Annotated in this window: 50 protein-coding genes and 1 tRNA gene (1 of these 51 running past the window's edge); 16 read left to right on the top strand and 35 right to left on the bottom strand. The window is 39.5% G+C overall.

The features are described 5' to 3' along the window. Positions 1 to 4,249: the 5' portion of a beta strand repeat-containing protein gene (locus ACF8D3_RS03565; RefSeq protein WP_392470195.1), read on the bottom strand. It extends 1,193 nt beyond the left edge of the window; the window shows 4,249 of its 5,442 coding nt (coding positions 1–4,249); its start codon is at positions 4,247 to 4,249; its stop codon lies off the left edge, out of view. A gap of 502 nt (positions 4,250 to 4,751) precedes the next feature. Here ACF8D3_RS03565 and ACF8D3_RS03560 point away from each other — a divergent pair. Continuing rightward, a tRNA-Arg gene (locus ACF8D3_RS03560) sits at positions 4,752 to 4,828 on the top strand. 47 nt (positions 4,829 to 4,875) lie between these two features. Here the strand turns inward: ACF8D3_RS03560 and ACF8D3_RS03555 are convergent. Beyond that, on the bottom strand, positions 4,876 to 6,174 hold the full coding sequence (locus tag ACF8D3_RS03555) for an SRPBCC family protein (RefSeq protein WP_392470192.1): 1,299 nt from the start codon (positions 6,172 to 6,174) through the stop codon (positions 4,876 to 4,878). Between the two features lie 186 nt (positions 6,175 to 6,360). Here ACF8D3_RS03555 and ACF8D3_RS03550 point away from each other — a divergent pair, with 186 nt between their 5' ends. The 3 genes from ACF8D3_RS03550 to ACF8D3_RS03540 all read left to right on the top strand — a co-directional run bounded on the left by ACF8D3_RS03550 (position 6,361) and on the right by ACF8D3_RS03540 (position 8,503). Continuing rightward, complete coding sequence (locus tag ACF8D3_RS03550) at positions 6,361 to 6,858, top strand: YcxB family protein (RefSeq protein WP_007479602.1); 498 nt, start codon at positions 6,361 to 6,363, stop codon at positions 6,856 to 6,858. Positions 6,859 to 6,891: 33 nt separating this feature from the next. Further along, positions 6,892 to 7,533 (top strand): fumarylacetoacetate hydrolase family protein, encoded by a 642-nt coding sequence (locus ACF8D3_RS03545; RefSeq protein WP_061392362.1) that lies wholly within the window; start codon positions 6,892 to 6,894, stop codon positions 7,531 to 7,533. Between the two features lie 73 nt (positions 7,534 to 7,606). Next, positions 7,607 to 8,503, top strand: a complete 897-nt coding sequence (locus ACF8D3_RS03540) for a polysaccharide deacetylase family protein (RefSeq protein WP_392470189.1) — start codon at positions 7,607 to 7,609, stop codon at positions 8,501 to 8,503. Here ACF8D3_RS03540 and ACF8D3_RS03535 read toward each other — a convergent pair. Then, a complete protein-coding gene (locus ACF8D3_RS03535; protein ID WP_061397387.1) occupies positions 8,500 to 9,300 on the bottom strand; it encodes a helix-turn-helix domain-containing protein in 801 nt (266 codons plus the stop codon). The genes ACF8D3_RS03540 and ACF8D3_RS03535 overlap by 4 nt on opposite strands. 107 nt (positions 9,301 to 9,407) lie before the next feature. On the opposite strand from ACF8D3_RS03535, the gene ACF8D3_RS03530 reads away from it, so the two are divergent. After that, a complete protein-coding gene (locus tag ACF8D3_RS03530; protein ID WP_061397360.1) occupies positions 9,408 to 10,316 on the top strand; it encodes a DMT family transporter in 909 nt (302 codons plus the stop codon). Between the two features lie 34 nt (positions 10,317 to 10,350). On the opposite strand, the gene ACF8D3_RS03525 is transcribed toward ACF8D3_RS03530, so the two are convergent. Further along, complete coding sequence (locus ACF8D3_RS03525; RefSeq protein ID WP_007479610.1) at positions 10,351 to 11,601, bottom strand: YihY family inner membrane protein; 1,251 nt, start codon at positions 11,599 to 11,601, stop codon at positions 10,351 to 10,353. Positions 11,602 to 11,715: 114 nt separating this feature from the next. On the opposite strand from ACF8D3_RS03525, the gene wrbA reads away from it, so the two are divergent. Then, positions 11,716 to 12,315 carry an NAD(P)H:quinone oxidoreductase gene (gene wrbA / locus ACF8D3_RS03520; RefSeq protein ID WP_392470185.1) on the top strand — a complete coding sequence of 200 codons (600 nt, stop codon included), beginning with the start codon at positions 11,716 to 11,718 and terminating at the stop codon, positions 12,313 to 12,315. A gap of 32 nt (positions 12,316 to 12,347) precedes the next feature. On the opposite strand, the gene lgt is transcribed toward wrbA, so the two are convergent. Beyond that, positions 12,348 to 13,160, bottom strand: a complete 813-nt coding sequence (gene lgt / locus ACF8D3_RS03515; RefSeq protein WP_023012912.1) for a prolipoprotein diacylglyceryl transferase — start codon at positions 13,158 to 13,160, stop codon at positions 12,348 to 12,350. Between the two features lie 93 nt (positions 13,161 to 13,253). On the opposite strand from lgt, the gene ACF8D3_RS03510 reads away from it, so the two are divergent. Further along, a complete protein-coding gene (locus tag ACF8D3_RS03510; protein WP_061392365.1) occupies positions 13,254 to 14,036 on the top strand; it encodes an NRDE family protein in 783 nt (260 codons plus the stop codon). Between the two features lie 45 nt (positions 14,037 to 14,081). On the opposite strand, the gene ACF8D3_RS03505 is transcribed toward ACF8D3_RS03510, so the two are convergent. The 12 genes from ACF8D3_RS03505 to ACF8D3_RS03450 all read right to left on the bottom strand — a co-directional run bounded on the left by ACF8D3_RS03505 (position 14,082) and on the right by ACF8D3_RS03450 (position 27,081). Further along, entirely contained in the window at positions 14,082 to 16,277 is a 2,196-nt protein-coding gene (locus ACF8D3_RS03505; RefSeq protein WP_061397363.1) for a PhoX family phosphatase, read from the bottom strand. A gap of 172 nt (positions 16,278 to 16,449) precedes the next feature. After that, positions 16,450 to 17,235 (bottom strand): twin-arginine translocase subunit TatC, encoded by a 786-nt coding sequence (tatC, locus tag ACF8D3_RS03500; protein ID WP_004877544.1) that lies wholly within the window; start codon positions 17,233 to 17,235, stop codon positions 16,450 to 16,452. Next, the gene (gene tatB / locus ACF8D3_RS03495) at positions 17,232 to 17,684 is read right to left on the bottom strand and encodes a Sec-independent protein translocase protein TatB (RefSeq protein ID WP_004877541.1); all 453 of its coding nucleotides are present in this window, start codon (positions 17,682 to 17,684) and stop codon (positions 17,232 to 17,234) included. The genes tatC and tatB overlap by 4 nt, the downstream gene beginning before the upstream one ends. A 12-nt stretch (positions 17,685 to 17,696) precedes the next feature. Further along, complete coding sequence (gene tatA / locus ACF8D3_RS03490; RefSeq protein ID WP_004877539.1) at positions 17,697 to 17,915, bottom strand: Sec-independent protein translocase subunit TatA; 219 nt, start codon at positions 17,913 to 17,915, stop codon at positions 17,697 to 17,699. 243 nt (positions 17,916 to 18,158) lie between these two features. Next, positions 18,159 to 18,782, bottom strand: a complete 624-nt coding sequence (gene rdgB / locus ACF8D3_RS03485; protein ID WP_061516176.1) for an RdgB/HAM1 family non-canonical purine NTP pyrophosphatase — start codon at positions 18,780 to 18,782, stop codon at positions 18,159 to 18,161. A gap of 66 nt (positions 18,783 to 18,848) precedes the next feature. Next, positions 18,849 to 19,289, bottom strand: coding sequence for a hypothetical protein (locus ACF8D3_RS03480; RefSeq protein WP_004877534.1), 441 nt, complete (start codon positions 19,287 to 19,289; stop codon positions 18,849 to 18,851). Positions 19,290 to 19,378: 89 nt separating this feature from the next. Next, on the bottom strand, positions 19,379 to 19,966 hold the full coding sequence (locus tag ACF8D3_RS03475; RefSeq protein WP_004877533.1) for a tetratricopeptide repeat protein: 588 nt from the start codon (positions 19,964 to 19,966) through the stop codon (positions 19,379 to 19,381). Beyond that, positions 19,963 to 20,556 carry a methionine biosynthesis protein MetW gene (gene metW / locus ACF8D3_RS03470; protein ID WP_004877532.1) on the bottom strand — a complete coding sequence of 198 codons (594 nt, stop codon included), beginning with the start codon at positions 20,554 to 20,556 and terminating at the stop codon, positions 19,963 to 19,965. The genes ACF8D3_RS03475 and metW overlap by 4 nt, the downstream gene beginning before the upstream one ends. Continuing rightward, a complete protein-coding gene (locus tag ACF8D3_RS03465) occupies positions 20,556 to 21,716 on the bottom strand; it encodes a homoserine O-acetyltransferase (RefSeq protein WP_061516177.1) in 1,161 nt (386 codons plus the stop codon). The genes metW and ACF8D3_RS03465 overlap by 1 nt, the downstream gene beginning before the upstream one ends. 126 nt (positions 21,717 to 21,842) lie before the next feature. Continuing rightward, entirely contained in the window at positions 21,843 to 23,540 is a 1,698-nt protein-coding gene (gene leuA, locus ACF8D3_RS03460) for a 2-isopropylmalate synthase (protein WP_392470174.1), read from the bottom strand. 444 nt (positions 23,541 to 23,984) lie between these two features. Then, positions 23,985 to 24,668, bottom strand: a complete 684-nt coding sequence (locus ACF8D3_RS03455) for a Fe2+-dependent dioxygenase (RefSeq protein WP_004877527.1) — start codon at positions 24,666 to 24,668, stop codon at positions 23,985 to 23,987. A gap of 106 nt (positions 24,669 to 24,774) precedes the next feature. After that, positions 24,775 to 27,081: a TonB-dependent receptor gene (locus ACF8D3_RS03450; RefSeq protein WP_392470172.1), complete on the bottom strand. Its 2,307-nt coding sequence runs from the start codon at positions 27,079 to 27,081 to the stop codon at positions 24,775 to 24,777. 383 nt (positions 27,082 to 27,464) lie between these two features. Between ACF8D3_RS03450 and tig the strand changes: the two genes are divergently transcribed. The 4 genes from tig to ACF8D3_RS03430 all read left to right on the top strand — a co-directional run bounded on the left by tig (position 27,465) and on the right by ACF8D3_RS03430 (position 31,818). Further along, positions 27,465 to 28,796 (top strand): trigger factor, encoded by a 1,332-nt coding sequence (tig, locus tag ACF8D3_RS03445; RefSeq protein WP_004877523.1) that lies wholly within the window; start codon positions 27,465 to 27,467, stop codon positions 28,794 to 28,796. Between the two features lie 197 nt (positions 28,797 to 28,993). Further along, positions 28,994 to 29,599 carry an ATP-dependent Clp endopeptidase proteolytic subunit ClpP gene (gene clpP / locus ACF8D3_RS03440; RefSeq protein WP_004877521.1) on the top strand — a complete coding sequence of 202 codons (606 nt, stop codon included), beginning with the start codon at positions 28,994 to 28,996 and terminating at the stop codon, positions 29,597 to 29,599. A 41-nt stretch (positions 29,600 to 29,640) separates the two neighbouring features. After that, positions 29,641 to 30,951 (top strand): ATP-dependent Clp protease ATP-binding subunit ClpX, encoded by a 1,311-nt coding sequence (clpX, locus tag ACF8D3_RS03435; RefSeq protein ID WP_004877517.1) that lies wholly within the window; start codon positions 29,641 to 29,643, stop codon positions 30,949 to 30,951. Between the two features lie 150 nt (positions 30,952 to 31,101). Further along, positions 31,102 to 31,818: a DUF2846 domain-containing protein gene (locus ACF8D3_RS03430; protein ID WP_004877515.1), complete on the top strand. Its 717-nt coding sequence runs from the start codon at positions 31,102 to 31,104 to the stop codon at positions 31,816 to 31,818. Between the two features lie 21 nt (positions 31,819 to 31,839). Here ACF8D3_RS03430 and ACF8D3_RS03425 read toward each other — a convergent pair whose 3' ends face one another. The 3 genes from ACF8D3_RS03425 to ACF8D3_RS03415 form a co-directional block, all read right to left on the bottom strand. Beyond that, a complete protein-coding gene (locus tag ACF8D3_RS03425; protein ID WP_278395914.1) occupies positions 31,840 to 32,382 on the bottom strand; it encodes a DUF2059 domain-containing protein in 543 nt (180 codons plus the stop codon). A 102-nt stretch (positions 32,383 to 32,484) separates the two neighbouring features. Next, positions 32,485 to 34,008, bottom strand: coding sequence for a fumarate hydratase (locus ACF8D3_RS03420; RefSeq protein ID WP_019385385.1), 1,524 nt, complete (start codon positions 34,006 to 34,008; stop codon positions 32,485 to 32,487). Between the two features lie 155 nt (positions 34,009 to 34,163). Continuing rightward, complete coding sequence (locus ACF8D3_RS03415) at positions 34,164 to 35,024, bottom strand: helix-turn-helix domain-containing protein (RefSeq protein WP_130134429.1); 861 nt, start codon at positions 35,022 to 35,024, stop codon at positions 34,164 to 34,166. A 178-nt stretch (positions 35,025 to 35,202) separates the two neighbouring features. Between ACF8D3_RS03415 and ACF8D3_RS03410 the strand changes: the two genes are divergently transcribed. After that, complete coding sequence (locus tag ACF8D3_RS03410; protein ID WP_392470167.1) at positions 35,203 to 36,108, top strand: DMT family transporter; 906 nt, start codon at positions 35,203 to 35,205, stop codon at positions 36,106 to 36,108. A gap of 74 nt (positions 36,109 to 36,182) precedes the next feature. Here the strand turns inward: ACF8D3_RS03410 and pta are convergent, their stop codons facing one another. The 3 genes from pta to ACF8D3_RS03395 form a co-directional block, all read right to left on the bottom strand. Next, complete coding sequence (gene pta / locus ACF8D3_RS03405) at positions 36,183 to 38,318, bottom strand: phosphate acetyltransferase (RefSeq protein WP_004877506.1); 2,136 nt, start codon at positions 38,316 to 38,318, stop codon at positions 36,183 to 36,185. Positions 38,319 to 38,352: 34 nt separating this feature from the next. Continuing rightward, the gene (locus tag ACF8D3_RS03400; RefSeq protein WP_392470164.1) at positions 38,353 to 39,534 is read right to left on the bottom strand and encodes an acetate/propionate family kinase; all 1,182 of its coding nucleotides are present in this window, start codon (positions 39,532 to 39,534) and stop codon (positions 38,353 to 38,355) included. A gap of 299 nt (positions 39,535 to 39,833) precedes the next feature. Then, entirely contained in the window at positions 39,834 to 41,099 is a 1,266-nt protein-coding gene (locus tag ACF8D3_RS03395; RefSeq protein WP_061516184.1) for a glutamate-5-semialdehyde dehydrogenase, read from the bottom strand. 354 nt (positions 41,100 to 41,453) lie between these two features. On the opposite strand from ACF8D3_RS03395, the gene ACF8D3_RS03390 reads away from it, so the two are divergent. Next, positions 41,454 to 42,767 (top strand): alpha/beta fold hydrolase, encoded by a 1,314-nt coding sequence (locus tag ACF8D3_RS03390; RefSeq protein ID WP_004877501.1) that lies wholly within the window; start codon positions 41,454 to 41,456, stop codon positions 42,765 to 42,767. A 44-nt stretch (positions 42,768 to 42,811) separates the two neighbouring features. On the opposite strand, the gene ACF8D3_RS03385 is transcribed toward ACF8D3_RS03390, so the two are convergent. Then, positions 42,812 to 43,657 (bottom strand): class I SAM-dependent methyltransferase, encoded by an 846-nt coding sequence (locus tag ACF8D3_RS03385; RefSeq protein ID WP_004877499.1) that lies wholly within the window; start codon positions 43,655 to 43,657, stop codon positions 42,812 to 42,814. 288 nt (positions 43,658 to 43,945) lie between these two features. After that, positions 43,946 to 44,965, bottom strand: coding sequence for a beta-N-acetylhexosaminidase (gene nagZ, locus ACF8D3_RS03380; RefSeq protein ID WP_392470160.1), 1,020 nt, complete (start codon positions 44,963 to 44,965; stop codon positions 43,946 to 43,948). A gap of 236 nt (positions 44,966 to 45,201) precedes the next feature. Between nagZ and ACF8D3_RS03375 the strand changes: the two genes are divergently transcribed. Next, positions 45,202 to 47,385, top strand: coding sequence for a carboxy terminal-processing peptidase (locus ACF8D3_RS03375; protein ID WP_392470158.1), 2,184 nt, complete (start codon positions 45,202 to 45,204; stop codon positions 47,383 to 47,385). Between the two features lie 47 nt (positions 47,386 to 47,432). Here ACF8D3_RS03375 and ACF8D3_RS03370 read toward each other — a convergent pair whose 3' ends face one another. From ACF8D3_RS03370 to ACF8D3_RS03345, 6 genes are all read right to left on the bottom strand, one after another. Then, complete coding sequence (locus tag ACF8D3_RS03370) at positions 47,433 to 47,888, bottom strand: DUF2147 domain-containing protein (RefSeq protein WP_392470156.1); 456 nt, start codon at positions 47,886 to 47,888, stop codon at positions 47,433 to 47,435. 235 nt (positions 47,889 to 48,123) lie between these two features. After that, positions 48,124 to 48,567, bottom strand: coding sequence for a DUF2147 domain-containing protein (locus ACF8D3_RS03365; RefSeq protein ID WP_023012931.1), 444 nt, complete (start codon positions 48,565 to 48,567; stop codon positions 48,124 to 48,126). Between the two features lie 87 nt (positions 48,568 to 48,654). Then, on the bottom strand, positions 48,655 to 49,323 hold the full coding sequence (locus ACF8D3_RS03360; protein WP_004877491.1) for an LrgB family protein: 669 nt from the start codon (positions 49,321 to 49,323) through the stop codon (positions 48,655 to 48,657). 12 nt (positions 49,324 to 49,335) lie between these two features. After that, entirely contained in the window at positions 49,336 to 49,698 is a 363-nt protein-coding gene (locus ACF8D3_RS03355; RefSeq protein WP_061392382.1) for a hypothetical protein, read from the bottom strand. Between the two features lie 91 nt (positions 49,699 to 49,789). Beyond that, positions 49,790 to 51,130 (bottom strand): ribosome rescue GTPase HflX, encoded by a 1,341-nt coding sequence (hflX, locus tag ACF8D3_RS03350; protein ID WP_392470154.1) that lies wholly within the window; start codon positions 51,128 to 51,130, stop codon positions 49,790 to 49,792. A gap of 74 nt (positions 51,131 to 51,204) precedes the next feature. After that, positions 51,205 to 51,345, bottom strand: a complete 141-nt coding sequence (locus ACF8D3_RS03345; protein ID WP_392470152.1) for a hypothetical protein — start codon at positions 51,343 to 51,345, stop codon at positions 51,205 to 51,207. A 331-nt stretch (positions 51,346 to 51,676) separates the two neighbouring features. On the opposite strand from ACF8D3_RS03345, the gene ACF8D3_RS03340 reads away from it, so the two are divergent. Continuing rightward, positions 51,677 to 52,498 (top strand): 1-acyl-sn-glycerol-3-phosphate acyltransferase, encoded by an 822-nt coding sequence (locus tag ACF8D3_RS03340; protein ID WP_061392384.1) that lies wholly within the window; start codon positions 51,677 to 51,679, stop codon positions 52,496 to 52,498. Here ACF8D3_RS03340 and ACF8D3_RS03335 read toward each other — a convergent pair. Beyond that, complete coding sequence (locus ACF8D3_RS03335; protein WP_017196799.1) at positions 52,491 to 54,053, bottom strand: phospholipase D family protein; 1,563 nt, start codon at positions 54,051 to 54,053, stop codon at positions 52,491 to 52,493. The genes ACF8D3_RS03340 and ACF8D3_RS03335 overlap by 8 nt on opposite strands. A 168-nt stretch (positions 54,054 to 54,221) precedes the next feature. On the opposite strand from ACF8D3_RS03335, the gene ACF8D3_RS03330 reads away from it, so the two are divergent. After that, positions 54,222 to 55,232, top strand: coding sequence for a metallophosphoesterase (locus tag ACF8D3_RS03330; protein ID WP_392470150.1), 1,011 nt, complete (start codon positions 54,222 to 54,224; stop codon positions 55,230 to 55,232). 44 nt (positions 55,233 to 55,276) lie between these two features. On the opposite strand, the gene ACF8D3_RS03325 is transcribed toward ACF8D3_RS03330, so the two are convergent. From ACF8D3_RS03325 to ACF8D3_RS03315, 3 genes are read right to left on the bottom strand one after another with little or no spacing between them, the layout of a single operon-like run. Further along, entirely contained in the window at positions 55,277 to 55,756 is a 480-nt protein-coding gene (locus ACF8D3_RS03325; RefSeq protein ID WP_392470148.1) for an OmpA family protein, read from the bottom strand. An 8-nt stretch (positions 55,757 to 55,764) separates the two neighbouring features. Continuing rightward, positions 55,765 to 56,988, bottom strand: a complete 1,224-nt coding sequence (locus tag ACF8D3_RS03320) for a diguanylate cyclase domain-containing protein (RefSeq protein WP_004877479.1) — start codon at positions 56,986 to 56,988, stop codon at positions 55,765 to 55,767. Between the two features lie 5 nt (positions 56,989 to 56,993). Beyond that, positions 56,994 to 57,467: a YfiR family protein gene (locus ACF8D3_RS03315; RefSeq protein ID WP_004877477.1), complete on the bottom strand. Its 474-nt coding sequence runs from the start codon at positions 57,465 to 57,467 to the stop codon at positions 56,994 to 56,996. Between the last annotated feature and the right edge of the window lie 204 nt (positions 57,468 to 57,671).

The raw sequence follows: 57,671 nt of genomic DNA, 5'->3' as shown, positions 1-57,671 counted from the left end.
AGAAGTTAATTGGTATCGTAATTGGCGTTACAACATTCGCATCATCTCCGTTGCCATTACCAATACCGTAGTTGTGCTCACCATTGCCTGCACCGATACCATCGAGGATTCCACCTGAACCATTGGCACTGCCGTTGCTATTATTTTCAAGGTCATTGTCATTGAACTGATTGGTTGTATTGGTAGATGAGTTGTTAGTGGAGTTCGCAGAGGCACTGCCAAAAAGAGAAATCGCATTACCAGAAAGGTTGATAGGAATCGCAATCGGTGCAACAACACTTGCATTGTCACCGTTACCATTGCCAATACCGTAATTGTGCTCTCCATTACCTGAGGCAGCGCCATTGAGTATTCCACCAAGACCGAATAAGCCACCAGAACCCGTGCTAACACCATTTCCTGTGCCATTGCTATTGTCAGTACTATCATTATCCTGATAATAGTTTGTAGTGGTTGTTGATGAGTTATTGGTTGAGTTGGCTGTTGCATTGCCAAAGATTGAGAATGCATTACCAGATGCATTAATTGGTGTCGTAATTGGCATCACGATGCTGGCATCATCAGCAATTCCATTGCCAATACCATAGTTATGTTCACCATTTCCTGCAGCAACACCGTTCAGGATACCACCATCGCCAAGAGTCCCTGAGCCACCTTCGATTTCGCCAGCATTATGAGCATTGCTGTTATTGATGCTGTCATTGTCTTCGAAGTGATTCACAGTTGTTGTTGATGAATCATTGGTTGAGTTTGATGTTGCATTACCAAAGATGGAGAAGGCATTGCCTGAAGCATTGACTGGTGCAGTAATCGGGGTAACGATACTGGCATCATCAGCTATACCATTGCCGATTCCGTAGTTATGTTCTCCATTGCCAGCACCAACACCATTTAGCAGTCCTCCGCCAATTCCGTTCCCTGAAGAACCACCACCTAGACCACCATCACCAAAACCATTCGCGCTGTTACTGTTGTCTGTGGTGTCATTGTCTTGGAAATAGTTTGTCGTATGTGTGGATGAGTCATTCACAGAATTAGAGGTTGCATCGCCAAAGAGTGAGAATGCATTACCAGAGCCGCTCAGCGGGGCAGTGATAGGGGAGACAACGCTGGCATCATTTCCAATACCATTGCCGATGCCATAATTATGATCACCATTACCAGCGGCAGGACCGTTGCCCCAACCGCCTAAGCCGTTGCCAGCAGCTCCTTCGACGATGCCAGTGCTACTGTTACTATTATTTGTAGTGTCATTATCTTCAAAATGATTGACAGTGGTTGTTGATGATTCATTCACAGAGCTTGAATTTGCATCTCCAAATAATGCAAATGAGTTACCCAAGCCACTCATTGGTGTGGTAATCGGCATGACGACACTAGCATCATCACCGTTCCCATTGCCAATTCCGTAATTATGTTCTCCATTGCCAGAACCAACGCCATTCAGTAAACCGCCAACACCATTACCTGCAACACTATTGATACCAGTGCCGTTATTACTGTTATCTGTACTGTCATTTTCAAAAACATAATTTGATGCTGTAGTAGATGCATTATTTGTGGATGAGTTGTTTGCGTCGCCGAACCAAGAAAACTCATTTCCGAGGGTGTTGATTGGTGTCGTTGTTGGCATGATCACGCCTGCATCATCGCCGTTACCATTTCCGATACCGTAATTTTGCTCTCCGTTACCAGCGCCGAAACCGCTGAGAATACCCCCAATGCCATTACCGGCTGCACCAGCGCCATTATTGCTATGATCAATAAAGTCATTGTCTTCAACAATATTGGTGGTGTTGGTGGTTGCTGTGTTGGTTGAGGTATTGCCAGAACTGTCTTCATCATTGTTTTGATTTATTCCAGAGACACCATTGCCCATAATATTGATTGGGCTGACGACAGGTGATGTCCAGTCGACATCATCACCGTTACCATTACCGATGCCATAGTTATGTTCACCATTTCCAGCGCTCACACCATTGAGTAGGCCGCCAATCCCATTACCAGAAGCACTGCCCAAACCAGTGCCACCATTGTTGCTATTATCGGTACTGTCATTGTCTTGTACGTGGTTGAGAGTTGTGGTTGAGCCATTGTTCGTCGATGAAACATCACCGCCAATACCTCCAAATGCATTACCTAGAACATTGACGGGTGTTGTGAATGGGGCTGTAACATCAACATCATCGCCATTTCCATTGCCGATACCATAGTTTTGTTCGCCATTACCTGCTGCGGGGCCGTTGCCCCAACCATCAATCCCATTACCTACAGCACTGCCAAGACCATTGCTATTGTTGCTGTTATCAATACTGTCATTGTCTTGAACAATATTTGTTGAGGTTGTTGCTCCATTATTGTTGGAAGAAACATCGCCACCACCAATGCCACCAAATGAGTTACCGAGAACTTGAACAGGTGTTGTCCATTGGGCAGTTACATCTGCATCGTCACCATTTCCATTGCCAATACCATAGTTTTTTTCGTCATTGCCTGCGCTGACGCCATTTAGTAAGCCATCAAGACCATTGCCTGTAGAGCCATCAATGCTATTGGAACTATTATTGCTATTGTCGGTTGAATCATTGTCTTCGACATAGTTTAGCGTTTGAGTTGGTGCATTATTGGTTGAATCAACATCACCTCCACCAATACCCGCAACAGAATTCCCTAACGCTTGGAAAGGGGCGGTGACTGGTGCAGTTACATCAACATCATCGCCATTTCCGTTCCCGATACCATAGTTTTGTTCACCATTGCCAGCAGCAGGACCATTGCCCCAACCGCCAACACCATTGCCTGTTGAATTGGCTATGCCTGTAGCATTATTGCTGTTATCTGTTGAATCATTGTCATGAACAATGTTGGAACTTAGGGTTGGTGCATTATTGCTTGAACCGACGTCACCCCCACCGATGCCTGCGACTGAGTTACCAACCGCTTGAACTGGCGTTGTCCATGGCATCGTGACACTTGCATCATCGCCATTTCCATTGCCAATCCCATAGTTGTGTTCATCATTACCTGCACTCACGCCATTGAGTAGACCATTGCCAATCCCATTGCCTGAGCTACCCTCTATCCCCATGCCATTATTGCTATTGTCTGTTGTGTCATTGTCTTCGATGACATTGGATGCCACTGTTGGCGTACTGTTCACGGAATCTACATCACCACCTCCGATCCCAGCAATCGAGTTGCCAATGCTTTGAAAAGGAGCAGTTACAGGTGTGGTCACACTGGCATCGTCACCATTGCCATTCCCAATGCCGTAGTTTTGTTCACCATTTCCTGCACCAACAGCATTGGCTAAACCTCCACCAGAACCATTGCCTGATGTGCCTGTACCATTGTTGCTATTATTGGTTGTGTCATTATCTTGAAGATGGGTTGAAGATACTGTTGGTGCTGTATTGATGGAGTCTACACTGCCACCGCCAATTCCAGAGATTGAGTTTCCAACAGATTGCACTGGTGTCGTCCAAGGTGTTGTGACACTGGCATCATCACCATTGCCATCACCAATCCCATAATTATGTTCACCATTTCCCGCAGCGACGCCATTCAGAAGACCGCCTGCGTTTCCATTCCCAGCGGCATCTACGCCAGTATTGCTGTTATTGGTATTGTCATTGTCTTCAATAACAACTGTTGAACTGGTCGGAGTTGTATTGATTGAATCAACTGCACCACCACCAATTACTGCATAAGCATTCCCTAGGGAGTCTACAGGTGTGGTGATAGGTGTAATGATGTTGGCATCATCGCCATTTCCATCACCAATGCCATAGTTATGATCGCCATTACCTGAAGCAGTACCATTTAAGAAACCACCATCATTGCCATTTCCCGCAGTACCCGTATTACTGTTATCAATCGTATCTTGATCTTGTAAATGGATTGAAGAGGACGTTGGTGCTGTATTTAAAGATGTGACAGGTTCAGCATTGCCAAACCAAGAATATGAGTCTCCGAGTGAATAGAAAGTTGTCGTAAATGGAATAGGAAAATTAACGCCTTCGCCATTGCCTACGCCAACACCGTAGTTTTGTTCACCGTTTCCAGCGGCAGTTCCATTCAACAAACCATCATAAGCAGAACTACTGCTATTATTGGTCAAGGTACTATCTTCTATTTGATTATTATTGACTGTTGATACCGTATTCACAGAAGATGATGAGCCTTGATTATTCTGGCTTGGAAGAGAAAGGATGCCTGTTATGGGTGATAAGATATTTTTAAATAACATATTGGTATACCTATCATAATTATTAAAGTCTTGTTTTATTCGTCCTTATAATTATGTGACTCCTGTCTCATAATTAATAAAAAGTATTGAATGTTTAACTATTTTTTGTCAACGCCACTCGATAAAGCGTAGTTTTTGTGAAAATCTTGGGGATAATAAAAATCAACTGCTTAGCTTATTTTTTTAGTGTGAGAGAAGAGAGAAAATATGGATAAAATAGCTAAAATCCATATCAAAAGCTAAGTGAATAAAATGTGAAACAAAGCATCTAACGCTGTAAACAACTTTTTAATCTTCTGAAATTTAATAATAAATCATGAAAATTTTGATCGTAGTGATTAAGCAGAAACTCTTGTCTCGTATTTCAATTGAAAGCAAATGTTTATATTGTGTACTGATGTGTTTTTAAACGATGTGCTGAATCTATAATCAATTGAAATTATTTTGCAATAAAGTTCTTATCAAATGGGAAAAAGTGCGTATAATGCCCTCCATCAAATACGCGCTCATAGCTCAGCTGGATAGAGCACTTGGCTACGAACTAAGGGGTCGGGAGTTCGAATCTCTCTGAGCGCACCAATTTGAAGAATTAACCGCTAACTTAGCGGTTTTTTTGTGCCTGAAATTTATATTTTGTTTTTAACTTTCTGTACAAACACGGTATTACCTCCAACAGCAGGCAGCACATCATGATAAGGCAAGCTGCGCATTGCCCTTAATAAAAATGGTGCTTTTTCATCAATTTTTGCGCTGGTGGTTATTTTAAATAAACTGCCTTGTTTGAGCTCAGTCAACTCCATTTTTCCTTTAATAAAACGTAAATCACCACCCGTGGCATAAAAACTATTCTCGGTGTCATTTGGATAGTTAAAATGCAGTTTAAATGCAAAGGGAATATTAATGACCCCTAAACCGACATTGACTTGAATATCAGCATTTTGTCCTTGGTTTTGAATGGGTGTCGTGACGACTTTTTTAATTTGTCTTGGAAATAACTCCTGATAAGACATTGGACTTAACCATTTCTGTAGTTGCTGTGGCGGATGCTTATAAAAATGATAGGTCGTTGTAAATCGCATGCCTTCACGTCCGTGAGTATACGGTACGCTCGTCGGGGCATGTAACACGCTGACTGGTTGTTGGGATGCTTGAATCAGTTGAGTGATTTTTGTTAATTGAGCTGCACTGAGTTGTGGATTGGGCATTTGCCCTGCATTGAGTGCAGCCGTGTTTTGTCCAATAAATCGATTTCTGAGGGATTCTAAAATAAATGCATTACTTGTACTGGGAATCCCAAGTTTAACTTCAGGAATGGCATTTAATATTTTTTTGATGATAAAGCCTTTGGGTTGGTTTAGATCTCCCCATTGCGTTAAGGTGATCAAAGTTCTGTTGTCATCGAGTGCAAACCACTCTAATTTCCCTACTCCGTAAGGAATAGGTGCATCGACCACCAAACTCGCGATGCTATTGGCTTTAATCTGATGTTGTAATGTCACATCTTCATTGAAATTAAGTACAGGAATAGGGGTTGGGATGGAGACTTTATATTTCATCTGTACGATATTGCCTGATTGTTCAATACGTTTGGCAGATTTCAATGTTGGAAATAGACCAACATAATGACTAAAGTCAGTCAATGTTTCAGAAACGCGTTGGGTATTGGCGGGGACAATAATCGCAGCAGTATTAAAACTAACACTTGGCTGAGGATTGTTTTTTAATGTTGGGACAGAGGTTTTTACGGCAGGGTGCCCATAAATAAAAATATTGCCTTGCGTATAACTGGCTAAAAGCTGAGGATTATTTTGAAAAGGCTGTAAAGCACTTGGAATATTGTCAGACCATGTAATGATCTGAGCAAAACTAAACGGACTTACTCCGAATAAAATGCCTATAGAAATGAGGCGAGAAAAATAAGACATTACATTCCTTTGAGTTCTTATAATTTACCTGTTGAGCAATGGGTGTTTATCCATAACAGTGAATCCAAAATATTTATAATTTCTTTCTAGAGTAAAAAATAGTCATATTGTGTAAAACAACATGTAGCCATTTAAATTAGTGTAATATTTATGCCCATTCATGATGAGCAAAATTAGAAGCCGAGTATGTCTGAACAGCGTCCAACCGTATCTGTGCGTTATTACCTTAACTTACAAGAATCTCAAGATGGTTTTGCCTTAGTCACTTTTGGAAAAAAGCCTCTTACGCGTTTTCTCACCCCAGCGATTAGTATTGCGATTATTTTGTGGGGTGTTTATCTCGGTTTTACTGATGTAGGTCGCTACTACGTCGCGCTTGGCGTTTTCTTTCTGATTATGCAGGGTGTGATGCGTTATTGGTTATTGCCGATGTTGTTTAAGCGTCAATTCGTGCGTTATCAATTTGGAAAAAGTGAGCAAGGCATTGATCTCTACCAAGATCATTTTGAACTTTACTCAACAGGAAAGAAACAAACAGCGCAGTATGCTGAAGTACAATCCTTTGCAGTAGGCAAGTTGACCTACATGTTAGAGTTGAAAAATCATACGGTGATTATCGTGCCCAAACGAGCATTTACCGATTCAGCAGATCAAACGAAGTTTGAAAATAGCTTTAAAAAATAAACTCATTATTGGTTATAACAACAAGGAGCTTACATGAGTACTCAGCCATCAAAAATTGTTTGTGTAGGCAGAAATTATGCTGAGCATGCAAAAGAGCTTGGTAATGCAATTCCAGATCGTCCGATTTTATTTATGAAACCACCCAGCAGTATCGGTTCACTGACGCAAGGTGTTAAATGGAATCAGGCTTTAGGCGAGTGCCATTTTGAATGTGAAATTTGTTTGCAAATCGCACATCCTCTTTCCCAAGAGACGGATAAACTAAAAGCTTTAGAAGCTATTGGTGCAATCACGCTAGGTTTGGACCTCACGCTGCGCGACTTACAAAGTGACTTAAAAGCCAAAGGACAGCCCTGGGAGCGAGCGAAAGCTTTTGATGGTGCATGTATTTTAGCGGATTGGGTCGAAACAGATGAAATCGGTGACTTGCAAGAATTAGAGCTGATCCTGACGATTAATGGAGTTGAGCGTCAGCACGGTTTTAGCCGAGATATGTTATTTGATATTGGTGCTTTACTGGTTGAGATCAATCAATCTTTCAGCTTACAAGCAGGCGATGTGATTATGACTGGAACGCCAGCTGGCGTTGGTGCATTACATCCGAATGATCAGTTGACAATGAAGTTGATTACCCAGACTGGAGAATATGACTGGGATACCTTTGTAAACGCTTAATAATGTTTAGAATGGCGCTGACTTTTATAAGATCAGCGCCATTTTTATTTAAAAATAAAAGGGAAGAATAATCATGAAAAAATGCTTAGGTCTGCTGCTGATATTCGTGACAACAATGGGGCAGGCAAAACAACTGGCATTAAGCTTTGATGATGGTGTGAATCCCGATCTAAATTCGCAAGCGGTGCAGATTAATCAGCAAATTTTACAACAACTCAAACAACATCAACTAAAAAGTATTATTTATCCAAGTGTTATTAAAATAGGGGATTATGCCGGTTTGCAGCTTGTAGCTGAATGGGGCAAGCAAGGGCATCAAATTGGGAATCACAGTGAGTTACATCTAAATCTCAACAAAGACCATATTAGCAGTCAGCAATATATTGCAGGCATACAACGTGCTGAACAGGTTTTTCGTCCGCTAACGGGTTGGACGGCAAGATATCGTTTTCCTTTTTTAAAAGAGGGAAATACGCTTGAAAAACGAGATCGCGTTGCAGCGTACTTAAAACAACATCATTATCAATCTGGCGCTGTCAGTATTGATGCTAGTGATTGGTTTTATAATCAGAAATATATCGCCTATCAAAAACAAGGACAGACGCAGTATCTTGAAAAGTTAAAACAGGCTTATATTGTTCATTTACTTGATCGGGCCGCATATTATGATCAATTAGCGATTGGAACGTTGGGCTATTCGCCTAAGCATGTTTTGTTGTTACATGTAAATGCGATCAATGCGGCATTTCTGAATGATGTCATACAGGCATTTCAAGCACATGATTGGCAGTTGATTGATAGTGAACAAGCCTACAGTGATGCACTTTACCAAAAACATGCAAAAATTTTGCCCGCAGGTGAGAGTATTATTTGGTCTTTGGCGAAGCAAAAGGGGCATGTCAATTTGCGTTATCCCGCTGAAGATGCACCCTATGAACAGGAAAATTTAAAACGTTTCGAGCTGCCTTAACTGCCTTGATAGAGTTTTCGAAACTGATCTGGGGTGAAATGCATCCAACGTTTGAACATATAAATAAAAGCTGAGGAACTAGCATAACCTAAATCGAGCGCAATACTTTCAATGGTTTTGCCTTTGTTTAACATCGACATTGCTTTCATGACTTTTAAACGTTGTCGCCACTCGTGCAAAGACATACCAAGCTCTTTTTGGCTATAACGTGCCAAGGTTCGCTCAGTCATGTTGATCATTTTAGCGAGTTCTTCTAAGGTACTATCATCTGCTGGATGCTCATGTAAATGATTAAGAATTTGAGCAAGAGCTGGATGTTGTGTAGTGGGTAAATAACTTCCGACTAATTCGGCATGTGTTAAGCAATCAAGCAGCACTTGGAGCAGCCTTAAATATTCAGGATCATGGTCGGGTAAGTGATGACTACGAATATGTTCGAGTAAGGATGGAACTAGTGGTGCAGTCAGTAGAATACCTGCCTGTTGCGGCATCTGCTGACACAAAGATTCATGGACATACAGCGTACAGTAAGTGACATCATTTCGGTTAATGCCACTGTGCTGCATATGTGGTGGTAGCCAAATACCATAAGGTGGCGGTGTTAAATAATGGATTTGCTCGATATTTACTTCTAAAACACCATCAAAGGCATAAATAAATTCACCCCAAGCATGTGCGTGTTCGGGGTAGATTGTTTCCGCAGGTGCATCGCGAACTCTTAACCATAACGGGGCAGGAATATCATTGATGGCAGGAATTTTTTGGAAATCCTGAAATCTTTGTGCTGTTTTTTTCATAGAGTGAGAATTGCCCGAAAACATGTATGTATTGTCAGATTTTCACTATATCATGAAAATCTGACAGGCTTATATTGGCTCTCTAGAATGAAAATTGGGAGCGGGCAATGGATGAGCGGAAAGCTTTAGATGCAAAAGCATCAGGTCTAATGATCGTGCTTTGTATGATTTGGGGATTGCAGCAAGTGATTTTAAAAATGGCTGCTCCCGATATCTCGCCCTTGATGCAAATTGCATTGCGCTCAGGTTTGGCTGCAATTTTGTTATTGCCTTTGTTATGGCTGGATAAAAACAGTCAACTGTTTAATCGACAAAACCTTAAAGCAGGCGGTTTGGTTGCTGTTCTTTTTTCTTTAGAATTCTTCTTATTGGCACAAGCGTTAAATCTAACCTCAGCATCTCACGCCGTGGTATTGCTATATACCGCTCCGATTTTTGTTGCCTTAGGATTGCATTGGAAGTTACCGTCTGAACGTTTAAGTGTATTGCAATGGAGTGGGATCGCGATTGCATTTATGGGGATCGTTGTAACCTTTATTCGCCCCAATCAAGGCCCTACAACAGTACTTGAGCAACAAATGCTTTGGGGGGATTTATTGGCTTTGGCGGCTGCAATTGCTTGGGCTGCAACGACGATTACCGTGCGTTTATCCTCTTTGGCTCAGGCCGCAGTGACTCAGACTTTGTTTTATCAGCTTGCAGGGAGCTTTGTCTTGTTATTTAGCTTGGCTGTTTTTCTGGGACAATCCACCATCCATTTTACTCCCTTGGTTTTTGGTAGCTTGGCATTTCATACCTTGATTGTTTCTTTCGCAAGTTTCCTTGCATGGTTTTGGTTACTTAGAAATTATTTAGCTTCTCGTTTAGGTGTATTTTCATTTTTAACGCCATTATTTGGTTTGGCTTTTGGTGTGTGGTTATTGGATGAAACTGTAGAGCTAAACTTTGTGGTTGGTTCTGCATTGGTTTTGCTTGGAATCGTTGTTGTGAGCTTGCAGGGTTGGTTACGGAAATAAAAAAAGACCTCTGTTGAGGTCTTTTAGGTGATCTTTATTTCTGTTCAAAGATGGTGGAAAGCGGGATGGAAAGTTTGGCTGCTAAGTAATCATTGCTTTCGATCAATGAAGGTCCAAGTCGCTCCATCCATTCATCATCTTGATGAATATTCAGAACATCCTCACGGAGTGGAAGCCGATAAGGTAGCGCAGTAAAGAAACTCCAGAAATCGACTTGTGCCAGATTGCGAACCAAAACGTATTCATCCTTGTCGGTACGCTTAACCAGATTTTGTTCCTCTAATTGAAGGATATATGCAGGCAGGCGGCCCAATTCTCCTCGTCCAATAATGCCGAGAAGCTCTTGCTCCGAAACACTTTCGCCAATCTGTTGCTTTTTATAAAACAATTCCAAAATGTCCAATAACATCAAGATCGGATGGCGTTTTTGTTCCTTTCCTGAGTGAAATGCAGTCAATGCATAACTTACTTCGACACCGAGCAAAATCATGTTCCAAGAAAGGTAGATCCAGAGCAGGAAAATAGGAACGGCAGCGAACGCACCATAAACGATTTCATAGCTAGTGAAGTTGCTCATCACCCAACCGAAGAAGCGTTTTAAGATTTCAAAAACGGTTGCACTAAAACAGGCAGCAATCAGTGCGGAGGGAATAGGCACGGTACGATTTGGAATCGTCCAATACAGAATAAAGAAACCAATAATGGTCAATAAAAATGAGATCATCCATAAGATAAAAGATCCATTTAATTGATAACCAGCAAAGTTATTGCTCAGAATATTCATCGAAGCAACAGTAGAGGAGAGGACAAATGCACTACCGAGCACGATTGGGCCTAATGAAATAATGGTCCAATAACGCATAAAGCCAACCAAACCTGAACGTGTCTCTTTAACGCGCCAAATACGGTTGAAAACATTCTCGATTGAGGTCAGCATTAAAACGGTTGTGACAAAAAGAAACAGCACACCAATGATGGTCAAGTTACTTGATTTCTCGGTAAAAGCATTAAGCGCTTTATCAAAAGCAATGGTACTTTTAGGTAAAAAGTTACTATAAATGAGTTGTTGTAGCTGCTGTCGAGCAGGCTCTAACGCCTTAATCGAAGAAATGATAACCAAGAATACAGTTAACATTGGAACCACAGCAAATAGGGTCGTATAAGTCAAAGAACCTGCTTGTTCCTGACAACGATCAGCCTTGAAGCGCCGTAACACAAATACAATAAACTGAAACCATGTTTTCTCTAAAAAAGGTAATTTTTTTAGATAACGGTCTAAGATCATGGGTTCTATCCTAATTATTTTTAATAAAAATCTTGTGAAAATCACAAGACTTACTACCGCGCAAACTATAAAAAATGTCGTATAGTGTTCTTTTTAACAAAATTACCGAAACTGATGCAACCTTACGTTCTTGTACTTTATTACAGTAAATATGGTTCAACTAAGCAAATGGCACACTTGATTGCTGATGGAATTGAAGCTTCAGGCATGACTGCACGAATTCGTACTGTACCGAATTTAGTGACTGTTGTGACAGAGGCTCAGCCAAGTATTCCAGCAGATGGTGATATCTATTGTAGCTTAGAAGATCTCACGCATTGTTCAGGTTTAGCACTTGGCTCTCCAACTCGTTTTGGCAACATGGCGAGTGAGATGAAATATTTTTGGGATCAGACCACGAGCCTATGGCTGAATGGCGCTTTACATAATAAACCAGCATGTGTATTCACTTCATCAGGATCAATGCACGGTGGGCAGGAAAGCACATTGCTGACAATGTTACCGCCACTGTTCCATCATGGCATGATGATTTTAGGACTGCCGAATTCTATTCCTGCGCTATCAAATACCAAAACAGGTGGAACACCTTATGGGGCGAGTCATGTCAGTGGCCCTCGTCATGATCAGAGTTTAAGCCAAGATGAAAAAGTGTTGTGTGAAGCTCAAGGGAAGCGGTTAGGTGAGGTCGTGAAAGCGTTAATCGGAACGTTTTAATTAGAAAAAAGGGAGCATCAGCTCCCTTTTTATTATTTCTTAATTTGCCAATCGTAGATTTTCTTGTGATAGGCATACCACATCATCCATAGACCAATAATGATCATTGGGAAGCTAAGGATTTGCCCTTTGGTCATCCAGCCAAACAAGATAAAGCCTTGGTCAATATCTGGTTGACGGAAGAACTCCATGAAGAAGCGTGCAACGCCATAGCCGATCAAGAATAATGCTGAAACTGCCATACGTGGGCGAGGTTTCGCACTAAACCACCATAAGATGATGAATAGAAGCAGACCTTCACACAAAGCTTGATAAATTTGTGATGGGTGACGAACCAATCCTAATGGATCTGTTGGAAAAATCATGCCAAATGGATAGTTTGGATCTTGAACTTGGCGACCATAAAGTTCACCACCAATGAAATTACCAATACGACCGAACATTAAACCTGTTGGTACACACGGTGCGATGAAATCCAAAGTCTGAAACCATGTTTTTTGGTATTTCTTACACCAGAATAACATCGCAATAATGACCCCAAGGAAGCCACCGTGGAAGCTCATGCCACCTGTCCACACTTGGAATAACCAGAGTGGGTTTTCTAAAAATTTACCAAACTCATAAAACAGCACATAGCCTACACGGCCCCCAAGCACGACACCTAACGCACCATAAAACACAAGGTCTGAGACCATGTCACCAGTCCATCCATCACGTTGCTTAGCGCGATATGATGCTAAACCCCATGCACACAGAAAGGCCAATAAATACATCAGTCCATACCAGTGCACTTTGACTGGTCCTAAGCTCAGTGCGACTGGATCAATATTAGGATAGGTCAGCATTGCTGTTCCTCAATTTTATATTTTGAGCAGATTGTAGCGGAATGATGTGAAAAATGTTGTACATTCAATGTGTAAAGATGTGAGAACAAAATAATGTGTATCGTCGCTTTTGCATGGCATGTTCTTGAGGATATGCCACTTTGTTTAATTTCAAATCGTGATGAGTTTTATCATCGTCCAAGTCAAACGCTGCATCTTTGGGAAAATAGTCAGATCGTTGCAGGACAGGATTTACAGTCTGGCGGAACTTGGATGGGTGTCACCGCATCAGGTCGCTGGGCAATTGTGACAAACTTTCGCAATGGACATGATAAAAACCAATATGAAACCTCGCGTGGAAAACTTATTCAGGACTTTTTAGAAAGTGACTTGCCACCCATTCGCTTCGCGCAAAACTTAGAACAACAGCAACAAGCCTATGCAGGCTTTAATTTATTCGTTGGTGATCGTGAGCAAGCGGTGTATATGAGTAATCGTGGCGAAGCACCTCAAGTGTTAGCCAATGGTGTGTACGTGGTTTCCAATGGATTAATGACTGAGGATTGGGAGAAAACTAAACATTTGCGCAAACGTTTTACACAAGAGTTTCTACCGATGTTGCAGCAAGTTGATATTTCAGCATCAGATTTAAAAAATGCGGTATGGGATATTTTGGAGGATGAGAGAAAGATTATTCCTGATCTTTTACCAAATACGGGAGTCAGTGTGGAAATGGAGGAGTTACTTTCTTCCACCTTTATTCAAAGTCCGATTTATGGGACGCGCTGTTCGAATTTTTTAAGAATGACATCTGAACAGTGGCATTGGCTTGAGAAAACGCAACAAGGTGAGCAGCAGGGGCATCTTGAGGAAATAACACTGAGCTTGCTGAAATAAATAATGCCGACATTTGTCGGCATTATTTTAGCGGGTAAGCTAGGATTATCCTGCAATTACTCCACCATCGGTACGTGTAATCACAACAGTCGCTGAACGAGGGCGAGCAGTTGTATTATTTGGATTTGTTTGAGTTGCAGGCCAGTTACTTGCTGGAGTTGCATAATCATCTGAATCTTCACCAGGATGTTGGACATTGATGAAAATTGCTTTGTAGTCTGGTGTCATAGCGATACCTGTGATCTCACATTGTTTTGGTCCAGTAAGGAATCGACGTAATGTTTCATCAGTTACTTTTTTACCAACAAGTGTCTCAGTACCATTTGAAGTGGTCGCCGCAGCACCATCACCAATTTGACCTGGTAGAGCAGCAAGCATCATACAGTTTGTTACGTCTGTATATGCACCGTCATCTGTCTGAATCCAAAGAACACCGCGTGGGTCAAACCACATACCGTCTGGACTTGAAAGATCATTATTATCTGTCAAACCTGAAAGGTTGATGTTTGCTGCCATAGAAGCTTCAGCACCAAATAGATAGATATCCCATTTGAAACTTTCAGCAGTAGTTAAGTCAGCAGTTTCACGGAAACGAATAATATGACCGTTTACATTGCCTTTTTGAGTTTTTGTATTGTTATATAAATCTTCATAAGTACGAGGGTTTGCAGCATCTGTTGGATAACTTGAACCACGGTTAGAGTTATTAGTTAAAGTAACGTAAACCTCACCATTCTCTGGATTTACTGTACACCATTCAGGACGGTCCATTTTGGTCGCACCAACCGAGTCAGCAGCTAAACGAGCAAAGGTTACAACATCTGCTTGAGAGTTAAATGGATAAACTGCGTTGGTTTGATTTAAGCCATTTTTGCCAAAGCTAAGTTCAATCCATTGACCTGAACCATCATTATTGAACTTCGCAACATATAACTTACCAGCGTTCATGTATTTATCGCCAGCAGCGTAACCGCCATTAATATCGTTGGCATCCCATTTTGCATCTGACACAAATTTATAGATGTATTCACCGCGTGAATCATCACCCATATAGAATGCGAGTTGTTGTCCTACAACAGCTCGGCAGGCGCTATCTTCATGTGCAAAACGTCCTAATGAAGTACGTTTTACTGGGTTTTGACGACCATCAAATGGATCGATTTCAACCATCCAGCCAAATGTATTTGGTCCATTACGATAATCTTTTGTTGCCATATCTGCTTTCGCATCAGCATTCCAACGATCATATAGGTCTTGAGATTCAACTCCACCAATTGCAGATTCCCAACCATAACGTGAGCTAGAACCAGCTTTTAGACCATAGCGTTTCAGTGCAATAATTTCTTCTGGGCTGCGTAAAGCATCGTCAGTTGTGCTACGAGCAAAATATCCAATGAAGTTTTCTTCAGTTGTTAGATAAGTTCCCCATGGCGTGTAACCATTACCACAGTTATTGTGTGTACCACGTGTTTGGCGGCCAGCTGGTGAATAAGCAGTTGCAAGTAAAGCTGAACCAGCAGCGGCGCCAGCAAAGTCCATTACTGTAGAACCCGTAATACGACGGTTGAAGATAGAGTTCTTAACAACCTCTACCTTTTGTGAAGTTTTATCTTTTTTGATTTCGATGACAGAAACACCATGTGCATTTACTTCACGAATCACTTCATCTTCAGGGCGACGACCATCAACTTTCGTTGGTCCTTTAGGGTGTAGGAAAGTTGGGTTGATATATTCGTGGTTCATGACCAGCAAACCACGATCTGAAATGCTTTCATCAAAGCGTTGAGTAGAAGCATTCATGCCGAAGTAATGCATACCGTCGTGACAGTCACCTGAACGAAACTGGAAACTTGGGCCTGATGGAATATTATTATCATCCCATTCAGCATATGTTGGGTTGATCGAGTCACCTAAAGCATATAAAACAGTCGCTTGATAACCTTCAGGAACAGTAACAATATCATCTAGATTTTTTGAGACTGGTGAGAATGACAATTTTTCTGGTTTTTGATTCGGATCAACAGGTGTTGGTGTTCCACCATTATTATTAGAGTTATTATTATCGTTGTCGTTACAGCCAGTCAACGTAGAAGCCAAAGTTAATGCGACAGCACCACTCGCAGTTTTGCTAATTAAGCTACGGCGACTAATGTGTTGTTCTAAAATGTCACGGAAATGGATATTGTCTGATGTGTTGTTATCCAACTCTTGATCTTCATGATATGGCGATAGCTCGGTCATGGAATATTCCTAAAATAGTAACAGTTGTTCTGAAAGTTTTCCCCCAATTAACTTAATGTTTAAATATGACGAAGCATTTACATTTGCATGACAAATTTGTGAAAAATCAATTAATAAGTAAAATATAAGAAATAAAAAAACAGGTAAAAACCTGTTTTTTTTCAAGAATAATCTAAGCCGTCTTTCTTTTTTCTATAATTTTTCCAAACAGTAATCCAAGCTCAAACAGGAGCCACATTGGGACTGCTAACATAATCATTGAAATAGCATCGGGTGGGGTAACGAACATAGAAATAAAAAAACATCCAACGATGATAAACCGCCGCTTTTCTACTAGGCTTTGTGTTGTTACGATCCCAATTAAAATCAGTAATAATGTAATGATAGGGATTTCGAAAGTTAAACCGAATACTAAAAATAGTTTCAAACAAAAAGCTAGATAACTATTGATGTCCGTCATAGGGGCTACAGTTTCAGGCGATACACTCATAAAAAAATGTAAAATAGAAGGAAGAGCAATAAAATACGCAAAAGCGATACCAGCGTAAAATAAGACAATGCTGCTTACTAATAATGGAAACGCCAAAGATTTTTCTTTTTCATACAGAGCGGGCTTTGCAAATGACCAAATTTGGTAAATGATGAAAGGCATTGCAAGCATAAGAGCAACGAAAAAATTCAGCTTGAATGGTGCCATGAATGTTGCGGTTACATCTGTTGCAATCATTGATGAGCTAACAGGAAGCTGTGCTCTTAATGGCTCAGAAAGTAATTGATAAGTCTGATTTGCAAAAGGCAACAAGCAAAAAAATAAAACGAGTAATGCGCTTACGATTTTAAATAAGTGTTTCCTTAAAATCATTAAATGCTTCGTAATCGGCATTTCTTCTAGTTTATTTTCTTGCTCATCATTCACCGTATTAGATGAAGGTAATTGTTGAGTAGACGATGGGTTCATACAGCTACCTTTAATTCTGAAACCGATGAGTCAGAATCCGAGTTTGATTTATAGGATTCCAAGTGTAAGACAGCGAATTTAGGAAAATAAATCAATGCTAAAGGCTGTATGAGATATGAATATGATGTTTGAACCTTAATTGGTTGGTCACTGCTAGTCGAGTTCTCTTGTGCAAGAACAGACGCTCTTTGCTGTTCTAATTCATTGATCTGTACTTGCATTTTTTGTTCTAGCTCAGCGATACGTTGCATCTCTTTTTGCATTTGCTCACGTAATTCTGATAGTCGGAGTTCACGATCAATATCATTCTGAACATTACTGACGAGGCGTTTTATTTTTGTGTACCATTTACCGACAAAACGAGCAGCCTCAGGTAATTTATCAGGCCCGAGTACAAGTAAAGCAATAATGCCGAATACTAATAATTCGGACATTCCCAAATTCAGCATAATCAGGCTCGCTTAGTTTTTTACTGAACTTTCAGTATTTTTAACTTGAGCATCAATCGTGCGTGGTTCATTTAAAGATGCAGTTGCCTCATCTTCTTCTTTCATTGATTTTTTGAAATCTTTTACCGCGCCACCAACATCTTTACCTAAGTTTTTAAGCTTAGATGTACCGAAAAGTAAAATAACCACAATAGCGAAAATGAGTACATGCCAAATAGATAAACCAGCCATAATTTTATTCCTATCAAACTTTGTATATATCTCAACAGCTTGGCATGACAAATATGTGACACTTATATTGCAATTTTGCGACAGAGGAACAATTAGCTTTAAATATTTGAATAGATGATTTTACTTTTTGATTTGTAATCAATACCTAATACAGGCGTTTTTTCTAATTTAAGCGTATTTGATTTTTTATTTTATCTAAAAGTGCTCTAGTTTTTATTCATCAACTAGAGCACGCAGCTTGATTTAAATTAAGCTGGCTTTGAAGAGTTGCATTGCTTTGCCACGATGACTGATTTTACTTTTCTCTTCTTTGCTGAGTTCAGCACTCGAACAGTTACATTCAGCTACCCAAAAGAGGGGGTCATAACCAAATCCATTTTCTCCGCGGGCAGTTTCTAAGATTTCACCTGTCCAAATACCTTGAAAGATTTGTGGTAAAGGATCTTCGGCATGTGTGACTAATGCGAGTACGCAAACAAACATGCCTTCAATCACTTCGCCATCTTTGCGAAAAGGTGCGAGGTCAGCTAAAAGTTTTTGGTTGTTGGCAGCATCGTTACCATGTTCACCCGCATAACGAGCTGAATAGATGCCTGGAGCACCACCTAGAATTGGAACACAAAGTCCTGAATCATCAGCAAGTGCAGGTTTACCTGATAGTTTAGAGGCATGACGGGCTTTGATAATCGCATTTTCAACAAAGCTGAGACCATCTTCTATCGCATCTTCAATATCCAGTTTACCTTGAGGAATAATCTCGACAGGAAGGTTGAGTTGTTGAAAGAGGTGTTCAAATTCGACAACTTTGCCTTTGTTGTTACTTGCAAGGACAAGACTGCCTTGAGAGAACCAGAGGGGAGTAGACATTGCAAAAATCTCAATAAAACTAGTAATGATTATACTTAATTTAGCGCTAGATTGAATCTTGAGAAATCAAACACCAATTACAGTGATACCATTAATATCTTTTTCCAAAATCTTTGTTAGAAATGCTATTAGCTGATCAATCATGGTTAAGACTTCATTTTTATATTTAGGAAATTTTTTCTTAAAAATCTTAGTATCTCTTTTATAAAGAAGTTTGACATCATCCTTATAATTTAAATAATTTTTAGAACTTAAGTACGTCTTATAATTACTTAATTTTTTTAAAACTATAATTGTTTTTTCAGTATCAAGATAAGTGTAACCCCAATGTGACCAAGGATTTTCATTTTCTAAAAACAACCGTTCTATTAAAGAAAAAGCAAACTCATCAATCACAATTGAATTATGGCAATTAGGATTTCGTTGTAAGTCATAAGGAATAATTTGTATGTTGAGACCAGAATATATCCCATTTGAATAAGGTATAACTTCGAATGATATTTTCACTTAGCAAATATTTATTAGAATACTATTAAAAAAATGACCTTTAGATTGTACCTAAAAGATATATGCTAAAGGTCATTTTGTAGATTTAATTACTGTGCTTGAATCCATTTGTCAGCACGGTCACGTGCAGTACGGATTTGATCTTGCGTTAAGTTAGCAGCTAAAGCAGTTTTCTTACCTTCTGAAAGTTTAATTACTTTAGTGTCGAGCATGCCATCACGAGTAGAAAGCTCATACCATTGATAAGCACCCATGTAGTTTTTCTTTTGCTCTTCCATCATTGCAAGATTAAAGCTGGCACGATTGTCACCATGACTTGCTGCTTTCTCAAAGTATTTACGTGCTAAAGCTTCATCTTTTTTGACACCAATACCATCAGCATACATGCGACCTACGTTTAATTGTGCTGCTGAGATACCTTGATCTGCTGCTGCTTTAAACAAAGAAAAAGCTTGTTTCTCATCTTTAGCCACATCCTTACCGTATTGGTAACGAGTTGCTAAATAAAATTGTGCCCCAGCCTGACCAGCTTTTGATGCGCGTTGTAACTCATCAATACCCATTACTGAGTATCGTGCTGCTTGTGCTGCAACCGATTGCGGTTGAGTCACATAGTCAGCATGCGCTTGTATACTGATCAGACCAAATAAAAATGTGCTGATTAATGTCTTTTTCATAGAGCGCTCACTCGATAAATTGCGACTTCACCAAATAGGTTCGGCATATGCTTGCTCAGCATACTACCTTGTTGGTCACCATTAACGGCAAGTCGATTAATAATTTTAATCCGATTCTCAGCACATAAGGCTTCAAAGTCACGGAAAGTACATAAATGAATATTCGGGGTGTTATACCACATATAAGGTAAAGCTTCCGAAACAGGCATTTTCCCTTTTAATGCTAGAAAAGAGCGTGTTTTCCAATACGCAAAGTTTGGAAAGGTAATAATAGCCTGTTTGCCGACACGCACCATATCACGAAGTAATACATCTGGTGCATCTACAGCTTGCAAAGCTTGTGCCATAACCACAGAATCAAAAGATTGGTCGGCAAAGCGGCTTAAACCTAAGTTTAAGTCCTGTTGGATAATATTTAACCCCCGACTGATCGCAATTGCAATCTTTTCTTGATCAATTTCTAGACCATAGGCACGAATATTGTGCTGTTTACTCATATGAGCCAGTAATTCACCATCACCACAACCCAAATCGAGTACGCTCGAATTCGGATTAATCCATTTTTCAGCGAGTCGTTGATCTATACGCATTAGTGAACCTCCTGCGGTGTCGATTGCAACTGTTGTTCTCCACCTAAAAATGCTCGTAGTGTTTTTACATAAAGTGGGATTGGGAACAAGAACGAGTCATGACCTTGTTCAGCATCAATATCTAAGTAGCTGACAGGCTTGTGATTATCAATCAATGCATCCACTAACTCTTGTGAGCGGCTTGGGCTAAAACGCCAATCCGTGGTAAATGAGATGACCAAAAACTTACATTTAGGTTGGCTCATAGCCTTCGTCAAAGAGTGCTCATATTCACGAGATGGATCAAAGTAGTCCAATGCCTTGGTCATAATCAAGTAGGTATTTGCATCGAAATTACGGCTGAATTGTTCGCCTTGGTAACGAAGGTAACTTTCTACTTGGAATTCGACATCAAAGCCGTACATAAATTTGCCTGATTTTAAATCACGGCCAAATTTTTGCTTCATCGCTTCTTCGGAGAGATAGGTAATATGCCCAACCATACGCGCTAAAATTAAGCCACGTTTTGGATAGCTATCATGTTCCAAATAACGACCATGATGGAAATCAGGATCGGAAAGAATTGATTGGCGTGCAACTTCGTTGAATGCAATATTTTGTGCTGAAAGCTTTGGTGCACTTGCGATGATGGCACATTTTTTTAAACGATCTGGATAATCCAAAGACCATTGCAATGCTTGCATGCCACCCAATGAACCACCAATAACTGCATACCAAATCTCAATCTCTAGACGATCTGACAGCATTGCTTGAGTTTTTACCCAGTCGCGGACTGTAACAAGCGGAAAGTCTGGGCCATAAGGGCGATTTTCATTCTCTGGATTCGGCGAAGTTGGGCCAGTTGAACCGCTACAACCACCAATGTTGTTTAATGAAACCACAAAGAAATGATTGGTATCGATTGCTTTTCCTGGGCCAATACAACTATCCCACCAACCTGCTTTTTTATCATCTTCATGATGAAAACCAGCAGCGTGGTGATGTCCTGATAATGCATGGCAAATTAAGATCGCATTTGACTTATCTGCATTGAGTGTTCCATAGGTTTCAACCATCAAATCAAAACGGGGGAGAATACGCCCACATTCGAGTTCTAGAGGTTGTTCAAACTGAAACTTTTGTGGTGTGACTAAACCCACTGAATCCGATGGAAAAGACACTGGAATGATTCGCCCTATATTAAATCATTAATAATAAAAGGATACCAATTCAGGTATCCTTTCAAAAGTCATTTTTTCTGATATTACAACTCAGCTTTACTGAGCATTATGTGAAATTTCACAAATTTAGACGGCTGCTGCAACCACTTGTTCAGTTGTCAAAACCCCTTGCTCGATCAAGCGGTTAGTACATGCGATAATTGCTTCAATTGATGAAGTGACAATGTTGTCGTGAACACCTGCACCAAATGCGCTCTTACCAGCACCTTTCACTTGAAGCTCAATTAAGGCAAGCGCTTTCGCATTTGCACCTGAACTGATGCTACGTTCTTCATAGTTCACAACATCAATTGGAAGTTGTAATGCATTTAACATCGCTGAAATTGGGCCATTACCTTCGCCACGTAAGCGTTGAATCTCACCTTCAATTTCAATGTCTAATTCAATGATTTGTGTGCCATTGATATCTGACAATTGATAATGCTTCATTTGATAATGACGGTTTTTGATATCAACATAAGTGTTTTGGAATAAAGTCCAAATTTCAGTTGCGCTGATCTCAGTGCCATTTTCATCAGTATGTTGTTGTACGATCTGACTGAACTCAATTTGTACACGACGTGGCAATGCAACGTTGTAATTTGACTCTAATAAGTAGGCAATACCACCTTTACCAGATTGGCTATTCACACGAATCACCGCATCATAATCACGACCTAAGTCTTTAGGGTCGATTGGTAAATATGGCATATCCCAAATGTCTTCATCCTTCTGGAATTCAAAGCCTTTTTTAATCGCATCTTGATGAGAGCCAGAGAATGCAGTAAAGACTAAATCACCTGCATATGGATGACGAGGGTGCACAGGCAAACCAGTACATTCTTCAACAGTTGCAATGATTTCATTGATATTTGAGAAGTCTAATTCTGGCGCAACACCTTGGGTGTACATATTCAAGGCAATTGCGGCAACGTCAACGTTACCTGTACGTTCACCATTACCAAACACACAACCTTCAACACGGTCAGCACCTGCCATAATTGCCAACTCAGATGCTGCAATACCGCAACCACGGTCATTGTGACAGTGAACTGAGATAATCACCCCATCACGACGTGCTAAATTACGGTGCATCCATTCGATTTGATCGGCATAGACATTTGGTGTTGAAACTTCGACTGTTGCAGGTAAGTTTAAAATGACTTTGTTGCTAGGAGATGCTTCCCAAATTTCAGTTACAGCATCACAGACATCTTTTGCGACTTCTAATTCAGTTGCAGAGAAACATTCAGGGCTGTACTGGAAAATCCAGTCCGTTGCTGGATATTCGGCTGCATACTCTTTTACTTTTGTCGCGGCATTGATTGCAAGTTGTTTTGAACCATTTGCATCGACATTCAACACTTTCTTACGGAAAGTCGGGGAGTTCGAATTATAAATATGGACGATCGCACGTTTCGCACCAACTAAAGCTTCAAATGTACGTGCAATTAAATGATCACGTGCCTGAACCAATACTTCGATGTATACATCTTCAGGAATCAAATCTTCTTCAATCAACATACGAGTAAAGTCGAAGTCGATTTGTGAAGCAGAAGGGAAGCCGATTTCAATATGTTTAAAGCCGATTTTCACCAACATTTTGAACATTTTCAATTTTTGATCCATGTTCATTGGTTCAAAAATCGCTTGGTTACCGTCACGAAGGTCGGTACTCATCCAAATCGGTGCTTTGTTAATTTCGTTGTTTGGCCATTGACGATCTGGTAAATCCACTCGTTGATACATACGGCGGTATTTTTTGCTTGGGTCAGCCAACATCATGAGATAACTCCTTGTTGTAGCATGGTTGCTGAGTCAAATTAAATGCAACGTACTACAAATATATATGGGGTCTATAAGAATCAATTTAAAGAAAATATGGGGATCGAGTACCTGAAAAAATAGGCAAAAAATTTATACGCGCGCGAGGCGCAGCATCAGGAGAGCAGCGAGATGTTTTGTATTATTAGACGGATAGGTAACACCGTGAGTTGTTTTCATCTTCTACCATTCAAATCAGTGATTGGGTTTTGCAGTTATATTCATCATCTAGTAAAAACCAGTCTAGGTGAAAACACAAGCGACTGCAAAGGTCTATAAAACATTTTAATTTGAACAAGTGGAAAATGTTTTTCTATTTTTTGCAGTATTCTAAGAATTATGAGAAAAATTTCCCATGATTTATAAAAAAATGGGAAAAATAAATTATTTCTTAATGCTGAAACTTTATAGTTCCGACCACATACGAATGAGGTTGTGATAGAGATTGGTAAGTTTCATCACTTCTGAATAGTCGTCGCCGTGATCTTTGCGGAGCTGGCGGATGCTTTCATCTAAATTAAACAGCATATGACGTTTTTGATCTTCGCGAATAAGGCTTTGCACCCAAAAAAATGAAGCAAAGCGAGTGCCACGCGTGATGCTACTGACTTCGTGCAAACTAGTAGAAGGATAGAGTACGACATCACCTGCAGGAAGTTTTACTTCATGATAACCATAAGTATCCTCAATCACTAAATCGCCGCCGTCATATTCTTCTGGTTCACTCAAGAAAAGTGTGCAAGATAAATCTGTTCGAATTTGTTGACTCGTACCACGAATCAAACGAATGGAGTTATCGACATGAAAACCAAAGGTCTCGTGTTCATCATAGCGATTAAATAGTGGTGGAATAATCTGTCGTGGTAGAGCCGCAGCTTGGAACGTCGGATGTTTCCAAATGGCTTGCATCACGATCTCACTTAAATGATGGGTGAGAGGATCTTGTTCTGAAAGCTGCTGATTTTTTTTAACAGCTGCTGATAGTGTGCCTGCTGTTACTTTTCCACCAACCCAATTTGCTGTTTCCATTACTTTGCGGAATTCTGCAACTTGTTCTTTGCTTAATACATTAGGTATATGATGAATCACAGAACATATCCTTTTGAATAATAGATAGTAATAAAAATAGCCTCTTTGTAGAGGCTATTTTATATTAACTTAGATAAATTCCATAATAAACTTATGGGATTCAGTCTTAGTATTTAAAATTAACAGCAAGTACAGCGTTACGACCATTACCTTCAAAAGCATAATGCGCTGCATGTGCACTAGTGAAGTAACGCTTATCACCAATGTTATTAATGTTAAGTTGCAGATTTACATTCTTATTCACATCATATTTTGCCATAGCATTATAGATGGTATAAGTTGGTAGAAATTTTGGTGCAGTTGTATTTACATATACACGGTCACGATATTCTGCGCCAGCACCTATAGTCAAACTTGGTAATACACGATAAGTTGACCATAAAGTTGCACTGTTTTTAGCTACAAATGGGAGTGGTTTACCCTCCTGAGCAATAGCGTTATAAGCGGCTTTAGTGATTTCACTATCTAAGTAGCTATAACCCGCAGAAATATCCCATTTGTTGGTAATCTTTCCGTTTAAGCTAACTTCAAAACCATCGACCTTACTCTCACCAGCATTGGCTGTAGTAGTAGGATCAATTTGGATTCGGGTATTTTGTTTCTCGGTACGGAAAATTGCAGCAGTTAAGTTTGCACGATCATTAAATAGATCCCATTTGGTCCCAATTTCAAAAGTGCGAGCTTCTTCAGGCTTAAGTGCATTGATAACATCCGTTGTGCCTAGAGCATTATCGCTGCTATCACCCTCTGCAAGAACGCCTACAGGATTTGCTGAAGTTGCAAAGCTTGCATAAATGCTACCAGCTTCAGTTGGCTTAAAGACTAGACCAGCTTGATATGTAAAGAAGTCAGAGTCACTTTCATATTTAGTGCCTTTAGGGATTGAGACTTCTGATGTATATGCTCGATTTGCATCTGTTTTATAAACATCTTTATTATATTTTTTCTCAGTTTCAAATTTATCCCAACGAACGCCTAAGTTAAGTAACCATTGTGGGTTAAATTCAATACTATCTAATGCGTAAACAGAAGCTGTACGGCTGCGTGTAGTTGATTGTCCTTTAATACTGCCTAAAGTATCAGTGAATGTACCATTACCAGGATTATTTAAGCCAGTACACCAAGCATTTGCCATAGCAGCAGTGGTATCGCAACCGCTGATATTCGATGCCAAAATAGTCGAAGTTGTTTGGCCAGCAGCATCGGTAAAGGTATGCATGCCTTGATCAGTATTTTGATAGCTCCACTCTGTACCAACATTAAATGAATGTTTGAATGAACCTGTATTGAACTTGCCTCTTAAAGAAAGTTGATCGCTATAAGCATCAGTATCTACAATACGGCTTAAAGCACGACGAGAAATCGTTCCACGATAAATATTACCATTTGAGTCATCAGCATTCGTATAAACATAGTCTGACTTCGATTTGTTATAAGTCATTACGTTTGATAATGTTAAATCTTCAGTGAAATCATGTTCCAGTTTGAATGTACCGATATGATTTTCACGTTTATCAAAATCACGATCTTTCCAGCCATAATAGGTCCCTGCTTTCACATCAACTGGACGCCCATCTCCTGGTGTTAGATCAACCCCCGCTGGTGCTTTGGTCGGACTATTAAATGGGATACCAGCATCTGGTTCGTCATTACTACGTAGATAGTAATAGCTGAAAGTACCGCGTGTTGCTGTATCTAGTCCCAAAGCTAGACTTGATGCAATACCTGCACGAGCAAATTCAGCACCGTTATGTTGGCCAGGTTTCTCATTTTCATGACCCATAATAACGATACGGCCTGCAACACCATTATTAAAATCTTTATTGGCATCAAGCTGAATATGGCGATAGTTGTCAGTTCCACTCTGAATGCTGCCTTGGTAAACATCACCTTCATGCGCAACTTTAGGAATTAGATTAATACTCCCACCAACACTACCACCTCCACCAAGTGTTGAAGATGATCCTTTTATAACTTCAACCTGTTCTATTGCGAACATGTCGCGACTTTGAGAAGTTGTATTGCGTACGCCATCAACATAAATCGAAGATTGACCACTATAGCCACGAATATAAGGCATATCTGTGAATGGTGTACCGCCTTCGCCAGCACCTAAAGTGATGCCTGGTTCATAGCGGAGTGCTTCGAGTAGGGTATTTGAGTTTGTTTCTTTAATAAGTTTTTGAGAAAGAATTGATACTGATTTGGGAGTGTCTTTTAACGGAACAACAAATTTTGCATTCGCTGAGTGATCTACTTTTAGGGATTCTTCAATAGTAGCTTTAGCATGGATCGTTGGAAGCTGAACCACTTGGCTTTGATCTTGAGCAATCGCTGTTGTTGCGATCATTGAGAGAGAAGATGCAATTGCAGAAGAAACAAATTTCTTACGTGTTCTGATAAAAGAAGACATATCGTATCCATGTAAACCTTAAAATTCATGCAAATAATAATTATTCTTATTTCTATATGCAATTCTTTGAGATTGGTTTTAACGATCTTAAGATCATATAACTTTGGAAAAAGAAATAGAATAGTGTAATAAAGTGTAAGTTCTTGTGGGTTTTGATTGTTTAAAATACGAGCGTTTTTTATGGTGGAGTAATTAACCTTGGGTATATGCAATTTTCACCTATTTAGAATAATCACTGAAAATAATTAAAAGAGGCGAGTTGGTAGAGATGCTCGGATTCACTTTTGCTGCTAGAATGCCTGACTAATTTTGTATATCAGCAAAGTTGTCATATAATGTGGCACTTTTAAAATTGTTACTACTAACTATATATCGAGGAAGCCATGCAAGTAACGACTGAAGCGGTTTCGGGCGTTGCCCGTCGTTTAAATGTTTCTGTACCGACGAGCCGTGTTAACGAGCAATTTGAAGCTCGCTTAAAACGCACTGCTAAAACTGTGAAGATCAACGGCTTCCGTCCAGGTAAAGTGCCTTTAAATGTTGTTCGCCGTGAATATGGTGCGAGCATTTATCAAGAAGTTGTGAATGACATCATTCGTGACACAGTATTCGAAGCGATTCAACAAGAAAAAATCAATGCGGTCGGTATGCCGAACATTGAGAAAGTTGAAAACAAAGATGATGCTTTAGTTTTTGAAGCAACTGTTGAAGTTTATCCTGAAGTAGAAGTGAAAGCTTTTGCTGATTTAGAAGTTGAGCGTAAATCATCAGAAATCAACGATGCAGATGTTGATGTAATGATTGAAAACTTGCAAAAACAACGTGCTTCTTGGACTGAAACCAAAGGCATGGCGAAAAAAGACATGCAAGTGACTTTCGATTTTGAAGGTACTGTTGATGGTGAGAAGTTTGAAGGCGGTACCGCTGAAGACTTTAAACTAGTTCTTGGTTCTGGTCGTATGATTCCAGGCTTTGAAGACGGTATCATCGGCATGAAGAAAGGCGAAGAGAAAGTGATTGATGTTACTTTCCCTGAAGACTACCAAGCTGAAAACTTAGCGGGTAAAGCAGCTCAATTCAAAATCACTGTGAAGCTTGTTGAAAAACAAAAACTTCCTGAGATTGATGCTGAATTCTTGAAAATCTTTGGTTTAACTGAAGAAGAAGGCTTAGATAAGTTAAAAGCTGACGTTCGTAAAAACATGGAACGTGAAGTTCGTAACGGTCTTCGTAACCAAGTTAAACAAGCTGCATTTGATGCACTTGTTGCTGCAAATGAAATCGAAGTTCCAGCTTCTATGGTTGCTCAAGAAATTGACCGTCAACGTCAACAAATGATCCAACAGTTCACTCAACAGTTTGGTGCTCAAGGCGCTGGTGCGTTTGATAGCAGCATGCTTCCTGATGAGTTGTTCAAAGAACAAGCTGAAAAATCAGTTAAGCTTGGTGTATTGGTTAGCAAAGTATTGGCTGATGCTAAACTTGAAGTTGACCAATCACGCGTTGATGCTTACATCGATGACATGGCTTCTTCTTATGAAGATCCAACAGAAGTTGTTGAATACTTCAAAAATGATAAACAACAACGTGCTCAAATCGAAGCAGTTGTTTTAGAAGACCAAGTTGTAGATCACATTTTAGCTGCGGCTAAAGTAAGTGATGTCGCTGTAAGCTATGAAGACTTATTGAAAGAGCAACAAGCACGTCGTGGCTAAGCTTTCAAAAGTTTAAAAGAAAGGCGCTTATTGCGCCTTTTTTTATCCGTGTTATGAAAGTGTTAATTTCCAATGAAATTGCCAGCTTTTAGTCTAAATAATCGAATATTTCAGATTGAACCTTTTGCAATTTCGTCGATTATCCCTCATATTGTTGGCATAGACCGAGTCACAATAATTTAGGAATAAGTAAACGTATGTATGTTCCAACAATTGAAAATGCTTTAGTTCCTGTTGTCGTTGAACAGTCATCTCGTGGTGAGCGTTCATTTGACATTTATTCACGTTTGTTACGTGAGCGCGTTATTTTCTTAACGGGTGAAGTAGAAGATAACATGGCAAACCTCATCGTTGCTCAGATGTTATTTTTAGAAGCTGAAAATCCAGAAAAAGACATTCATCTTTATATTAACTCACCGGGGGGTTCGGTGACTGCGGGTATGGCTATTTACGATACGATGCAGTTTATTAAACCTGATGTCGTGACTTATTGTATGGGACAAGCTGCTTCTATGGGCGCTTTCCTATTAAATGCTGGTGCAAAAGGCAAACGTTACTGTCTTGAAAATGCACGTGTCATGATTCACCAACCTTTAGGCGGCTTTCGTGGTCAAGCTTCTGATATTGAAATTCATGCTCGTGAAATTTTATTTATCAAAGAGCGTTTAAATCGCTTAATGGCTGAACATAGTGGTCAAGACTATGAAACGGTTGCTCGTGATACAGATCGTGACAACTTCATGACTGCGCAAGCAGCAAAAGAATATGGTTTGGTTGATCAAGTGCTTAGTAAGCGTCCTTGATTTTTAAAAACTAAGTTTAAGATTTAAGTGGTGGAGTAAATATGTCCGAACATCCTCAAGGACAAAAACATTGTTCATTTTGTGGTAAGACGCAATCTGAAGTTGGAAAATTGATTGCAGGTGAGGACGCATATATTTGTAATGAGTGTGTGGATGTCTGCTTGGATTTAGTGCAAACAAGTCAACAAGTGGAAGCAGGCGATTGGGCGACAAAACCATTGCCTAAACCACATGAAATTCGTGCAGCGTTAGATCAATACGTCATCGGACAAGATGTTGCTAAAAAAACATTGTCAGTTGCGGTTTATAACCACTACAAACGTTTGAAGGTTGGTCAATCTCAGCATGGAAACCCTGAAATTGAGATTGCCAAGAGTAATATCTTACTGATTGGACCAACAGGTTCAGGGAAGACATTACTTGCACAAACGCTTGCTCGTTTACTCGATGTGCCTTTTGCAATGGCAGATGCAACAACACTCACTGAAGCAGGTTATGTCGGTGAAGATGTTGAAAACATCGTGCAAAAGCTACTGCAAAAAGCGGATTATGATGTAGAAAAAGCACAGAAAGGTATTATTTATATTGATGAGATTGATAAGATTACTCGTAAATCTGAAAATCCATCGATTACTCGTGATGTGTCTGGCGAAGGCGTACAACAAGCATTATTGAAAATGATTGAAGGTACGGTTGCTTCTATCCCACCACAAGGTGGCCGTAAGCATCCACAGCAAGAATTTATCCAAATTGATACTGCGAATATCCTATTTATTTGTGGTGGTGCTTTCTCTGGTTTGGAAAAAATCGTACAACAACGTCAAGAAAAAGGCGGAATCGGTTTTACTGCTGATGTGAAGAATAAAGATGACAGCAAAAAAGTCTCTGAATTATTCCGTCAAGTTGAAGCGACTGATTTGGTTAAATTCGGTTTAATTCCTGAATTTATTGGTCGTTTACCGGTGATTGCAACCTTAGAAGAGTTAGATGAAGAAGCTTTGATGCAGATTCTAACTGAGCCTAAAAATGCATTAACTCGTCAATATCAATACTTATTCAGCATGGAAGATGTTGACTTGGTATTTGATGATTCCGCATTGCGAGCAGTGGCGAAGAAAGCGCTTGAGCGTAATACAGGTGCGCGTGGCTTGCGTTCAATTCTGGAAAATGTATTGCTTGAAACCATGTATGATTTACCTAGTCGTACAGATGTAGGTACTGTCATTGTGGATGAAGCTGTGATTAATGGTACAGCAAAACCTACTTTTAAAGCTGAACGTTTACCACAAACAGGTACGCCGGAATTGGTTGAAAAAACGGATCTGAAAGTGGTTGACTCTAAGTCTGCTTAATTCACATTCATCTAAAAAAGCATGAAAGGCTTGGCTTTTCATGCTTTTTTTATTTGCAATTAGGCGTTGAGGTGTTAATCTTAAAATTGAAAAAATCCGCATAGTTTTGCGCTGTTAAAAATAAATTCAAAAAACGCCTTGAGGGATGTCATGCGTTATTTAATATTGTCATTATGTTGTGCAGGGGTGTTGGCTGGCTGCCAAAGTCATAAGGCAGTGGAAAATGATCCAACTGTATTGACTGCGACACTTCCATCTATCGATACAGAAAAAGAGCCGGGTTTATTTGATCAATATCATGTCGGTGGTTTCTCTGTCGGTGGTTGGGTCAATCAAAAATTAGGTCAATACTTCGAACCTATCAAACCGCAAAATGAACAAGCTGCAGTCGTCTATTTATACCGACCAGATACGCGTTGGAATCGTCAGGAAATTGCGGCCGCGAATTTATTTATCAATGGGCATCGTATCCCTAGCTTGTTGCATAATCACTATTATTGGTTAGAACTACCAGCAGGTACATATCGTTTAAGCGTAAGTCGTCCTTTGGCTGGCTTACACTTCCAAAAGCCGAAATATGTCGATTTTACTGTGGATGCTGCACAGACTTATTTTATTAAATACGATGAAGAAAATAAGATTTCTAGAAGTGAGCATACTGGTCCATTTATGATTATGCCAGATAAAGTCGCACGCCAAGAGATTGCGTTTACTCGATTAAAATCATCTAGCTATAACTTTGTTGCGCAAGATGCCTCTGGGAAAATTCGTAGTAAGCCACAGGAATTAAAGCCTGCGAAGTACGATGAAAAATCAGAAGTACATTTGGTTAAACCATTTAAGTTATGGAATCCTTTAACTTGGTAAAACCAAGCTCGAGAATAGGTGCTAGTTGATTTGAATGAGTGGTTTGATGATTGTCAAAAACTGCTCTTTCAGTTTGGCGCTTTGTTCGGGATCATTTAATGTCTGCTCACTCAAACTATTCATATATTGAAAAACATCGGTGCTGATTTTCAGATTTTTCTTATTAATTGATTTACCTTCAGGCGTTTTCAAAAATTTGAGATAGGCTTGTATTTCTTCTTCCGTCAAAGCCTCGGCATAGATTTTTTCAATATTTTGTAGAGTTTCAGGACGGGCAAAAACTCTAGAGCTAGTTTGCTTCAGTAGCTGACTTAGCTCTAAAACGGCTAAATGTTCTTGTGTGGTGGTTAATTCATTCTTACCCAAAATATTTAATAAAATGTTCTCGGCTTGTTTGTCTAATGCTGGCTGCATTTCCTCTAATGAGGCGTTTAAAACATTTTCAAGATCACTAAGTGTGATCAGTTCTTTAACTGATTTCAATTGAGCGGGGCTAGCAAAAGTATTCTGCATGTTGATCATTAGACAAAACCCAATCATAAAGATGGGTAAACGCTTACGCATATCTCTATCCCTATACTCATTTTATCTTTTTGTAATGTAACAGAAACTTTAGACAAAAAAATAGCCGAATCAATGGATTCGGCTATTTTTCTGATAAAGGAATTATTGAGCAGCATCAACGACTGGAATTTTACCAATCTTTGCTTGCCAGATTTTCGGTGCAGTCGCATGGATTGAAGTACCATTTACGTCTACAGCAACAGAAACAGGCATATCTTCAACGACAAATTTGTAGATTGCTTCCATACCTAAATCAGCAAATGCAACAACTTCAGCTTCACGTACCGCTTTTGATACGAGGTAGGCTGCACCACCAACGGCCATAAGGTAAGTTGCTTGGTTGTCTTTGATCGCTTCAATGGCAGTAGGACCACGATCTGCTTTACCAATCATACCAAATAAGCCAGTAGCTTCTAACACTTGACGAGTGAACTTATCCATACGGGTTGCAGTTGTTGGGCCAGCAGGACCAACGACTTCATCACCAACTGGATCGACTGGACCCACGTAGTAAATGAATTTACCTTTTAAGTCGACTGGAAGTTCTTCACCATTATTTAACATGTCAACCATACGCTTATGGGCAGCATCACGACCTGTATAAATGGTGCCATTAAGAAGTAATGTATCACCTGGTTTCCACGAGTTCATTTCTTCTTGAGTGATCGTGTCGAGATTCACACGCTTAGATTGAGAAGAATCCCAAGTTACAGCAGGGTAGTCTTCAAGTTTAGGTGCTTGAATGTGTGCAACACCTGTACCATCTAATTGGAAGTGTGCATGACGAGTCGCAGCACAGTTTGGAATCATGCCGACAGGCTTACCTGCCGCATGGCATGGATAATCCTTGATTTTAATATCTAGTACTGTAGTTAAGCCACCAAGACCTTGTGCACCAATACCCAACGCATTCACTTTTTCGAAGATCTCAATACGGAGTTCTTCCATTTTGTTTTGTGGGCCACGACGAAGTAATTCGTCCATGTTGATTTCTTCCATCAATGCTTCTTTTGCAAGCATCATTGCTTTTTCAGCAGTACCACCAATCCCGATACCGAGCATACCTGGTGGACACCAGCCTGCACCCATCGTTGGAACAGTTTTGAGTACCCAGTCTACGATTGAGTCTGATGGGTTCAACATTGCAAGTTTAGATTTATTTTCTGAACCGCCACCTTTAGCAGCCACAGTAATATCTACTTTATTACCTGGTACGAGTTTGTAGTGGATGACAGCAGGGGTATTGTCTTTGGTATTTTTACGACCAAAAGCTGGATCAGCAAGAACAGAAGCACGCAATACGTTTGAGTTTTCTAAGTAACCTTGACGCACGCCTTCGTTCACTGCATCGTCTAAGCTCATGGTTAAATCAAATTTAACGTCTAAGCCAACTTCAAGGAAAACGTTGACAATACCTGTATCTTGACAGATTGGTCGATGGCCTTCAGCACACATACGTGAGTTGATGAGGATTTGTGCAATTGCATCTTTTGCAGCTTTGTTTTCTTCACGATCATAAGCACGGCTCATCGCTTGGATAAAGTCTTGTGGGTGATAGTAAGAAATAAACTGGAGGGCATCCTTGATTGATGTAATCAAGTCATCTTGTTTGATGATCGTTGTCATATCAAAATTCTCTTGAGCGGGCTGATAGCTGGCGGGCTAAATTATATGACAAAAAGCGTTCATTGTGGGAGTTTTACCGAGTATTTGGCAAAAGGTCTAAGGGGAATGATCAAATGGCTTTTATGAGAATTTACTCAAATGATTGAAGGGGAAAATCATTTCTTTCTCATTTGCGATGGAGAGTAGCCAAAATGCTTTTTAAAACGATGACTAAAATGACTACTCGAACTAAATCCATATTGAGTCGAGATATCCGTCAGATTTTCGTGGGTCAGTTCTAATGCTTGATGTGCCAATTCTAGTCGACGTTGCATGACATATTGATGAGGTGGCATTTTCATTGACTGTTTAAACATATGTGCAAAATGATATTCACTCAATGCTGTTTGTTGAGCGAGATCAGATAAAGTCAAGCTTAGGTGTAAGTGTTGATCGATCCATTCTAATAATTGCTTTAATACATAGGGTGATAATCCACCTTTAACTTCAGGTGTCGTCCATTGTGTATGGCTATAATTTTTAATTAAGTGATTGAGTAATAGCGTTGTTGCGGTACTCATTTGCAAATGATTTTCACGATTTTGCCAAGCACCATTGAGTAAAAAATGTCGATAAAGCGTAGAAATTTGCGGGTCAGCCACAAAAATCTGTGGATTTAGGACGATTTGGCTGGGTTCTCTGTCCCAAACCTGTTCGGCAATCCGTCTTAGGTGTTGTTCTGTATAGTAAAGATGCACAAAAGTAAGCGGATCTCTGAGATCCCATGTCGACTCGAAATCTTGCGGCATCAGACACATACGATCTGGCCCACCGCCATTGTGCCAACCATGCTCAGTCTTTTGATAGCTTTGATAGCCGCCCTGAATATACATGCTTAAGGTGTGATGATTACTGCAAACGCTGACACGATCTTGGTTATTTTGCCACATCGCGAGTTGCATACCCGAACCCAGTTTTACCGAGTCGAGCAACTGGGCCTTATATTGTTGTAATTGATCTAGAATCTGATATTTCATCTTCTACACACTGCGCAAGTATCGTGATTAGTGTAGGACTTTCTATTGATATTGTCACCAATACGAAAGCGGATAAAGAAAATCGCAATTTGATGATAATCACCACAAGATCATGCAAGCATGAATAGAGAGAAGTTAGACAAAATAGTGATCTCTATGATTGAGTTTGGTTTTAGAAATGAATGCGTTGTTATATGCCTTGGTTGTGGTGATCTGGGGAACGACATGGATTGCAATTACGGTACAGCAACAAAGTGGTATAGCAGCAAATGTTGCTGTATTTTGGCGTTTTTTTATATCTGCATTGGTGTTATTTGTTTTTATTTGCTTGACTCGAAAATTACAGAAATTGACAGTTACAGACCATCTGTTTTGTATGTTGCAAGCGAGTTGCATTTTTGGTTTTAACTTTGTCTGTTTTTATTATGCGGTGCAATATATCAGTAGCGGTTTAGAAGCTGTTATTTTTTCAATGGCTGTTATTTTTAATACCATTAATGCAAAACTCTTTTTCTCTCAGCAAATTTCTACACGATTTTATTCTGCAGCGTTGTTGGGATTATTTGGAATTGTGGCTTTGTTTTGGCATGACGTGGTTGGGACGACCTTAAATAGTCATACGCTGATGGGTATCGGACTTTGTATGGTCGGAACTTACGGATTTTCATTAGGAAATATGATCAGCACGCGTCACCAAAAACACGGACTCGATATTTTCACAACCAATGCTTTTGCCATGTTTTATGGTTCTGTATTAATGGCATTGATTTCGTTGTTAAAGCAGGATGATTTTTTCCCAAGTATGCCTGTGAGTTCTGTGAGTGCATTATTGTATTTAGCAATTTTTGGTTCAGTGATTGGCTTTACTGCTTATTTTTATTTGGTAGGACGAATTGGGGCAGGCAAGGCTGCGTATAGTACTTTACTATTTCCACTCGTAGCATTGCTCATTTCTACAGTTTGGGAAGGTTATCAATGGCAGATGAATGCCGTGATCGGAGTAATTCTGATTTTATGTGGTAACGCGATTTTCTTTGTAAAAGGACCACAATTGAAGTCATTGAGAATGTCAAAGGAAGTATGAGAAATACGATGATGTAAAAAGACCATCTATTTAAATATATCAAATAGATGGTCTTTGGCTGTCAGAACAATATGTTAGTCTTGTTGTTTTGCCTGAATCGCAGTTAATGCGATGGTAAATACAATATCATCAACCAATGCACCACGAGACAAATCATTCACAGGCTTGTTTAGGCCTTGCAGCATTGGACCGACACTCACGACATTGGCAGCACGTTGCACCGCCTTATAGGTCGTATTGCCTGTATTGAGATCAGGGAAGATAAAGACGTTGGCACGACCAGCAACTTTTGAATCTGGCGCTTTTTGACGACCTACACTCTCAACTGAAGCCGCATCATATTGCAAAGGACCATCGATCAATAAATCTGGTCGACGTTGTTGTGCAATTTTGGTCGCTTCCGCAACTTTTTCAACATCCGCACCTGTTCCTGATGTGCCTGTTGAGTAGCTGATCATGGCAATACGTGGGTCTAAACCAAATGCTTTTGCCGAGTCTGCTGATTGAATCGCAATTTCAGCAAGTTGTTCTGCATTTGGATCAGGGTTAATTGCACAGTCACCATACACATAAACTTCATCTGGCAGCAGCATGAAGAAAATAGACGAGACGAGTGAATAGTTCGGCGCAGTTTTAATAAGCTGGAATGCTGGGCGAACAGTATTTGCTGTTGTGTGTATTGCACCTGAAACCAAACCATCCACTTGATCAAGTGCAAGCATCATCGTACCAAGTACTACGGTATCTTGCAGTTGTGCTTTGGCTTGTAGTGCATCAAGTTTGCCTTTGCGTAACTCTACCATCGGTTCGATATATTGATCACGGATACTGTCTGGATCAATGATTTCTAAATCATCAGGTAGTTGAATGCCACGGGCTTTTGCAACTTCGGCTACAGATTCTGGCTTAGCAAGCAAAATACATTGTGCAATACCACGCGTTTGACAAATCACCGCGGCTTGAACGGTACGAGGTTCATCACCTTCAGGTAAAACAATACGCTTTTTCGCTGAAATTGATTTTTGAACCAGTTCATAACGGAATGCTGAAGGCGACAAACGTGGATGTAAATTATTTTGCGTGTGCTGATCAAGCCATTGATTATCAATATGGCTAGATACAAAACGGGTCACTTGTTCTGCGCGCTCAGTATCATCAACTGGAATTTCATTACCAAAGTGATGTAAGCGTTGTGCTGTTTCTAAGGTGTCTAAAGACGTATGCAAAATCGGTAGACCTTGCTTAATGGCACTTTGACAAAATTCTAAGACATTGTCTGCTGGCGCAGCTTGTTCCGTTAAAACTAGGCCTGCGAGCGGAATACCGTTACTACTTGCAAGGCTTGCTGCAAGTAGCGTATCGGTACGCTGAGACGCACTAATAATCAGCTCACCTGCAACAAATTTATGTAGTTCAGATTCAATATCCGATGCAACCAAGCTGGTATGTAAAATACGACGTTGTTTGGCCTCACCTTCATGTAACCATGTCCCATTGACCAGTGGGGCAATATCCAAGCTTCTTGGAACGCTTAAAATATTACTGAATGGAACGAGTCCAATAATTGGCAGCTCATTGGTACCCATGAAGCGATTGTAACGTTGTAACTCAACTGAAAACTCAGCGATTTGCTTTTCTAAACGTAAACTTGGATCAAGGGTGACTGGGATTTCAGCAGTACCATCAGGAAGCCCTTTGGTTCGCATGAACAGTACGCCTGTAGTACGAGCAGATGCAGCACCACCAAATTGACGGAGGTGTGCATCAACTTTTTCGGCTGTTTTGCGTGGATCAGCTAGATCTGCGGTACTGACAAGTACAACTTGCGCATCAAGTGCTTGAGCCAGTGCTGCATTGATTTCGCTTGCAAAATGATCTTGTCCATTTGGAACTAGACCTTCCACAATAATCACATCATGATGTGCGGAAATTTTACGATGAAGGGCAACTGCTTCTTCAAGTAATTCGTCTGTTTCACCTAATGAAATTAATTGCGTTAATTTTTCATAAGTAATTGGTTCAACAGATTGATGTTGAAATAAATGGCTATATAGCGTTGTTGTGCGATCAACCGTTGTATCTGCAATTTGAGAAAATGGTTTTAGAAACCCCGCATTAATACCTTTACAGTCCAATGCATAAATCATACCTAAGCAAGCTGATGTTAAACCAACACCTTCACCTGTAGGAATTAATAAAATCGTGTTCATAATGACCTTAATTTTTATCTAAATTTTCTTTGGACTAAGCTGAAACAGTTTGCTCAACCACTTGACGTGTTTCTTTAGCAATACGGCCTTCTTCGTCTGTAGGCACCACCCAAATCTGAGGGCCTTCACCTGCATCGATACGACCTTCAGTACCGCGAGGGAGCGCATCATTTTTCTCTTTACTGAACTGTAAGCCAAAGTGAGATAAGTAACCTAAAGTTTTTTCACGAACATAAGCCGAGTTTTCACCAATTCCACCAGTAAATACCAAACCATCTAAACGTGATAACCCACAGCTAAGTGCTGAGAGTGATTTTGCTAGACGATAGCAGAATACTTCGATTGCAAGTGTTGCTCCTTCATGTCCATCGTTTGAAGCATCAACTAAAGTACGCATATCGTTTGATAACCCAGAAAGGCCAAGCAAGCCACTTTCTTTATTGAGCATATTGTCAATTTTCTGAATATCCCAGCCCAAGTTACTTGCCAAGAACAGATGTAAACTTGGATCTACATCACCGCTACGCGTGCCCATAACCACACCTTCAAGTGGTGTCATTCCCATTGATGTATCAATACTTTGGCCATTCCAAACCGCACAAGTCGAACTACCGTTACCTAAATGTGCACTTAACCAACCGCCTTGATTTTTTGCTCCTGCAAGCTCACTTGCACGCTCTGTTACATAAGCGTGGCTTGTACCGTGGAAGCCATAGCGACGAACGTGGTGCTCTGTATATAAATTTTGTGGTAATGCATAACGATATGCATGTTCAGGCATGGTTTGATGGAATGCAGTATCAAATACAGCAACTTGTGGTAATTCAGGGAACAAACGCATGGTTGCTTCGATACCGACCAAATGTGCAGGATTATGCAATGGAGCTAAAGGTGTTGCAGCTTCAATGCGTTTCACGATTTCAGGCGTTAAAAGCTCTGCTTTGGTGAGGTTGCCGCCATGAACGACACGGTGACCAATTGCTTGCGGATTATAATTTGCTAGGCGAGCTAAAAGTGTTTCAAGTGCTTTTGCATGGTCTGCATGTGGAATCGAAAGCTCTAAGGGTTCACCGCCAACGGTCACACCTTTGATTCGTGCATCAGCAGAGCCTAAGTTTTCTGCCAAGCCATAAATACGATCTTCACGACGCTCAGAAATTAGCGCGTATTTGATTGAAGATGAACCACAGTTAATTACAAGTACAGATTTAGCCACGTTTTGAACACCTAACAGATTTTAAATTTTATGACGAACACTTTGATCTTGCTGCAACGCAAAAGGCAGTGGAATCAAGCGCAATGTTTTAACATGGGTTGTTGTATTGGTGAAAATAGACTTTAGCCTATACAACTGATTTATAATTGAATCTCATTAATTATAGGTTGCAAATCATAATTTCTTTTGAGTGATGTGTTTATTTTGCACATATTTTTTGTATGAAATTATGTAAAAACACGATAAAGATCAAGTTGATGAGCTTTATCGTGTGGAATATTTAAAACAACAAAAATAAATTATTGGCGAATTTGACCATCACCAAAAACAATCCATTTTTGTGAGGTTAAACCTTCTAAACCAACAGGTCCGCGTGCATGAATTTTATCGGTTGAAATTCCAATTTCAGCACCTAAACCATACTCAAAGCCATCAGCGAAACGGGTTGAGGCATTGATCATGACTGAGCTTGAGTCAACACGTGCGAGGAACTCGCGTGCTAGACTAAAGTTTTCGGTTACGATGGCATCTGTGTGATGAGAACCATATTTGTTGATATGCTCAATAGCTTCATCCATGCCGCTGACGACTTTGATCGCCAAGATTGGGCCTAGATATTCGGTATACCAATCTTCTTCAGTCGCCGTTTTAACTGAATCACCTAAAATACGTTGTGTTTCTGCACAACCGCGAAGCTCAACTTGCTTTTCAGCATAAAGTTCAGCAATGCTCGGTAAGAAGTCATCGGCAATTGCTTCATCGACCAATAATGTTTCCATCGCATTACACACACCATAACGATGTGTTTTAGCATTTAGTGCGATAGGCAATGCTTTTTGAAGATCCGCTTGTGCTTCGACAAAAACGTGGCAATTTCCGTCTAAGTGTTTAATCACTGGAATACGCGCTTCATTGGTAATGCGTTCAATCAAGCTTTTGCCACCACGAGGTACGATCACATCAACATATTCAGTCATGGTAATCAAATGACCAACTGCAGCACGATCAGGTGTATCGATTACTTGCACGGCATACTCAGGTAATCCTGCAACTTGTAAACCGTGTTGAATCGCTGTTGCGATGGCTTTATTTGATTCAAGTGCTTCTGAACCGCCACGTAAAATGATGGCATTACCTGACTTTAAAGCAAGTGACGCTGCTTCTAATGTCACGTTTGGTCTTGATTCATAAATCATACCAATGACACCTAAAGGCACACGCATTTTACCAAGTTGAATACCTGATGGACGGTAAGCAAGATCCGTGATTTCACCAATTGGATCAACCAAGGCAATCACATCTTTAAGACCTTGTAACATGCCTTTAAAGCGGGCAGGGGTCAACTCTAAACGGTCAAGCAAAGCGTTGTCTAATTGGCGTTGGCGACCATTTTCCATATCGATTTGATTGGCTGCTAAAATTTGTGCTTGATTATTTTCCAAAGCAGTATAAATTGCAGACAATGCATGATTTTTCAAATGAGTCGATGCGCTAGTCAAAACACGAGACGCTTTACGCGCTTGGATACCGACCTGCTGCATATAATTTTGAATAGAGTCTTGCATAGCATTTTGATGATTGCATGTATTTATAAAGATAGTAACAGTCAAATGCGGAACAATGAATAGTTTGAACCGACAATTCAAAAAATTATAAATTGTTAAATCGCTCAAACCTTTTGATTTAAATGCGATGGAGATATTAAATAAATCACTAAGACTACATATTTTGCAAAAGATTATTGCTTTAAACAAGATAAGTGGTTAAGGAAATGATTGCGTATAAAACGTGCATTTGTATAGAATGAAAATGTATAGGATAAATGTAATACAAATTTTATAAATTTGTTAACTAGCAAGTAGAAATCGCTAAAAATGAGACTCTTGCTGCAAAAAAATAATCAAGGATGGAGGAAGGATATGAATTCCATTATCCAAATGGACTCGGATTTAAATCATACCTTCACGGGTTTTGGTTTTTTCGACATATACAATAAAAACAGTTTTAAACAACCAGCACGTACGACATGGATAGATGGTTGGAAAATTGAATATATGGCAATTGCAGATCCTAAAACGATCTACAACACGCCAATTGTAATTGTCGGGGGCGCATTTCAAAATTTTAACTCTTATAAGTATTGTGTTGAGCAACTCTTTGAGAGTGGACCCGTGATTTTAATTGACTTACCTTCAATGGGAGCTAATCAACAAATCCGTAATGTTGATACAGGTGAGTCAGCTGGAATTCTAGAACTACCCGATTTATCTAAAATGTTAGGCCAGTGGCTTGATATCGTTGGAATTGAAAAAGTTTCAGTAATGGGGATGTCATTAGGCTCAGTGGTTGCATCTTCTTTTGCTCACCAACGTCCAGAACTGATTGATCGTATGGTGTTAATGGGGGTTATGCAAAAGACCCGCAAGAGTTGGCGTATGCTGCTTGAAGAGTCTCTGCATTTAATGCGTGAAGACCGCATGGAGGAGTTTGGTCAAGCTGTAATTTTGTATCTCGTAAATCATGCGAAGCTAGACAAAACGCGGATGTCACCAACAGCAAAACGTTTGTTCTTCAGACAAATGGCTGAGTTTACTGCGACAGAGCGAGAGCGTTATGAGATTAATTGTAATCGTTTACTGCGTTTAAGTGATGTGCCAGTTCCACAATGTAAAACATTAGTCGCGGCTGGTCAGTACGATAGTTTTACTTTGCCACATGAAAATGCTGATTTCGCTTTACAATGTCAAGATATGCAGTTTGCTTTAATTGCCAATGCAGATCATGTACCGCAACTGCAACGCCGTAAAGAAACCATGAATTTATTCACCTCATTCTTAAAAGGAGAATCCATCGATAATCTTGATGGGATTATTCCTATGACGCGTGAAGAAATGAAGAACATCGAGCGTCGTGGTGAAGAGCGTATCCCTGTTTTGCAGCCTGAAACGAAATTATCTCATCGCCATTCAGATACTGAAGCTGGTGTAAAAATTGTAGATATCACTTTCTTCGGTGTGTTTTTAAAACTTGATAATCTTGAACAACTTGACTTTGTTCGTCAGCATCCGCGTGATTTAGCATTACATTTGGTTGATGAAGAAGGTGAGTTTAAAATTGAGTGCTTAACCTTTGATGCTACTGAGCAAGGGCTTCGTATTCTGTTCAAACACGGTAGTTTTGATGTGGCAGACCGTTTGACTCGTTTTATTGCACGTCAAAAACCTGCTGAATAATCGTGATAAATAAAAAAGGTGGGATAACCCACCTTTTTTAATGTCTATTTATTATTGCTCGCTTTTATAGTCCAGACGAGATCACCTAAATGCTGCTGATTGTTTTCTAGGATCTGCTGCTCGAAAAACTGTTTTGGTTGTTGGATCACAACCTGTTTAAAACCTGCTTCGTAAAAGAAACTTTCAACTTCGGCAGGTGTTTTAAAGTGAAAACTAAACGCGCTACGAGACATCCATTTAAGTAGACGACTGCTGTTCCAAATAATGGTAGCGAGTTTATTTTGCGTTGGTTCTGGATAGAGATCAGTTAAATAATGTAGTTCTTTAAAGTCTTGACCATAAGTGACGATAGATTTAATCAATTGCTGTAATAAAGGCTTTTCAAAATAATTGATGAGACCTTCACTGATAATCACAAGTGGACGTTTTGGATCAAATACTTCAAATGCCGAAGCGAATGTTTCTGTGAATAAATCAACTGAAAGGACATCATCAACTTCACCTTCAATTTGTTGCAGGGCGGCTTGTTTGGTTGCAGCCATATCAGGTAAATCAAGCTCGCGATAGGTAATATTTGGGTAATGTTGTCTAAACCACCAACCACGCGGTGACAAGCCACATGCAATTTCGAGTACTTGGATATCAGGGTACTGCTGAATTAATTCTTGTAAGTCATGATCAAGCATCGTATGACGTTGTTTAAGCGTGGTGCGCATGCTACCACCAACATATTTTTCAGCCCAACTTTCAATTGGATGTACAAGTGCTGCTAGTGTTTTGCCTTTGGCAGTTGCTAAAGCTGGATGTGAAATCCCCATTTGATACCAAATATAGCCAGTGTAGTGTGCAGTAAATGAAATATGGCGATGTTTTGAAAGTTGTTGTGTCATCTGTCCTAGACTCTATTTTCCCAATTTGGATATATAAAATTAATCTCTTTTTAACGTTGAGATTTTGCTACCAAATCCGATTTTAGGTTTGTTATTTACTATCTTAGAGCGGCATGTATGCCGCTGTCGGGCTGGGGTTACAAGGATGTACCCTCAGCCTAACAAAGGATTTTTGCTTACTTTTCATCCCTAAAAAGTGTGTCGAGCCGAAGGCAAACTTTTTCAGTCAGATCAGCACTCGGCAAGATTCCATTATCTTAATAAAACAATGGAAAAATCTAAGTAAAGTTAGAACGAATTCTTAAATTCTTCAATGACTTTTCTGACGTTATCCCAGTTTTCATCTAACATGAGTGTTGTTCCCACGTCGATATTTGGAATTTTGCCACGCATACGCTCTAAACGTTGCTGATTTGGTAAAGCCAACACTTCAATTCCGTCTAATGCAGTACATGCAGCAACGCGATCATTACACACTAAGCCCATATCACAACCTGCATTTAAGGCTGCTTGAATACGTGCATCAGCGCCACCAGCAACACAAGCTGCTTGCATACTTAAATCATCAGAGAATAAAACCCCATCAAATTTAAGTTGTTGGCGTAAGACATTTTGCAACCAGAATGGAGAGAAGCCAGCTGGGTTTGGATCAACTTGATCATAGATCACATGAGCTGGCATCAAGGCATCGAGTTGCGGCATTAATTGAATGAAGCTTTGCATATCTTTGTCGTAGATTTCTTGATATGAGCGGCTATCAATCGCAGCAGCAATGTGAGAGTCCGCTTTCACTGAACCATGCCCAGGGAAATGTTTGCCTGTCGTTGCCATGCCTGCTTTTTTCATACCACGCATAAAAGCATCTGCCAGTGGAATGATGTCTTGTATATTTTTAGCAAAACCACGATCACCAATCACATCACTAACATCATTGAGATCTAAGACTGGAGCGAAACTAAAATCGATACCAACCGCGAGAACTTCTGTTGCCATTAACCAACCGCATTGTTCTGATAGTTCAATGGCTTGTTCAGGATGATGTAAGTAATGTTCCCCAAGTCGTCCCATTGCAGGAAGTAGCGTGAAACCTTGTCTTAAGCGTTGTACACGACCACCTTCTTGATCGACCGCGATCAGAATATCAGGACGGACTTGACGCATATGATCCGTAAGTGCTCGAACTTGTTGTGGTGATTCAATATTTCGTGCAAATAAAATTATTCCGCCGACTTGCGGAGCTTGTAATAGTTCAATATCTTCTTGAGTAAGTTCTGTGCCAGCAATATCCAGCATCAATGCGCCGATCATATGGATTCCGTTTGAATTTTGATGAAAAAAACGATAGCTAAATTGTGCAATGATTTGCTACATTTTGTCAGTACAGAATATGATAAAACTAGATGATATTGATGATAAGTGCTTATTGGTCATTTATTTATGAAGATTGATAAGTTCTACATGTTGCAAAACTATCGAATGAATTATGTTCATATGATGATAGTAGCATGTAATAATTGCCAGATCCAAGGAAGTACCAGAATTTTATGAAACTTCAAATGATAGCGTGTGCAGTTGCAATTGCGACTGGTGGTTTATTTTTTTCTCATACAATCAATGAGGCTTTTGCAGCAACTGAAACGCCAATCGTTTCAAGCGTAATCAAACCATCGCAAGAGCAAGCTTTGGTCGCGCGCCAGCTAGCAACCTTGGTCGATCGTCAGCATTATTTAAATATGCGTTTGGATGCGACAACTTCAAATCGTATTTTAGATATGTATCTCGATAGCCTTGATCCAGATCATTCATTATTTTTAAGCAGTGAAGTTGAAGACTATAAGAATAAATATGGTTCAAATTTTGGTAGCGCCTTAAAAGCAGGGAACCTGACAGGGCCATATGCAATTCATGCTCAATATCGTGACCGTTTGAAACAGTTCTATGAATTCATGTTAGCTGAATTAAAAAAGCCACAGAACTTGAATCAAAAAGATGTGTATTTAGATATTGATCGTGAAAAAGCGGCATATTTTAAAACCTCTGCCGAGCAACAAGCACACTGGCAGAAAATGCTGGTTTCACAATTAATTAATTTAACGATCAGCAAAGAAGAGGAGCAAGCGAAACAAAAAGCCTTAAAAGCTAACCCTTCGCTTGCCAATGGACAAGATTTGACGGGCCCAGAAGATTTAACCCCAGTTCAAACTTTAACTAAACGTTATACTCGTCAATTAGAGCGTATTGGTCGTGTCAAAAGTGATGATGTGTTAGATAAAACACTGAACGCGATGTTAGCGACTTACGATCCACACAGTAATTATTATCCGCCGATTGATGCGATGGAGTTGAATCGTCAAACAACTTTACAGTTAGAAGGCATCGGTGTTTCGATTCGCCCAGAACGTGGTAATGAAGATTACACTAAGATTGAAACCATCGTAGAAGGCGGGCCAGCAAGTAAATCAGGTCAAGTGAAATCAGGAGATCGCATTATTGGGGTTGCTCAAGATGGCGAAAAAATGGTGGATGTGATTGGCTGGCCTAGCTCCGAAATCGTTGGTTTGATTCGTGGTAAACGTGGTACGAAAGTAGTGGTTCGTTTGTTGGGCGCTGGTGCATCGATGAGCCAAGCACGTAATGTCACTTTAACGCGTGACATCATTCAAGAAGAAGATGCAGGTGTTCGCTCTCGTACCGTTGAAATTACTCGCGACGGTAAAAAACATAAGTTTGGGGTGATTGAAATTCCATCTTTCTACTTTGACTACCGTTCACGCCGTGCTGGTACTGAATATCGCTCAGTCTCTGAAGATACAGCAAAAGCATTTGAGTCATTAAAAGCTCAAAAAGTGGAAGGCATTATGGTCGACTTACGTAATGACCCAGGTGGTTCATTAGAAGAAGTTGCCCGTATGCTTGGTCAGGTGATCAAGTCAGGTCCTGTTGTCCAAATCCGTGATGGTAATGGTAATGTCAATGTCTTTGAAGATACTGATGGCGGTGAGCAAATTTATGCAGGGCCAATGGCGGTACTTGTGAATTTAGCTTCAGCTTCAGCGAGTGAAATTTATTCTGCAGCGATTCAGGATTATGAGCGCGGTATTATCATTGGTAGCACAACTACGGGTAAAGGAACGGCACAAGTCCAATTAGATTCTTTAGCTCATGGTCAAGCGACATTGACACAACGTAAATTCTACCGTGTAACAGGTGGCAGTACGCAGAATAAAGGGGTCGTTCCAGACATCAAATTGGTTGATATTTACAATGAAGAGTTTGGTGAGCGTAAGGCGAAGAATGCGTTGAAATGGGATACGATTCCAACTGCGCCATTCAAGCGTGAAGGTTCAATACAACCTTATGTTACGAAATTGTCTGAACTTTCTCAGCAACGTGTAGCGCTTGATCCGCAGTTTAAATATTTAGAACAACGTAAAGCAATTTCTCAGAAAACTTCTGAGCAGAAAAAAGTTGTACTAGATATTGATCAACGCAGAGCTGAATTGATTGACTTGGAAAAACAAACTTTAGAGGCTGAAAACCAGCGTCGCAAAGAAACAGGGCAAGCACCGTATGCAAACTGGGAAAGCTATCAAGCATCTATTGATGCTCTAGTTGAATCACGTGCCAAAATGAAAGCACATCTTCGTCCACCGTTACCAGAGGAAGAAACTTTCATTAATGAGGCTGCAAATGTGCTTCTAGATTATTCAAAGTTGCAAGGTCGTTAAAAATTAAGTGATAAAAAAGCCCTGAATATTCTGGGCTTTTTTATTGATTATTCAGTTTTATTGTTGACTCGAATCCATATTTGGCTGCGTCCTAATACAGAAACGCCGACATAGCCACGTAAATGTAAACGCTGTCCATTCGAGCTCAGTTTTGTTGTGAGGCTATACATGCGACCACTGTTAGGATCTAAGATTTTCCCACCAGTATACGTTAAATCTTTTTTGTGCTTGAGTTTGGTAATAACGTTTAAACCCAAAATTGGTTTATTGGTATAGGGCGCAGGACAGCCCGTACAGAATTCTTTTGGTGTATATCCTGTGCGAGGTGTAATTTTTGTAACCTTGCCCGTATAGGTGCCATCTGCATTTTGAGTAATTTCAACTTGCCCTTTAGGTGCACCCGTAAGGTCATCTACACTTTGCCAAGTTCCTGTAATATCTTGTGCAAATGTTAGATGGCTTAGCCCCATGAATAAAAATAGTGTAATGAATTTTGTATACATATTTAAGCCGCTCAGCCTATATTCTTGTTCCTCTATTATTTCGGATTTCTAATAATAGATTCAATCTTTATTTTACAATTGTGCATTTTTATTAATTGTTGAAATTTCAATAATTTTTAGGATGAAAAGTAGAAAAGCTTTCTCAAAGATTGTTAGACAATGAGAAAGCTTTTTGTATAAACCGTGATCGAAAGTGATCTAAGAGAAGATGGTAGATGCTTTGTCTATCTGAGTTTTATTCAGTACGAATCCAGATTTGATTGCGTCCTAAAGCCGATACACCAAGATAACCACGTAGATGCAATCGTTTGCCATTTGAACTTAATTTTGCTTTCATGCTGTAAACTTTGCCTGTATTCGGATCAAGAATACGACCATTGCTATAATTAAGTCCTTCACTGTGCTTCAGACCTGTAACAACATCTAAGCCTAAGATTGGTTTATTGGTATAAGGTGCTGGACAGTCTACACATATTTCCTTTGGAGTATAGCCTGCACGAGGGGTGATCTTTACGATTTTACCTGCATAACTACCATTCGTCTCTTTACGAATTTCAATTAACGCTTTAGGTGCCCCAGTTTTGTCATCAATACTTTGCCAAGTCCCCGTGATGTCTTCTGCGAAAGAAAAGCTACTGATTGCAGATAAGAGTAATGCACCTATAAGTTGTTTGCCCATCATTAAAAATCCTTTTAACGTTTGAAATCCCATTATGTCGGATTTTTGACAATTAGTTCAATCTTAATGTGATATTTGTGGCAAATTTTAAGATAAAGACAGTATAAATGTCGGTAACCAAATCGCTGTAAATACACCATTTACTGCCATACCAAAGGCTGCGTAACGACCAGTCACAGGGCCACGTTGCCATGCTTGCGCTGTTCCGATGGCATGAGCTGCGAGACCTAAAGCAAGACCAGATGCACGTTCATCATGGATGTGTTTCAAAATCCAAGGAGAGAAGGCAGCACCAATTACACCAGATAAGATGACAATCAATGTCACCATCATCAATGGCGCATGTAATAGGGTGGCGATGTTCAGTGCGATAGGAGTCGTAACTGCACGTGTAGCAAATGCCATGATTGTAGGTTCAGACATATGTAATAAATATGCCAAACCCATTGGCAATGCGACCGCACTGATACTCGCAAAGCATAAAATTCCGATCATTGATTTAATCGGTAAATCATCATAGCGCATTGCAGCTAAAGGAATAGCTAAGGCAACCGTGACATAGCCTAATAAATGATTAAAGATATCATTTACGTTCTTCATGTAATGCTCATAAGGAACGCCTAAAATGGCCAATAAAGCAATGACGATAAACATTGCAAACACGATTAAAGGAATTTGCGGGAATTTTTTATTGAGTGGTTTCGATATCAGATAGCTCACCAAGGTGATCATAAAGCCATAAATAATCATAAACATATTTAGCGACTCCTATAACCAACGCTTTGCCATTTTGGCGTAAATCCAGAGAGGGAGTAAGGTACTTAAAGTAAGCACAAATAAGAAAACAGGAATCTCTTTGCCTAAGTGAACCAACATAATCAAAGAACCTGCACAGATGGGTAAAAATGCAAATGCGCTTTCTTTCATGATTTTATTATTAGTATCAATCAAGCGATTTGAAATCTTTCTAAATCGTCTCCAGATTAATAATGTTGCAAGCAGACTCATCAAACCGACGAGATTACCGAGTTCTGGATGATTAAATGCTTTAGTGATTGCGACGGCACCCTCACGAAATACGACAATCAATAAAATCGTATAAAACCAAGCTGTCCAATCAATATCTTTCATGTTGTCTCTTACTCATTTATCTGAACAATGGACGATTACCATTATGATGATGTCATTCTTTTCTTAAGATGCTACCACGGGAAGAAAAAATTTATTGATCTTTCACGTATTCAAACTCTTCTAATGGTCGTTTGAATAAAGCGGCTTTCTCTCCAAGAATTTCATCTAGTGGTAAGTGGGCTTGTTTGATGATTTGTTCCAGTTTTTGTGGTGCTATACAAACTGATAAATGCAAATCACCTTGCTCATCGTAATGCTCAGATTGAATTACATTCAGTGTATAGAGTTGCGTGCGTAGTTTACCGTATGCAGGTTTCAAGACTAAATTAAAGTGTTGTAATTGTCCTAATAAGCATTGTTGGACAGCCTGACTTAATAAGGTTAAACCTTCACCAGAGTGTGCGGATACATAAACTCGATCAGGAAAATCAGGAGATTTATAAATGATTTTTGCACTATCTCCACTTTGGTCAATTTTATTATAAACATGCAAAATGGGTGCATCAGCTCCGATCTCTTTGAGCACAGACTCAACAGCTTCTATTTGTTCAAGCATATTAGGGCTACTACTATCCACAACATGCAACAGTAAGGTAGCTTCCAAAGTTTCTTCTAGTGTTGCTTTGAAAGATTCAACCAAATCATGTTGTAGGTTGCGGACGAAACCTACGGTATCTGCTAATACAACTGTACCAATCCCATCCCAATCTAAACGACGTAAGGTTGGATCTAAGGTTGCAAAGAGTTGATCTGCCGCATATACATCACTTTTCGCTAAAATATTAAAAAGTGTAGATTTCCCAGCATTGGTGTATCCAACCAGAGAAATAGTTGGAATTGCTGCTTTCTGACGAGCAGCTCGACCTTGTAAGCGTGTTTGTTGAACCTTGATTAATTTTTCTTTGAGTTGTGTGATACGAACACGAATCAGTCGACGGTCAGTTTCTAGTTGTGATTCACCTGGGCCACGCAGCCCAATCCCACCTTTTTGTTGTTCTAAGTTCCCAGTAAAGCCTCGGATTAAACGCGTTGACAAGTGTTTAAGTTGGGCAAGTTCGACTTGTAATTTACCTTCGTGTGTGCGGGCGCGTAAGGCAAAAATATCAAGAATCAATCCTGTACGATCGATGACACGACACTTCAGTATTCTTTCTAAATTACGTTCTTGGGCGGGACTCAAGGAGTGATCAAAAATAACCAACTCAGCTTCAAGTTCCTGTACTAGTTCTGCAATTTCATCGACTTTCCCTGAGCCAATAAAAAACTTAGGATCAGGTTTATTTCTATGTACAGAAATATGTTGCAGGATTTCAGCGCCAGCAGATTGAGCGAGCAATCGAAACTCTTCAGCATCAAGATCATTGAGGAGTTGAACAGAAACACTGACTAAAATTGCCCGTTCGCCACCTTGATGCTGCTCAAAATATTCCACGCTGCTGTCATATCCTAGGTATTAAAGTCCTATTTTAGAATAAACTTAAAGGAAAGGGCAAAGACTTACTCGATTTATATGACATTACGACGAATCAGCTCAATAAATCCGATTAACGTTCCCATATATAAAATTGCCAAGCCTAAAAACATTTTTAAAGCATAACCATAAGAGATGGTATTTTCGACTTCAGTGGCGGTGCTGTTCGTGCGCATAGTAAGACTCTTTTAATCTATTATTTCGATTGATTTATGTTATTTGATCTGATTGATGATTTGAAATTGAAAAAAATCATGTTCACGTTCGTTTTTTATTATCGAGATAACTTTTATAAGTGGATATTGGCATGATATAACTTGCTTAACTCAAAGCGTATATACCGAGATTTTTTGGTAATTTATCTTTGTATAACGTGAGGATTGATTAATTAAAAGTAGCGGAATTATATAAGTCTGCACCTTGTATCATCCAAAGATGCTTGTGCCTTTTGACATTCATGTCACAAGTTTCTATGACGGGTGAAAACCCAATGGTTTTAATGATTTTATGACTCAAGAAACAACTGCAGTAGATAGCGCACCATTAAATTTATTTTCAAAATTTAGTTTATATAGTCGAAAATTAGCCTCTGGTTTAGAGACCATTGGTGAAGGCTTTTATCTTATTTATCGTCATGGTTTATATAAAGATCCAAATAATCCTGTAAATACGCGCTATGTGCAGTATTTCTGTCGCCGTCTATGCGAAGTCTTCAATATCGAAGTACAGGTACATGGCACGATTCCGCGTGAACCAGCACTTTGGGTGAGCAATCATATTTCATGGCTTGATGTTGCTGTACTTGGTTCTGGTGCACGTATTTTCTTTTTGGCTAAAGCAGAAGTAGAAAAATGGCCAATTCTAGGAAATCTAGCGAAAGGTGGTGGTACGCTTTTCATTAAGCGAGGTTCAGGGGATTCAATTCGGATTCGTGAACAAATTACTGAGTTTTTAAAACAAGATATTCCAGTACTATTTTTTCCTGAAGCAACGACCACAGATGGTCATAAGGTTAAAAAAGTACATGGTCGATTATTAGGTGCTGCGATTGAAGCGCAGCGACCTGTTCAGATTTGTGTGATTTGCTATGTCAATCAACATGGCGAACTTGATATGGTTGCACCTTTTATCGGTGAAATGTCTTTTGCGGAGCATGTGCAACGTGTTTTAGAAATGCCGAAAGTCACTGCACATTTAATGACATTACCTGCTATTCCTGTAGAAGGACATACAGTTGATACCTTAACCAAAGAAGTTGATCGTCAAATGCGTGCGGGACTTTTAGAGTTACAACAAAAGGTTTTAAACATCCCACCTGATGCTACATAAAACCTTCGATAGGTAGCCAAGACAAAACTTTAACCCCAGCTTTTTGCCACCATTTCATCCGAGGTTCTTTTGTGTAAACAACAGGACCTTGAGGTGTTTGGCGTTGCCATGTGATTTTCTTATTCGCATTTAGAACAAGTTTATAGGCATATTTACTGAGATTTTGATCCATGGTTGCGTGCACAGCTTGAGCCAAAGGCGGGCTATCAAGTAAAACACCAATTTCAGTATTTAAATAAGCTGAACGTGGATCAAAATTAAATGACCCGATAAAAACTTGCTTTTCATCCAGCGCCATTAGCTTTGCATGTAAACTTGATCGGCTAAGACCTTTAATATTAACTTTGGCTTTTTTGGCTAAATCTTCAGTATGTTTGTCGAGGTCATCTTTATCTAAGGCAGGTAAGAATTCATAAAGTTGGACTCCTTGCTCTAAAAGCTCCTTTCGATATTTACCATAGAAAGCATGTACTACTGCAACGTCATTGGCTTTAAAAGAGTTGGTTAATACTCTAACTTTCACGCCATCTTGAGCTAGATCACCTAAGATTTTTGCCCCTTTTTTTTCAGGAACAAAATAAGCTGAAATAAGATCAATATTTTTCTCAGGTTGTTCTAAGTGATTGATCAGTTGGAAATTAAGATGTTCTTGCTTTTTTGCTTTAGACTTGATTTTATCGGGTGAGTCTTTAACAACTTCCGCTTTAACCCAATCTAATGAAATGTCTCGATTGATCAATGCATCGATTGATTGCGAACGATCAGTTAAATCCAAATAGTTTTGTACAGTGACTTTTTTATAGTGATCATCAAGCTGTTGTTTTAAACTTTCATAGCTGAGACGATGAGATTTTGGATTAACAATTTCACGAACATCATAGGCATATTCATGATTCCAATAATCATCAAAAGACTTGGAAATGTCATTTACCGCCGTTCCAAACAGCATGACATCAACATCTGAAAATTGATAATTATCACTAACGTTATAGTATTGATTCGTCATATTACGACCACCGATCAGTGCAACCTGATGATCTGCAATAAAACTTTTATTATGCATACGTCGATTAATACGTTTTAAATCTAAAACCATATCGATTGCGCGGTATTTGCGAAAGCGATAAGGGTTGAATAATTTGACTTCAATATTAGGGTGTTGAGCTAAAGCTAAGAAAATACCTTCGGTATGTTTTGCATTATTATCATCAATTAAAAGTCGTACTTTCACACCACGGTCAGCCGCACCAATCAATGCATGTAGTGCAAGTGCTCCAACTTTATCGTTATCCCAAATATAGTATTGAAGATCTAAGGTTTTCTCAGCTTTATCAATTAAACGCAAACGAGCAGCCAAAGCCTCCAATGGCTCATATAAAACATGATAGCCTGTCAGGTTTGGATGTTGTTGCTGTAAAGGTTGAATTACTTGCGCTAACGTTGTATCAGCAGTGTTGATCTGTAAGGTGGGCTGCGATGTTGGTTCAATTGTGTGCTTTGGTAACGTACTACAGCCCGTCACAGTGATCGCAATACTGCAATAAATCGCAAGCATACTTTTATTGTAAGTAGTTGTACTTATTTCTGTATGTTTGCTATTTATGCGAGAAAATTGCGTCATAATTGTTACTGATTAAAAGTTGGGCTTGAGTATAACATTTCATCTAAAAATATAAATATGAGATGCGATATCTGTCCCTAGATGAGGTTAATGAGATCTGTAATGCTTGATTCAGATACATCAGTTTTGATTTTCTATTCGATTTTCGCAGTTCTAGCACTCTGGGCATTTATACAGGCTTGGGTGCATCAGTCACGTACAGAGACAATTCATCCTTTTAAAGCTTTTGTGCACTTATTGGCTTTTTATCTCTCTTATTTACTTATTCCACTCTGGTTTTTTAGTTTATATGCAGGGTGGATTGGTTACTACAGCATACATCAAACTACGTTTGTATTTCTATTAAGTAGTCTTTTAATTTACGCCCGCTTTATTGAACCACATACGGTTCACGTCAAACATCATCAATATCGTTTGAATCCGCATCGTGAATTTAGCAAGCCTGTGAAAGTGGCTGTTGTGGCTGATATGCATGTTGGATTGTTTTCAGGACATGAGCGACAGTTAAAAACGATTGTTAGAAAGCTGAATCAGGAGAAACCTGATCTTGTGGTTGTGGCGGGCGATTGGACATACGAACCTGAGAATCGGTTAGTGCATGAGCTTGCAGTATTGAAACAGATTGAAGCTCCTGTTTATTCAGTACCAGGAAACCATGATGAGCAATATCCTGGACCACCGATTCAAGCGTTATTAAATGAAGCATTAAGCCAAAATAATGTGATTGATATCGAAGGCAAGATTGTTGATTTTGATGAGTTTCGTTTAGTGGGTATTGGTGACTTATGGGCAGGTAAGGCGAATATGCGTTTCTTACCAGAGCTGCCACAAGATAAACCGTGGCTGATTTTGTCACATAATCCAGATACTGTAGACATGGTTCCAGAGTTACCCATGCGTCCGTTAATGCTGTCAGGACATACACATGGCGGACAAATTGAATTACCGTGGATTACCAATTACATCATGAAGAAAGTTTCGATATTAGGGCATAAAAAAGGATTTTATATCCATGAACATGCAGATGTATTTGTCACGGTGGGTACAGGCATGGTTGGCGTTCCTTTTCGATTTAGAGTGCCTCCAACGATTGATATTATTGAGCTAAAATAAAAAAAGGCCAACTTTATTGTTGGCCTTTTTATTTATTAATCATTTTATGGAATGATAATCACAGCAACGCGACGGTTATTTGCACGATTCTCGTCACTTGTGTTTGGAACAAATGGTTGTTTAGAACCACGCCCAATTACAGTTAGATTATTTGGTCTAAACCCTTCATTAACAAAAATAGAAGCAACACTCTGAGCACGTTCTTCAGATAGTTTCTGATTGTATTCAGGATTACCAATATCGTCAGTATGCCCGACGATTTTTAATTTCTCTAAATCATATTTTTCTAGCTGTTTTGCTAGGCGAGTAATTTCTTTACCATGCTCTGGCTTAATATCTGATTTATTAAAGTCGAATAATAGGCGCTCTGGTAAACCAAGGCTCCAGCCCTCATCCGTTAAAACAAAGCCTTCTTTTTTTAACATTTTAACTTGACGGTACTTAAGTGGACCAAAACTCAAACATCCAGCCAATGTTAGGCAGAGTAACGCAATAAATGAAATTTTAATGGTATGAGTGCGCATAACATGTCCTAAATTTCTGGTTTATATAAAAACCAATGTGGATTTAAATTCTTTGCTTTATACATTGCTTGATCGGCTTGCATTACCAAATCTTCTGGATTTTCTGCAAATTGGGAGAACGCAATACCCAGACTAAAACCAAAATGAATAATTTCACCGTTAAAATTTAAAGGTTCTACGCTGCTTGCAAGTAGCCCCTCAGCAATAGCTTTCAAATGGTCAGCATGGTGAATTGCATGCAAAATAATCGCAAACTCATCTCCACCCAATCGAGCAATAAAATCTTCCTGTCGAACAGATAACTTTAAACGCTGAGCCATTTCACGTAACACAGCATCTCCAGCTAAATGTCCAAACTGGTCATTAATAAGCTTAAACTTATTATTGTCGATGAATATTAACGCAGAATTGTGACGAAATAGAGGGTTTTCAAAAATATTGAGTAATTCTTCATAAAAATAATGCCGATTTGGTAGACTTGTTAGCTGATCATGGTGTGCTTGAAAAGAAAGCTGGCGATTTTCCTTTTGTAAGTTGTTATTCCAGATTTGAATTTCTTCTAATAATTCATTAAATACAGTATTTAAATTTTGGAACTCTTTAATATGATTATTTGGAAAGCGTAAATTATAAGCTTTTTGATCGCTGACTAATTGGGCAATATGCGTGAGTGGCTTAATTGCTTGCATAATCTGGCGATAAGTTAAATTTACCGACCATAATAATGCAATCACAATAAAGAACATGGAAATAGCTAAACCAATAATAATGGTTTTAAGAAAATGTAAAATATTTTCAGAACTACCATATAGAACAAGTTCTCCAACTTTTTTCTTATGGTGAACAATCATAAGTTTAACAGGATCATGCAAAAACCATTTGTCGAGTAAATCCTGTAAAAAAGAAGTGTTTGCAATCTTCTTTGTACTTTCTGCTAATAACTGTTGTTGCGGATCGTAGACGTGGATACTTCGAATTGCATGTTCTCTTGTGTAGTCATCCAAAATTTGATCAATCGCGCCTTTATCTTTAAAGACGACTGCTGGTTGAATACGCTCAAGCACAGTTTGACTCAGCAATTTAAGATTCTGTTTTGCATAAGTTTCCATCGTAAACATGGAAATCGTGGCAAAAGTGCATGAACAAATTACAAAGGTAATTGCGAAAATCGTAAATTGAGATTTACGGAATAATGCATGTAATGAAGTAGATTGATATAAATTTGAAATCACTTTAACTACTCCGTGTTCTTCGCCAAAATTAAGACGCGAGGGTCGATATGAACCTTGGAGTAACTCAAAGCATCTAAATTTACTTTAAAAGTAGAAAAGGTCTTTTTATTGTAAAGACAAAAAATACTTCCGATTTCACAAGTAGAGTTATTAGTACTTAATGATAATAAAAATCGAGAAGGGTAAGACTGAATTAAATTTTGTTGTTGCTGAGGCGATGTTGTGGAGAAATAAGCAACATGACATTGAGTCTTAGAAAACTCTTTGGCGCTCACTGCCTGCACTTGATAATCATAAGATAGTTCTTTCACACTTGCTTGAAATTGATTAGTCGCTTCTGGATTATCAATAACACAAATAGTTGGTCGTGTTGTATTAGGCCATTTACTATAACTTAATATTGTTAATGCCAACTCATAAAAGCTATGGTTTGAAATGGCGTAACAAAGCCCACTCGTAGTTATGACAACTACAAGTATCAAAAGCTGCGCCGTTTTATGAACAAACCGTATTTTCAATCAAAAAAACCAAAAAATGTGAAGCAAGAGACATATTCTACTGGACTTAATTGTTTAAAAAAAGTTCTTAATCACATTGGAAGGATATAAAAAATAACTAATCAGTTCAAAAAACATGCACTCGGTAATAAAAAATAAAAAAGGGGGTTGCAAGCGTTGAGGAAT

The organism is Acinetobacter sp. YQ_14 (assembly GCF_043102985.1).
Classification (GTDB): domain Bacteria; phylum Pseudomonadota; class Gammaproteobacteria; order Pseudomonadales; family Moraxellaceae; genus Acinetobacter; species Acinetobacter venetianus.
The sequence above is the reverse complement of the archived record's forward strand: the minus strand, read 5'-3'. Positions and strand labels throughout refer to the sequence as shown.

Excerpts from the sequence above, each read along its gene's own strand:
- tig (WP_004877523.1), top strand. The coding sequence starts at position 27,465 with ATGCAAGTAACGACTGAAGCGGTTTCGGGCGTTGCCCGTCGTTTAAAT.
- ACF8D3_RS03365 (WP_023012931.1), bottom strand. The coding sequence starts at position 48,567 with ATGGGCAAACAACTTATAGGTGCATTACTCTTATCTGCAATCAGTAGC.
- ACF8D3_RS03415 (WP_130134429.1), bottom strand. The coding sequence starts at position 35,024 with ATGAAATATCAGATTCTAGATCAATTACAACAATATAAGGCCCAGTTG.
- ACF8D3_RS03535 (WP_061397387.1), bottom strand. The coding sequence starts at position 9,300 with ATGAAAAAAACAGCACAAAGATTTCAGGATTTCCAAAAAATTCCTGCC.
- ACF8D3_RS03385 (WP_004877499.1), bottom strand. The coding sequence starts at position 43,657 with ATGACACAACAACTTTCAAAACATCGCCATATTTCATTTACTGCACAC.
- ACF8D3_RS03375 (WP_392470158.1), top strand. The coding sequence starts at position 45,202 with ATGAAACTTCAAATGATAGCGTGTGCAGTTGCAATTGCGACTGGTGGT.
- ACF8D3_RS03420 (WP_019385385.1), bottom strand. The coding sequence starts at position 34,008 with ATGACAACGATCATCAAACAAGATGACTTGATTACATCAATCAAGGAT.
- ACF8D3_RS03475 (WP_004877533.1), bottom strand. The coding sequence starts at position 19,966 with ATGAAAAAGACATTAATCAGCACATTTTTATTTGGTCTGATCAGTATA.
- nagZ (WP_392470160.1), bottom strand. The coding sequence starts at position 44,965 with ATGATCGGCGCATTGATGCTGGATATTGCTGGCACAGAACTTACTCAA.
- ACF8D3_RS03345 (WP_392470152.1), bottom strand. The coding sequence starts at position 51,345 with ATGCGCACGAACAGCACCGCCACTGAAGTCGAAAATACCATCTCTTAT.
- ACF8D3_RS03425 (WP_278395914.1), bottom strand. The coding sequence starts at position 32,382 with ATGCGTAAGCGTTTACCCATCTTTATGATTGGGTTTTGTCTAATGATC.
- ACF8D3_RS03505 (WP_061397363.1), bottom strand. The coding sequence starts at position 16,277 with ATGACCGAGCTATCGCCATATCATGAAGATCAAGAGTTGGATAACAAC.
- ACF8D3_RS03325 (WP_392470148.1), bottom strand. The coding sequence starts at position 55,756 with ATGCGCACTCATACCATTAAAATTTCATTTATTGCGTTACTCTGCCTA.
- clpP (WP_004877521.1), top strand. The coding sequence starts at position 28,994 with ATGTATGTTCCAACAATTGAAAATGCTTTAGTTCCTGTTGTCGTTGAA.
- wrbA (WP_392470185.1), top strand. The coding sequence starts at position 11,716 with ATGCAACCTTACGTTCTTGTACTTTATTACAGTAAATATGGTTCAACT.
- ACF8D3_RS03540 (WP_392470189.1), top strand. The coding sequence starts at position 7,607 with ATGAAAAAATGCTTAGGTCTGCTGCTGATATTCGTGACAACAATGGGG.
- ACF8D3_RS03360 (WP_004877491.1), bottom strand. The coding sequence starts at position 49,323 with ATGTTTATGATTATTTATGGCTTTATGATCACCTTGGTGAGCTATCTG.
- ACF8D3_RS03395 (WP_061516184.1), bottom strand. The coding sequence starts at position 41,099 with ATGCAAGACTCTATTCAAAATTATATGCAGCAGGTCGGTATCCAAGCG.
- rdgB (WP_061516176.1), bottom strand. The coding sequence starts at position 18,782 with ATGTCTACTCCCCTCTGGTTCTCTCAAGGCAGTCTTGTCCTTGCAAGT.
- ACF8D3_RS03390 (WP_004877501.1), top strand. The coding sequence starts at position 41,454 with ATGAATTCCATTATCCAAATGGACTCGGATTTAAATCATACCTTCACG.
- ACF8D3_RS03355 (WP_061392382.1), bottom strand. The coding sequence starts at position 49,698 with ATGAAAGATATTGATTGGACAGCTTGGTTTTATACGATTTTATTGATT.
- clpX (WP_004877517.1), top strand. The coding sequence starts at position 29,641 with ATGTCCGAACATCCTCAAGGACAAAAACATTGTTCATTTTGTGGTAAG.
- leuA (WP_392470174.1), bottom strand. The coding sequence starts at position 23,540 with ATGATGTTGGCTGACCCAAGCAAAAAATACCGCCGTATGTATCAACGA.
- tatA (WP_004877539.1), bottom strand. The coding sequence starts at position 17,915 with ATGGCTGGTTTATCTATTTGGCATGTACTCATTTTCGCTATTGTGGTT.
- ACF8D3_RS03340 (WP_061392384.1), top strand. The coding sequence starts at position 51,677 with ATGACTCAAGAAACAACTGCAGTAGATAGCGCACCATTAAATTTATTT.
- lgt (WP_023012912.1), bottom strand. The coding sequence starts at position 13,160 with ATGCTGACCTATCCTAATATTGATCCAGTCGCACTGAGCTTAGGACCA.
- tatB (WP_004877541.1), bottom strand. The coding sequence starts at position 17,684 with ATGCTGAATTTGGGAATGTCCGAATTATTAGTATTCGGCATTATTGCT.
- tatC (WP_004877544.1), bottom strand. The coding sequence starts at position 17,235 with ATGAACCCATCGTCTACTCAACAATTACCTTCATCTAATACGGTGAAT.
- ACF8D3_RS03525 (WP_007479610.1), bottom strand. The coding sequence starts at position 11,601 with ATGATCTTAGACCGTTATCTAAAAAAATTACCTTTTTTAGAGAAAACA.
- ACF8D3_RS03550 (WP_007479602.1), top strand. The coding sequence starts at position 6,361 with ATGTCTGAACAGCGTCCAACCGTATCTGTGCGTTATTACCTTAACTTA.
- ACF8D3_RS03330 (WP_392470150.1), top strand. The coding sequence starts at position 54,222 with ATGCTTGATTCAGATACATCAGTTTTGATTTTCTATTCGATTTTCGCA.
- ACF8D3_RS03530 (WP_061397360.1), top strand. The coding sequence starts at position 9,408 with ATGGATGAGCGGAAAGCTTTAGATGCAAAAGCATCAGGTCTAATGATC.
- ACF8D3_RS03335 (WP_017196799.1), bottom strand. The coding sequence starts at position 54,053 with ATGCTTGCGATTTATTGCAGTATTGCGATCACTGTGACGGGCTGTAGT.
- metW (WP_004877532.1), bottom strand. The coding sequence starts at position 20,556 with ATGCGTATAGATCAACGACTCGCTGAAAAATGGATTAATCCGAATTCG.
- ACF8D3_RS03510 (WP_061392365.1), top strand. The coding sequence starts at position 13,254 with ATGTGTATCGTCGCTTTTGCATGGCATGTTCTTGAGGATATGCCACTT.
- ACF8D3_RS03430 (WP_004877515.1), top strand. The coding sequence starts at position 31,102 with ATGCGTTATTTAATATTGTCATTATGTTGTGCAGGGGTGTTGGCTGGC.
- ACF8D3_RS03370 (WP_392470156.1), bottom strand. The coding sequence starts at position 47,888 with ATGTATACAAAATTCATTACACTATTTTTATTCATGGGGCTAAGCCAT.
- ACF8D3_RS03450 (WP_392470172.1), bottom strand. The coding sequence starts at position 27,081 with ATGTCTTCTTTTATCAGAACACGTAAGAAATTTGTTTCTTCTGCAATT.
- pta (WP_004877506.1), bottom strand. The coding sequence starts at position 38,318 with ATGAACACGATTTTATTAATTCCTACAGGTGAAGGTGTTGGTTTAACA.
- ACF8D3_RS03410 (WP_392470167.1), top strand. The coding sequence starts at position 35,203 with ATGAATGCGTTGTTATATGCCTTGGTTGTGGTGATCTGGGGAACGACA.
- ACF8D3_RS03545 (WP_061392362.1), top strand. The coding sequence starts at position 6,892 with ATGAGTACTCAGCCATCAAAAATTGTTTGTGTAGGCAGAAATTATGCT.
- ACF8D3_RS03555 (WP_392470192.1), bottom strand. The coding sequence starts at position 6,174 with ATGTCTTATTTTTCTCGCCTCATTTCTATAGGCATTTTATTCGGAGTA.